Here is a 57421-nt window from a genome sequence, read left to right on the forward strand (position 1 = left end):
GCCGGCGGCGTGGTCGGCGTGATCACCGGCGTGATCTCGGCCTCGACGGGCGTGCAGGTGATCCCCTCGATGCCGTTCATGCAGGCGATCGGGATGGAGAAGGACGAATTGGTGCAGGCGCTCGGCGTGTTCTTCACGACGGCGACGCTGGCGCTCGCCTTCAGCCTCACCGCCGGTGGATTGCTGACGCCGGCCAATGCCGTGCCGGGCGCGGTCGGCATGGCCATGGCCTTCGCCGGCATGTTCATCGGTCAGTCGGTGCGGGCGCGGATGCCGGCAGAGGCGTTCCGCCGCTGGTTCCTGGTCGCGATGATCGTGCTCGGCGTGTATCTGGCCGGCAGCGCGCTTCTGAAGGAATTCGCGTAGCCGAAGTTACCGCGTTTCCAGCATGGCGACGCGGATGCCGAGATAGATGAAGAGGCCGCCGAGCGCGCGGTTGACCCAGGCGATCACGCCCTCGGACTGCCGCAGCCGGAGCGCGGCCTTGGCCGCGAACGCTGCCAGCACCAGGCACCACATTGTTCCCGTGCAGATGAAGATCAGGCCAAGCGTCAGGAAGGCGAGTGGCTTGTGCGGCGCGTCGGCTGCGACGAATTGAGGCAGGAAGGCCAGGAAGAACAGCGCGACCTTGGGATTGAGCGCGTTGGTGAAGACGCCCTGGAGGAAAACCCGCTGCAGCGAGTTCCGCTCCGCCTCGTCATTGAGGGCCATCAGCGCCGGCCGCGACCACAGCATCTGAAGCCCGGTCAGCACCAGATAGGCCGCGCCGACCAGCTTCAGGATCGAGAACGCGGTGGACGAGGCCATCAGAAGCGCCGAAAGGCCGATCGCCGCGCCCGCGACGTGGAAAAAGCAGCCGCAGCTGATGCCGAAGGCCGCCGCCGCTCCGCCGCGCCAGCCCATCTGCATGCTGCGGCCGATCACATAGACCGTATCGGGGCCCGGCGTGATGTTGAGCAGCACGCCCGACAGGACGAAAAGCCAGATTTCGTGAATGCCCAGCATGACAGGCTCCCGCCGCCCGGCCGGGCGGTTTCAAGGGGAATGGCCTTAGTCGGTTCGCGCCTGGCCGTCCACCGCCGGGAATGCCCGGGATTTGCATCAAATTTGCAATGCGGATCATACTTTCGTTCGGCCTCATGTGCTCTATAAAGGCAGAGTTTTGAAATGCGGGATTCGCGGCGACTGCCACAGGGTGGCCGTCCCCGTCCCCTGGAGCTCCGAGAATATGGAAAGACGTCTGGCCGCCATTGTCTGCGCCGATGTCGCCGGCTATTCGCGGATGATGGGCACTGACGAGGCCGGCACCCATGCCGTCTTCAAGGCCCATCGCAGCGCGATTCACCCCATCATCCTCAATCACGGCGGCCGCGTCGTCAAAAACACCGGCGACGGCTTCCTGCTCGAGTTTGCTTCCATCGTCGGCGCCACCGAGGCTGCGATCGCGATGCAGCTGCTGATGGTGGAGCGCAACCACCATCTGCCGGCCGACCGCGCCATGCAGTTCCGGCTCGGTATTCACATGGGTGACGTCATCGCCGACGAGGACGAGGTGTTCGGCGACGACGTCAACATCGCCGTCCGCCTCGAATCGGTGGCGAGCCCCGGGGGCTTCGCGATCTCGGCCAAGGCCTATCGCGAGGCGAGCAAGCATCTCACCGTGCCGTTGGTCGACGGCGGCAACCACCGCTTCAAGAACATCAGGGATCCGATCGGGGTCTGGACCTGGACGCCCGAGGGCGCGACCGCGCTCGCGCCCGAGCTGAAGGAAGCATCGGCGCTGTCGCAGCCGTACCGCACCGCCATCGTCGGCGTGCTGCCGTTCGCCAATCTCAGCGATGCCCAGGACGAATACTTCTCCGACGGCCTGACCGAGGATCTGATCCACGCGCTGTCGCTGCAATCGTTCTACCGCGTGCTGAGCCGCAACTCGACCTTCGCCTTCAAGGGCAAGACGGTCAGCACCCGCGTGATCGCGCGCGAGATCGACGCCACCTATCTGATCCAGGGCTCGGTGCGGCGCGCCGGCGCCAAGATCCGCGTCACCGCCGAGCTGATCGCGCCGGAGACCGGCGAGCAGCTCTGGACCGGGCGTTACGACCGCGACATCGGCGACCTCTTCGCGATGCAGGACGAGATCACGACCAATCTGTCCGCGGCAATCGCCACCGAGATCGTCCGGGCCGAAGCCTCCGCGCCCGCGCGCCCGACCAACGACGTGACGGCCTGGGACCGTTTCCTGAAGGGCCTGTCGCATTATTACCGGCAGACCAAGGAAGACCTGGGCACAGCCGTCGGCCTGTTCCGGGAGGCGATCGCACTCGATCCCAAGCTGTCGATCGCGCATGCCTATCTCGCCACGATCCAGATCCAGAGCATCCAGTTCGGCTGGGTCAAGGGCACGCGCGAGATGTGGGCTGAAGCAATGCAGCTGGCCGAAACCAGCGTCCGGCTCGACCCGCGCTCCTCGTTCGCGTTCTCGATCCTGTCCTGGGCGCATGCGATGGAAGGCCATGACGAGGCGGCGATGGATGCGGCCAAGCGCGCGGTCGCGCTCAACCCCTACGACATGGGCGCACGCGGCGTGCTCGGCATCTGCCATTTCGTCATCGGCGAGCACAAGCAGGCGATCGAGCTGTTCTCGATGGCCGCCCAGCGCGACAACAGCGACCCGCGCTATCAATGGGCCGCGCTGAACGCCTTCAGCCACTATCTCGTCCGTCAATACGACGCGACCCTGTCCTGGGCGCGAGAGCAGCTCTACGTCAACCCGAACCACATGCAGGCGCTGGCGATCCGCGCCGCGGCGCTGGCGCAATTGGGCCGGACCGACGAGGCGACCGAGGCAACGGGCGTGCTGATGAGCAATTACCCCACCCTGAATGTCGACCGCCATTTGCGGAATTTTCACTGGAAGCGGCCCGAGGACATTGCGCATTACCGTGACGGGCTCCTGAAAGCCGGCGTGCCGGCCAGCAAGCTCACGCTGGTCCAGAGCGACCTCAGACGCGCCGCCGAATCCTGACCGCATCGTCCCGGAGCAATATCCTGAGATCGCTTTGCGCGGGCGCTGCGGTCTCGCCGCGGCGTTATTGACAGCAGGATGAATTCAGCCACACTCCGCCACACCCTGAAGTAGTATAGCTACGCCGCCTCCGCTGTCTGTTTGTTAGGACTTTCCGCGCTGTATCAGCGCGGCCGCTTTTCGCGATTCGTTTGTTTCAGGACATTGCCGATGGATGACTCTCGCAAGACGCCGTTCGATCCCTCAATCGCAGTCTCGCCGAACAATCCCTGCCCCTTCCTGCGCGGCCTCGTCGGCGAAGGCTTCGTCGACGGCGGGACCGTTCGACTCCGGACGCTGTCGCAGACCATCGCGAATGCAAGCGGCGAGACCGGGCTGAAGAAGATTTCGGCCCGCATCCAGGTTCGTGGCGTCGCGCTAATCGCCAACGGCGCCTGCCATATCCTGCAAAGCATCTTCTGGGGCGCACAGCTCAACGGCTTGCGCGGCGGCCCGCTCGACAAGCTCGGGGCCGGCTCGCGCATCCTCGGCGTCGACGGCAAGGTCGACGAGGACGAGATCGCGCGGCTCGCTGGTTTCGGCGCCACCTATGCCGATCCGGATGGCGGCACCGAGGTCGGGCTCAACGCCTCGCAGATCCGGACCTTCATGAACGACAATCTCAAGCGCGCCGGCAATCAATCGCGCTGGTACTACCCGCTCCTGATGAAATTCGAATGGCCGGTGCTGCTCAAGATCATGGGCAAGGGTCAGGGTGATGATCGCTATCTCAGCGTGGCCGAGGTGAGGACATTGTTCAACGAGCGCAAATTCCCCGACCGGATCACCCAGCGGATGGTCAGCCAGCCGGTGACCCCGCCTTCGCTGATCCTGCGCGCGGCCGGCGGGCTTGTCGCGGCGCTGCTCGTCTTCGGTATCGTGGCGCTGCGCTTTCCCGATCAGTTCCAGCCGATGCTGCCCGGCATCCTCGGCGACCTCGTCGCGCCGCCACTACCCAAGCTGGTCGAACCCCGCGCTGCGTACTGGCTCGAGCAGAACTGGGCGCTGGAAGACCGGCACTGGTTTCATCACGCCAGCCAGGGCACCGCGACCTTCCCGGTACCCTATAGCTGGTTCATGGCGCTGGAGCAGCCGCGGCTGCATTTCTTCGCCAAGCCCGGGATGCTGCATGACAGTGACCATCTGCAGCGCTTCGGCTTCATCCCGAGCCCGCAGACGATCAACACGGACGAGGCCACGCTGCGCCGCTTTGGCTATGCCAACGTCTATGACAAGACGAAGCCGGTGCCGGCGCGGCTTTGGGATCCGCCGGTCAACTGGGGAGCGCAAGCTGAAAACGTCGGCGGCCTGCCCGTCGGTTTCGCGCGCATGACCGGCGTGCCCGATCCTGCGACCGGCAAGGTCGGCGAGGACCGGATCGGCCTCACCTGCGCCGCCTGTCACACCGGCCAGATCCACTACAAGGGCATCGACATCCGCTTCGACGGCGGCCCGGCGATGACGGACCTTCGAAAGCTCGAGGTCACGACGGGGCTGTCGATCGCCTATACGCTCTACGTGCCGGGTCGCTTCAAGCGCTTCGCCGACCGTGTGCTCGGGCCGTCCGCCGGCGATGCGGATCGCGATGCGCTGAAGCAGAAGCTGAGTGCGATCGGCACGTTCCTGAAAGACTGGGAAACGACCTACGACAAGACCATCGCGGGCAAGACACGATACAATGAGAAGACCAAGCGTGACGAGCAGCAGACGGACACCGAGGAGGGCTATGGCCGCCTCGACGCGCTCAACCGCATCGGCAACCAGGTCTTCTCACAGGACATGACGCTCAGCGGCCTCAGCGGCTTCGAGAAGAATCTGCATGCCAAGGACGCGCCAGTCAGCTTCCCGCCGATCTGGACCGTGCCCTGGCTCAAATACGCGCAATACGACGCCTCGATCGAGCAACCGCTGATCCGCAACGCCGGCGAGGCACTGGGCGTCACCGCCCTGCTCAACCTGTCGGACAGTACACCCAAGGATGCGCTGTTCCGCTCGTCGATGGACATCAAGAATCTGAACTGGATCGAGGATCTGCTGAAAGGATCGGCGCCCTATCCGAAAAAGCAGCTCTCGGGACTGACATCGCCGAAATGGCCGTCGGACATCATCGGCGATGCCGCGTGGAAGATCGATGGCGAGCGGGTCAAACGCGGCCGCAAGCTCTATTCGGAGATCTGCGTCGAATGCCATCTCGGTCCGGTCAACGATCCCGTGTTCGACGCCGAATTTCCTGACAAGAGCATCTGGTCCTCGGACCGCTGGCAGACCATCGGCGGCGACAAATTCCTGAACGAGGTCCAGAAAAGCGCCAGAGGCATGGGGACCGATCCCGCCCAGGCCAGTGTGCTGGCGACGCGCACGGTTCAGGTGCCGGGCTTTCTCAAGCTCGATCCTTCGCAGAAACTCAATGCCTGGTGGAACTGCAAACTGCCCGACGTGTCCTCGACCGACATGCCGTACTCGCTCGGCCTGATGGTGCTCGTCGACATCGTCAGCCGCAAGGCGATGGACGATGCCAAGATCAAGCCGGAGGAGCAGCAGGCCTGGTGGGGCAAGCGCCCGAACTGCCCGAATCCCGGACCGCAGCCGCCCGACGAGCCGGAGCGAGGCCCCTGGTATCGCGCGCGCCCGCTCAACGGCGTCTGGGCCACCGCGCCGTACCTGCACAACGGATCGGTGCCGTCGCTCTACTGGATGCTGAGTCCGGCGGCCGAACGCCCCAAATCGTTCTGCATGGGCGGTGACCGCGACTACGATCCGAAGCAGGTCGGCTTTGCGGTCTCCGACGGCGAGAGTTGCAAGACGGGGCAGTCGCGCTTCTCGACGCGAGCGTCTGACGGCACCGAACTCTACGGCAACAGCAATCTCGGCCATTCGTTCGAGGGCAAGGGGCCGCACAAGGACGGTGTCGTCGGCCGCGAACTCAAAGAACAAGAGCGCTACGATCTGATCGAATATTTGAAGACGTTGTAGCTCCTCGTCGTCATGGCCGGGCCAGACACCTGTCCCGGCCATCCACGTTCTTGTCGCACCGAGCCACAGTCCGTGGATGCCCGGAACACGCCCGGCATGGCGGAGTCGTGGAACGATCGGTGGCGCAGGATGCGTCCGAGCCTTCTCACCCGAACAACGGCGTGCCCGGCACGAACGCGTCGAAGGCGGCCCAGAACTGGGAGCGGTAGCGGTCCTGCTCCTGGAGGATCTCGTGCTTGGAGCCGGCGATCACCAGGTGAGAGCCCGCGCGCAGATGGTAGGCGAACTCCTCGATCGCGGCCGTCGACACCACGGTGTCGTTGGAGGCCGCCAGCATCAGGATCGGCTGGCGGATCTCGGAGGGGTAGTGCATGCCCTTGAAGGTCTGCATGGCGCGGAAGGCGGTATCGGCCCAGGCCACCGTTGGTGAGGCAAGGCCCAGCGTCGGGTCTTCCTCCAGGATCGCGACATTGCGCGCGTAGCGCACGGGATCGCTGGTCAGCGGATTGTTGATGAAGGGCGACAGCCCGGTGAGTTGATCGCTGCCGCCGGGAACGTAAGCACCGCCCCGCCCCAGCATCCGCATCGTCTTCAGCAGCGCCCGCACCGGAAACGAGGTGGAGCGACCGGGCAGGTCGATCATCGGCGCCGACAGCACCATACGGTCGAACCAGCGCTTGCCCGCATGAGCGAGCCGCAACAGCACCGCGCCGCCCATGGAGTGAGCCAGCGCGAAGTACGGCGGCGGACAATCCGGCAGCACCACCTGCTGCACGAAAGCTTCGACGTCGATCTCGTAGTCGGAAAAGCTGCGCACGTAGCCCTTGCGCGGATCGCGCAGGCGGCGCGCGGAATGGCCCTGCCCGCGCCAGTCGATCATCGCCACCGCAAAGCCGCGGTCGCGCAAATCGCGCACGGTCTCGAAATATTTCTCGATCTGCTCGCTGCGCCCGGTGAAGACGCAGACCGTGCCCTTGCGGTTCGCCGGCGGCGCCCAGCGCGCGAAGCGCAGCTCGACGCCATCAGGCGTCTTGATGGTGCCGCTGACGACGTCTTCGGGAACGGGGTTGGACGGAATCGAGACCAGCGTCATGATCGGGAGTGCTTGGGCGCCACGTGCTGTAATCAGTGCCGCAAATCAGGGGCGGGAGCGCCGAAAAGGCGCTGTTGCCGCCCTCTTGAACGCCGTCTGGACCCACCCATATCATCTCAGTGCAGGCCGCTACCAGTGTTTCGGAACCGGAACATCAGGCTGCACACAGACTAAAGCCCGGCCCGATTGGCGGGCGGGTTGCCAAAACAGTCGCTCAATGGAGGACTTGACCATGCGTTCCTACGATCTCACCCCGTTCTATCGCTCCACCGTCGGCTTCGACCGCCTCTTCAACCTGCTCGACCAGGCAGGCTCTGACGGCAGCCCCGGTTATCCCCCCTACAACATCGAGCGCACCGGCGAGAATGCCTACCGCATCACCGTTGCGGTGTCGGGCTTTGCCAAGGATGAGCTCTCAATCGTCGCGAAGGAAAACACGCTGACGATCAAGGGCGAGAAAGTCGCCAACGAGAACTCGAAAGCCGAAGTGCTCTATCGCGGCATCGCTGCCCGCGCCTTCGAGCGCGCCTTCCAGCTTGCCGACTTCGTGCAGGTGAAGGACGCTTCGCTCGAGAACGGCCTGCTCCACGTCGACCTCGTGCGCGAGATTCCCGAAGCCAAGAAGCCGCGCCAGATCGCGATCAACACCGGCGCTGCGAAGGCGCAGGTGATCGAGAGTTCGGTCGCCGCTTAAGCGCGTCCACAGCCATCAAGTTGCGAAAACGCCCCGGTGCCCCCGGGGCGTTTTTTTCGTTTTCGTTTTGCACCGCATCACAGAGCGGTGAGGCGCGTAACGCCTCAGCCTCACGCTCCGTCCTTTGGACATCGCACCAAAACAAGACGGAGAACGATCATGACTTTCTGGCGCAGCCTTTTCGTCGCCGCGAGCCTGCTGGTGGCCCCTGTCAGCCTTGCCCATGCGCAGGCCCCGCAGACATTGAAGGCCAAGAATGTCGTGCTGGTGCACGGTGCCTGGGCCGATGGCTCGAGTTGGTCGGAGGTGATCCCGATCCTCCAGGCTGCCGGCCTGAACGTCACTGCCGTGCAGAATCCGCTCGGCTCGCTCGCCGAGTCGGTCGAGGCGACCAAGCGCGTGCTGGCCGAGCAGGATGGTCTGACCGTGCTGGTCGCACATTCCTGGGGCGGCACCGTGATCAGCCAGGTCGGCACTGATCCGAAGGTCACCGGCCTCGTCTACATCGCAGCGCGCGCCCCCGATGCCAACGAGGATTTCGTCGCGCTGTCGAAGCAGTTTCCCACGGGACCGGCGCGCGCCGGCATCGTCGAGCGCGACGGCTTCACCAAGCTTTCCAAGGACGCCTTCCTGAAATATTTCGCCAACGGCGTCGCACCTGATCGCGCCAAGGAGCTCTACGCCGTGCAATGGCCGACCGCCGCCTCGATCTTCGCGGGCCGCACCACGGAGGCCGCCTGGCACACGAAGCCGAGCTGGTACGCGGTGTCGAAGAACGACGGCACCATCAATCCCGATCTCGAACGCTTCCTCGCCAAGCGCATGAGCGCGACCACGATCGAGCTCGACGCCGGCCACCTCTCCCTGGTGTCGCATCCGAAGGAGGTCGCGAATTTGATCCTGGAGGCCGCGGGATATCCGCGCAGCTGAGGCTAAGCGACAGTGAGGCAAATGCGCCCGAGGTCTTCGGGCGCTTTTTGTTTGCGCTGGCCTAATCCAACCCCTGCGCCGGCGGCATCTCCTGCGTCGGCAAAATGGTGGGAGCCGGCTTGGCCTGGCCGACGGTCGGAGCTGCGGCCTGCGGCGCGGCCTCGGCCGGCTTTGCCTGCACAGCGGCGGTCTGCTGCTCGGGCTGGGTCTGCGGTGTCGGTTGCTCGGCAGCCTTCGGATCCGCGAGCGGCCTCTCGGCCCGCCGCGGAGCGGCCTTGGGCAGGGGGACGGTGCGGCTGGCGACATGCGGGATCGACGCCGGCGGGCGCGGCGGGCCGCCGCGAACCATGGTCGGCGGCGGCAGCGCGCTTTGCGGCCGGTAAGGCGTAACCGACGGCTCCTCATAGGCGGGGGCCATGCCGTAGGCGTCCGCGGCCGGCATGAAGCGGATGATCCGGCCGTCTCGGGCGTCGATCACGAGGCGGCCGTCGTCGCCGCGGCGATCGATCACAGCGATGGTGTAGACGGCGCCGCGCAGGCGCGGGATGCCGAGCGGCGAGAAGCCGTTGTCGCGCAGCACGGCATAGACCTCGGTGGCCGGCAGCAGCGCCGGCGCCGGGCCGCGCTCCTCATATCCGTAGCCATAGCCGTAACGCGGCGGCGGTGGCGGCGCGGCCTCCGGGGGCATGTAAGGTCCGTCGAAATCCGACACCGCGAGATAGGCCCCGCCCGAGACGCCGCTCGCTGGAACCTGCGCCTCGGCAGCGCCTGCCACCAGCGCCAGCGCGGCGGCGGCCATACATCCTGTGAAAAACTTCATGGTCGACACGCTCCTGTCAGGCCCCGAATGACCAGCGCTCTTTCGCTTCTTGCGGCGTGACGCGCCTTTCGAAGGGGGCATCCGAAGCTTCATCCGGGATTTCGGCGTCGCTTGGGCCGGATCGGGGCGCGTTTGCTTCAAAACCGGGGCCGCGCAACTTTCGGAAAGCGTTTGATTGACTTGTCGGGAATCGGGACTTCCGCACGCTTGTGTGGTAGACAAAAATTTGGCAAGGTGATGGTTAGGACAGGAAGACTGTCTCAATTTTGCTTGCGGTTCCGGCATAGGGATTGCAACGAAAATCGGTGCTTCCGAGCACCATAAGGCAAGCAGGCAAAGCCGTTCTCGGGGACGAAGAACGCCTTGGCCTGAATTTAAGAAAATGCGGCTCGCAGCGGACGAGCGGTGACCCAGAGGCGGGTGCCGCGGAACGCCCAAGGTGCGCCGAAGATGGCGGTGAGGCAGCTTGCCGCATGGAGAGGATTGGAACAATGAACGGGTCGCAATTCGAGCGCGGAAACATCGTGGCAGAAGAGCTGTCGGCGACGGTCGCCTCGAAAACGGCCGATCCGATTCAGGAACACAATTCGCGCCCGCCGGCCGAAGGTCTCTACGATCCGAGCCTGGAGAAGGATTCCTGCGGCGTCGGCTTCATCGCCAACATCAAGGGCAAGAAGTCGCACGAGATCGTCTCGGACGCGCTGAGCATCCTCTGCAACCTCGAGCACCGCGGCGCGGTCGGCGCCGACCCGCGCGCCGGTGACGGCGCCGGCATTCTGGTGCAGATTCCGCATGCCTTCTTCAGCCGCAAGGCCAAGGAGAACAAGTTCGAGCTGCCGGCGCCCGGCGAATACGCCATCGGCGCGCTGTTCATGCCGCGCGACACCGCCTGGCGCAACGTCATCAAGAGCATCATCGCCGACCAGATCAAGGCGGAAGGCCTGACCCTGCTCGGCTGGCGCGACGTGCCGACCGACAATTCCTCGCTCGGCGTCACCGTGAAGCCGACCGAGCCCGCTTGCATGCAGGTGTTCATCGGCCGCAACGGCGTCGCCAAGACCGAGGACGAGTTCGAGCGCCGGCTCTACATCCTGCGCAAGTCGATCTCGCAGGCGATCTACCAGCGCCGCGACCGCGGCCTTGCGGGCTATTACCCCTGCTCGATGTCCTGCCGCACCGTGATCTACAAGGGCATGTTCCTCGCCGACCAGCTCGGCAAGTACTATCCCGATTTGCACGAGAAGGATTTCGAGAGCGCGCTCGCGCTCGTTCACCAGCGCTTCTCGACCAACACCTTCCCGGCGTGGTCGCTGGCGCATCCCTATCGCATGATCGCGCATAACGGCGAGATCAACACGCTGCGCGGCAACACCAACTGGATGGCGGCACGTCAGGCGTCGGTGAGCTCGGAGCTCTACGGCAAGGACATCAACCGGCTCTGGCCCATCTCGTATGAAGGCCAGTCGGACACAGCCTGCTTCGACAACGCGCTCGAGTTCCTGGTGCAGGGCGGCTACTCGCTGCCGCACGCCGTCATGATGATGATTCCCGAGGCGTGGGCCGGCAATCCGCTGATGGATGAGAAGCGCCGCGCCTTCTATGAATATCACGCCGCGCTGATGGAGCCGTGGGACGGCCCCGCCGCGATCGCCTTCACCGACGGCCGCCAGATCGGCGCGACGCTCGACCGCAACGGTTTGCGGCCGGCGCGCTATCTCGTGACCAAGGACGACCGCATCGTGATGGCGTCCGAAATGGGCGTGCTCACGATCCCCGAGGACCAGATCATCACCAAGTGGCGCTTGCAGCCCGGCAAGATGCTGCTGGTCGACCTCGAGCAGGGCCGCCTGATCCCCGACGACGAGATCAAGGCCGAACTCGCCAGGAGCCATCCCTACAAGGAGTGGCTGGAGCGGACTCAGATCGTGCTGGAAGACCTGCCGAAGGTGCCGACGACGGGCGTGCGCTCCAACCTGTCGCTGCTCGATCGCCAGCAGGCGTTCGGCTACAGCCAGGAAGACATCGCGATCCTGATGACGCCGATGGCGGCCACCGGCGAGGAAGCCGCGGGCTCGATGGGCAACGACACGCCGATCTCGGCGCTGTCGGACAAGGCCAAGCCCCTGTTCACCTACTTCAAGCAGAATTTCGCGCAGGTCACCAATCCGCCGATCGATCCGATCCGCGAGGAGCTGGTGATGAGCCTCGTCTCCATCATCGGACCGCGGCCGAACCTGTTCGACCTGCAGGGCCTCGCCACCACCAAGCGCCTGGAGGCGCGCCAGCCGATCCTGACCGACGCCGATCTCGAAAAGATCCGCTCGATCTCCGATGTCGCCGAATCGCACTTCAAGTCACGCACGCTGGACACCACCTTCCACGCCGGTCTCGGCGCGGCGGGCATGGACCAGGTGCTGGACGAGCTCTGCGCGCGCGCCGAGAGCGCGGTGCGCGAGGGCGTCAACATCATCATCCTGTCCGACCGCATGGTCGGCACCGACCGGGTTCCGATCCCGTCGCTGCTGGCCTGCGCCTCCGTGCATCATCATTTGATCCGCACCGGCCTGCGCACCTCGGTCGGCCTCGTCGTCGAGTCCGGCGAGCCGCGCGAAGTACATCACTTCGCGTGCCTTGCGGGCTACGGCGCAGAAGCGATCAATCCGTACCTGGCGTTCGAAACCATCGTCGCGATGAAGGACCGCCTGCCCGGCTCGCTCGACGACTACGAGATCGTCAAGCGCTACATCAAGTCGATCGGCAAGGGCCTGCTCAAGGTGATGTCCAAGATGGGCATCTCGACCTACCAGTCCTATTGCGGCGCGCAGATCTTCGACGCGGTCGGCCTCAAGGCTGACTTCGTCGCCAAGTTCTTCGCCGGCACGCATACCCGCGTCGAGGGCGTCGGTCTTGCCGAGATCGCGGAAGAGGCCGTGCGCCGTCACGCCGACGCGTTCGGCGAGGCGCTGGTCTACAAGACCGCACTCGACGTCGGCGGCGAATACGCCTACCGCAGCCGCGGCGAGGACCATGCCTGGACCGCCGAGTCGGTTGGCCTGCTCCAGCACGCCGCCCGTGGCAATTCGCTGGAACGCTATCGCGCCTTCGCGAAGATCCTCAACGAGCAGTCGGAGCGGCTGCTGACGCTGCGCGGCCTGTTCCGGATCAAGAACGCGGAGGAAGAGAAGCGCAAGCCGATTCCGCTCGAGCAGGTCGAGCCGGCCAAGGACATCGTCAAGCGTTTCGCCACCGGCGCGATGAGCTTCGGCTCGATCTCGCGCGAGGCGCACACGACATTGGCGATCGCCATGAACCGGATCGGCGGCAAGTCGAACACCGGTGAAGGCGGCGAGGAAGCCGACCGCTTCAAGCCGATGCCGAATGGGGATTCCATGCGTTCGGCGATCAAGCAGGTCGCCTCGGGCCGCTTCGGCGTCACCACGGAGTATCTCGTCAACTCCGACATGATGCAGATCAAGATGGCGCAGGGTGCCAAGCCCGGCGAAGGCGGCCAGCTGCCCGGCCACAAGGTCGACGCGACCATCGCCAAGGTGCGTCACTCGACGCCGGGCGTCGGCCTGATCTCACCGCCGCCGCACCACGACATCTACTCGATCGAGGACCTGGCGCAGCTCATCTACGACCTCAAGAACGTCAACCCGACCGGTGACGTTTCGGTCAAGCTCGTCTCTGAGATCGGCGTCGGCACGGTGGCCGCGGGCGTCGCCAAGGCGCGTGCCGACCATGTCACCATCGCGGGCTTCGAGGGCGGCACCGGCGCTTCGCCGCTGACCTCGATCAAGCACGCCGGCTCGCCGTGGGAGATCGGCCTCGCCGAAACCCACCAGACGCTGGTGCGCGAGCGGCTGCGCAGCCGCATCGTGGTCCAGGTCGACGGCGGCTTCCGCACCGGCCGTGACGTCGTGATCGGCGCGCTGCTCGGTGCCGACGAGTTCGGCTTTGCCACCGCCCCCTTGATTGCGGCCGGCTGCATCATGATGCGCAAGTGCCATCTCAACACCTGCCCGGTCGGCGTCGCGACGCAGGACCCCGTCCTGCGCAAGCGCTTCACCGGCCAGCCCGAGCACGTGATCAACTACTTCTTCTTCGTCGCCGAGGAAGTCCGCGAGATCATGGCCTCGCTCGGCTTCCGCACCTTCAACGAGATGGTGGGCCAGGTTCAGCTGCTCGACCAGAGCAGGCTGGTGGCGCACTGGAAGGCCAAGGGCCTCGACTTCTCGAAGCTGTTCGTCAAGCAGAAGGAAGAGAAGGGCCAGAAGATCTATCACTCCGAGCGCCAGAACCATCATCTGGAGGCGGTGCTCGACCGCTCGCTGATCGAGAAGGCCACGCCTGCGCTCGACCGCGGTGCGCCGGTGAAGATCGAGGCTGCGATCAACAGCACCAACCGCTCCGCGGGTGCGATGCTGTCGGGCGCGGTCGCCAAGATCTACGGCCACGCCGGCCTGCCGCATGACACCATCCATGTCAGCCTCAAGGGTACGGCCGGCCAGGCGTTCGGCGCGTGGCTCGCCCACGGCGTCACCTTCGAGCTCGAAGGTGAAGGCAACGACTATGTCGGCAAGGGCCTCTCGGGCGGCAAGATCATCGTCAAGCCGCCGGCCAACAGCGCCATCGTGCCGGAAGAGAGCATCATCATCGGCAACACCGTGATGTACGGTGCGATCGAGGGCGAGTGCTACTTCCGCGGCGTCGCCGGCGAGCGTTTTGCCGTGCGCAACTCGGGCGCGGTCGCCGTCGTCGAAGGCGCCGGCGATCATTGCTGCGAATACATGACCGGCGGCATCGTGGTCGTGCTCGGCAAGACCGGGCGCAACTTCGCGGCCGGCATGTCAGGCGGCATCGCCTATGTGCTCGACGAGACCGGCGACTTCGACAAGCTGTGCAACATGGCAATGGTCGAGCTCGAGCCGGTGCTGTCGGAAGAGCTGATCAACGCCGGCACCTATCACCACTCCGGTGACCTCGAGGCGCACGGCCGGGTCGACGTGTTCAAGAACCTGCTCGACTCCGACGTCGAGCGGCTGCACGTGCTGATCTCGCGCCACGCCAAGGCGACCGGCTCCAAGCGCGCCGCCGACATCCTTGCGAATTGGAAGGACTGGCTGCCCAAATTCCGCAAGGTGATGCCGGTCGAGTACCGGCGCGCGCTGCGCGAAATGGTCGCCAACGCGGACGCCGAGCCGAAAATCGCGATCGGAGCGTAATTCTCACAACGCGTCATTCCGGGGCGCGCGAAGCGCGAACCCGGAATCTCGCAAAGATAACCTCCAGGTTCCGGGTCTGCGCGCGGTGCGCGCATCCCGGAACGACGGAAAAGAAACCTAAGCGGCAGGGACTTCGGATTTAATGGGCAAGATCACGGGTTTTCTCGAAATCGAACGGCACGACCGCAAGTACACCCCGGTTGCCGAGCGCGTGAAGCATTATAACGAGTTCGTCGTTCCCTTGACCGAGAAGGAAACGCGCGACCAGGCCGCGCGCTGCATGAACTGCGGCATTCCCTATTGCCACGGCACCGGCTCGGTCGCGCCCGGCACGCCCGGCTGCCCGGTCAACAACCAGATTCCTGATTTCAACGACCTCGTCTATCAGGGCAATTGGGAAGAAGCCTCGCGCAACCTGCACTCGACCAACAACTTCCCTGAGTTCACCGGCCGCATCTGCCCGGCGCCGTGCGAGGCGTCCTGCACGCTCAACATCGACGACAACCCCGTCACCATCAAGACGATCGAATGCGCGATCGTCGATCGCGCCTGGGACAATGGCTGGCTGAAGCCCGAGATCGCCGCCGTGAAGACCGGCAAGAAGGTGGCCGTGATCGGCTCAGGTCCGGCCGGCATGGCCTGCGCGCAGCAGCTCGCGCGCGCCGGCCACGACGTGCACCTGTTCGAGAAGTACGCCAAGGCCGGCGGGCTCCTTCGCTACGGCATCCCCGACTTCAAGATGGAGAAGGGCGTCATCGACCGCCGCGTCAAGCAGATGGAAGGCGAAGGCGTCACCTTCCACTACAACAGCCATGTCGGCACCGAGGGCAACGTCGATCCGCGCGAGATGCTCAATCAGTACGACGCGATCGCACTGACCGGCGGCGCGGAAGCCCCGCGCGACCTGCCGATCCCCGGCCGCGAGTTCGACGGCATCCATTATGCAATGGACTTCCTGCCGCAGCAGAACCGCCGCGTCTCCAGCGAGCCGCTCGGCGGCGTCACCGATATCCTCGCCGGCGGCAAGCATGTCGTCGTCATCGGCGGCGGCGACACCGGCTCCGACTGCATCGGCACCTCGCTGCGCCAAGGTGCGCTCAGCGTGACCCAACTCGAGATCATGCCCGCTCCGCCCGAGCGCGAGAACAAGGGCCTGACCTGGCCGAACTGGCCGCTGAAGATGCGCACTTCCTCCAGCCAGGCCGAAGGCGCGGTCCGCGAATTCGCCGTGCTGACCCAGAAGTTTTCGGGCGAGAACGGCAAGATCAAGAAGCTGCACTGCGTGCACGTCGACGACAAGTTCAAGCCGATCGAAGGCACCGAGTTCGAGCTCGACGCCGAGCTTGTCCTGCTCGCGATGGGCTTCGTCCATCCGGTGCACGAGGGCCTCTTGAAGCAGCTCGCGGTCGACCTCGACCCGCGCGGCAACGTCAAGGCCAACACGCTGGACTACCAGACCTCGCGCCCGAACGTGTTCTCAGCCGGCGACATGCGCCGCGGCCAGTCGCTGGTGGTCTGGGCCATCCGCGAAGGCCGGCTCTGTGCAAGGTCGATCGACACGTTCCTGATGGGAAAGACGGATCTGCCGCGGTAGGTCCGCGGCTAGCCGGTCATTCCGGGGCGCGCCACCTGGCGCGAACCCGGAATCCATCGGGCCTCAGGGTTCGTGGATGAATGGATTCCGGGCTCGCGCTTCGCGCGCCCCGGAATGACGAGCAGAGAGAGCCGCGCCCTCGCGCCTCATCTCGCTCCAGGCGCTTGCCGAGAGGCGTCAATTCTGCAACCTCACCCCCAGCATCACCACCGTGCCCTGCGAGCTCGAGCCCGGCTGGTTCGAATCCAGGATGTCGTGGCGCAGCGTGCCTTTGAGCCAGACATTGCGGTTGAGCTTGTAGATCAGGTTGCCTTCGAGCGAGTAGGTCTTGTCGTTGCGATTCTGGCCCTGGTAGTCGTAGGTGCCGTAGGTGAACTTACCGATCGCGGTGAGCCAGCGGCGGAAGTCGTGGTCGACTTCGGCGGCATAGGTGTGCACGAGCACGCCGGAGGAGCCGGGGATCGTGGTCTCGGCGATCTGCGTGTCGGTGTTGAATTTCACCGTGGTGAGGCCGCTGGCGTTCCAGATCAGCGAGCCCGAGGTGAGGAAGCCCGAGAGCTGGCTGAGGCGCGGATCGACATAGTTGCGCGCGGAATAGCCGACCGAGACTTCACCGGTGAGGATGCGGGTGAACTCGAAGGACGAGCCGACCTTGGCGTAGCCGCCCGATGAATCGCGCAAATAACCGTTGCGGTCGGCGGCCTGGTCGTGGACGCGGTTGTCCCCCTGGATCTCGACGAACGGCTTCAGGCCCGGCTTCAGCTCGTAGGAGAAGCGCCCGACGCCGCCATATTGGTTGAAGTCGCGATCGTCGTTGCTGAAGGTCGAGCCGTCGGTGAGCTTTGAATCCGTGTAGGCGGTGCGATCGACAGTGGCGCCGGCGGCGACCTGGAAACGATTGAAGGTCTGGTCGAAGCCGAAGGTGCCGCCATAGGTGGCGTAGACGGGATATTTCTGCAGGCCGGCCTGCACGTTCGGGCTGCCGGGGTTGTCGGTGGCGAGCCGCAGGCGCAACTGCGAGGTCAGCTTGAGGTCGCGATCGACGTCGAAACGACCATCGACATGGCCAGTGAAGTCGGGGCGGTTGATCTCGACCGGCGATGGCGAGGCGAGCCCGTCGATCGTCGCCGGCATGTTGTTGGTGTAGCCGGAGAACGAGCCCCGCAAGTCGGCGACCAGCGCGTGGCGCTCCCAGTCGGACATCACGACCAGGTCCGGCGCGACGATATAGGCCGGCGAGCCGACCGGCTTTTGCAGGCGCGCCGGATTGGTATCGTAGCCGGTGGAGAGCTCGAGCCCCCCCTTGATCAGGAAGCTGCCGGCGTAATCGCCGACCGCGCCGAACGCATCGTCGTCGGCCTTGAGGCGGCGGCGCTGCGGCTGGCCGGGCACGGTGCCCGCCATCGCCGGCGACAGCGGCGACTTGTGCGCGGTCTCCGACGGCGGCGGCGCAATGCGCGGCGCGCCGAGAGCGGACAGCGTTGGTGTCGCCGAAGGCACCGGCGAGCCGGGGCCGGCGGGCTTCTTCGGCTTCGGCTGGCCCGGATAGAGCTTCGGCTGCTGGCGCTTGCGATTGAGCGAGTCGTAGCCCGAGCTGCTCGCGCCGTTGGCTGCGGGCAAGCCATAGGTCGGGATCTGGCCGACGCGCGTCGTCGCGGGCGCGTCGCTCTTCTTGCGCGGATCGTCGTTGGGATCCGGCGGCTGCGCGATCGCATCCGAGGGTGCCTGCGGCACACCGGCCGTGCGGCGCATCGGCAGCGTGTCGGGCGAGACGAAGCCGCCGCGGCTGGGATTGAACAGGTCGGGCGTGAGGCTCTGGGCGGCCACTGGTGCACTTTCCAGCGCGGTCAGCAGCAGGCATGGCAAAGCGGCGCGGACGAGATGCGCGCAACTGCTCCGGCCCCTACCTGGAGGCGACCCCACGATGGAATAACTCCAACGAAATCAAATACTTCACCGATCGTCTTCCGCAACCTCGCGGAAACCATCGTTAATGGAGTTAAAACAATTATGGTTAATGACCCGTTGAGGGCCTTGGGGCCCGCGTCGCCTCTCGCCGCGGAGCGTGCTAAGCAGGCCGGCAACGGGCCAACGCCCCCTCCTCCCTGGACCAGAACATGCCGAGTTCGAAACCGCTGATGACCCAATCATCCGGCTCCACCCCCGCCAGCGTCGAATCCGCGCTCCGCACGCTGGAGACGGAAAGCGGCGGCATCAACGCGCTCGCCGCGGCTCTGCGCGGTCCGCTGGGCGAGGCGTTTGCCAAAGCAGTGGATTTGATCCGCAACGCCAAGGGCCGCGTCATTGTCACCGGCCTCGGCAAGTCCGGCCACATGGCGCGCAAGATCGCGGCGACTCTGGCCTCGACAGGCACGCCGGCCTTCTTCGTTCACACCGCTGAAGCCGCCCATGGCGACCTCGGCATGATCACGGCTGACGACGTCATCATGGCGCTGTCCTGGTCCGGCGAGCAGCCGGAGATGAAGACGCTGGTGAACTATTCGGCGCGCTTCGCGATCCCGATGATCGCGGTGACGTCGAACGCGGCGTCCTCGCTCGGCCAGGCCGCCGACATCGTAATCGAACTGCCCAAGGCGCGCGAGGCGTGCCCGCACAATCTGGCGCCGACCACCTCAACCATGATGCAGGTCGCCATCGGCGACGCCATCGCGATCGCGCTGCTCGAAGGCCGCGGCTTCACCGCTCTGGAATTCGCGCACTTCCATCCGGGCGGCAAGCTCGGCGCGATGCTGAAATTCGTCCGCGACTACATGCGTACCGGCGCGGAGATTCCGGTGAAGCCTGAAGGCACCAAGATGTCGGACGCCGTGGTCGAAATGTCGGCGAAGGGTTTGGGGTGCGTCTGCATCGTCAATGAGGCGAACGAGGCCGTCGGCATCATCACCGACGGCGATCTGCGCCGCCACATGCGGCCTGACCTGCTGACGGCGTCGGTCGACGAGATCATGACCAGGCAGCCGAAGACGGTGCCGCCCTCGATGCTCGCGACCGAGATGATCGAGGTGCTGAACACCCGCAAGATCACGACGCTGGTCGTGACCGAGGCGGACAAGGTGGTGGGCATCGTGCATCTGCACGATCTGCTGCGCGCGGGCGTGGCGTAAGTCTCTCCCCGTCGTTGGCAATGATGGCGGTTAGGCCTGTGCCGGAAACCGCATCGCCTTCTCCTCCAGCGGAAGGTTCAACCCGTTCGCCAGATACGACACCGTGCGGTAGAAGCCGCACAGCAGCATGATCTCCAGAATCTGCGCCTCGTCGTAATGCGCCGACAGCGCGGCAAACTCGGCGTCCGTGAACGTCGCGCGGGCGTGAAGCGCGTCCACCGCCGCGATCAGTATCTGTTCGGCCGGCGACCAGCAGGGAGACGTCGCATCACCATCGACAGTCGCGCGCACTTCATCATCGGTGAGCTTTGCCGGGCCGGCGAAAACCGCGACATGGACACCCCATTCATATTCGCAACCGTTCAGCGCGCAGGTCCGGTCGATCACGATCTCGCGCTGGCGCAACGACAGTGGTCCCGCATCAAGCAGACCGCCGGCGCGAAACTTGTCCCACGCGCGGCTGTGACCGGCCATCACCCGGAACAGCACCAGCGGCGGCGCGCCGCGCATGATGCGGTCGAACTGCGCCTGGATTTCCTGGGGATAAGGCGGCGCGAGCGGGGCGATGCGCGGCGTCGGGGATGACATGGGCGTCCTCACTGCTACAATTAATGTAGCATCAAGCTACATTAATTGTAGCAATGCGCAAGAGGGGTGCGATGGCGAAACAGGCAGCATCAGAGAAGGTCCGCGGCTCGCGCACCGGTCGGCCGATCATGGCGCTGCTCGACTTGCTCGGCCGGCGCTGGAGCCTGCGCATCCTGTGGGAATTGCGCGAGGAGCCGCTCACCTCCCGCGCGCTGCGCACAGCCTGCGACGAGGCTTCGCCGACGGTGCTGCAGGCGCGACTGACGGAGCTGCGTGAGGCGGGGTTTGTGGAGCTCGGCGAAGGTGGCGGTTATGGGCTGACGCCGCTTGGACGGGAGCTGTGCGAGACATTCATGCCGCTGCACCGGTTTGCCGAGAGGTGGAAGAAGTAGAGATCATCCGTCGCCGCGTGGCGTTCGAGGACAGATACCCCTTGTTTCTACAAAGGGGGAGGGGAACACAGAAGTTAAGCCGCGGCCACCGTCAGATTGGCGCCATCCACCTGCACCACCCTCACTCGCGTCCCCGCCGGCGTATCCGGGCCCGCGACGCGCCAGACCGTATCGCCGATGCGGACGGTGCCGTTGCCGTCGATGATCGGCTTCTCCAGCGTGAACTCGCGGCCAAGCAGCGCCTCGGTGCGCTTGTTGAGGAAGGGGCTGGCGCTGGTATCCGGCTTCGGCCGGGCCAGCCGGCGCCACACCGGTACGGCGGCGGCGGCGAACACCGCGAACATCACGAGCTGGATCTGCCAGGAGATGACGGCGGCGAACGAGATCAGGCCAACCAGCAGTGCTGCAAGCCCGAGCCAGAACAGGAACACGCCCGGCGCGATCACCTCCATCGCCATCAGGATGAAGCCGAAGATCAGCCAGTTCCAGTTGCCGAGCGATACGAACATGTCGGTCATGACACGACCTCCAGATATTGAGCGCGTGACCTCATCGGAAAGCCATGCGCCGTTCCTTACCCCTGCCGCGGCGGGACCGCCGGCGGTGTGCTGCCGGTCGGCGGCACCGAGCCGGTGCGGCGCGCGGCGGCGGCCGCGGAGGCCGCACTTTCGCCGAACGTCGCCTTCGCGATCTCGCCGATGCCGGCGAGCGAGCCGAGCATGCTGGTCGCTTCCATCGGCAGCATGATGATCTTCTGGTTCGGCGCCTCCGCGAACTGGCCGAACGCCTTGATGTATTTGTCGGCGATAAAGTAGTTCAGCGCGGCGACGTCGCCCTTGCCGATCGCTTCCGACACCGCAAGTGTCGCCTTGGCTTCGGCTTCGGCCAGACGCTCGCGCGCCTCGGCGTCGCGGAAGGCGGCTTCGCGGCGGCCTTCGGCCTGGAGGATCTGGCCCTGCTTGGCGCCTTCGGCGCGCAGGATTTCGGACTGGCGCTGGCCTTCGGCAGCCAGAATGTCGGCCCGCTTGACGCGCTCGGCCTTCATCTGCCGGCCCATCGCCTCGACGAGGTCGGCCGGCGGCACGATGTCCTTGATCTCGATGCGGTTGACCTTGACACCCCAGGGCGAGACCGCGGCGTCGACGACGCGCAGCAGGCGCTCATTGATCTCGTCGCGATGCGAGAGCACCTGGTCGAGATCCATCGAGCCCATCACCGAACGGATGTTGGTCATGGTCAGCACGGTGATCGCCTGCGTCAGATTGGCGACCTCGTAGCTCGCCTTCGCGGCATCGAACACCTGGAAGAAGGCGACGCCGTCCACCGTCACGGTGGCGTTGTCCTTGGTGATGACCTCCTGCTCGGGAATGTCGATCACCTGCTCCATCATGTTGATCTTGCGTCCGACGCGATCGAAATAGGGCACGATCAGATTGAGCCCGGGGCTCAGGGTCTGTGTGTATTTGCCGAACCGTTCGATGGTCCAGTCGTAGCCCTGCGGCACCGTCTTCACGCCGGCAATCAGCGTGATGATGACGAGCAACACCAGAACAATCGCGAAAATATCGAAGCCGCTCATATGTCCTCCAAGGCGAGAAAAGACCCTTCCCGCGCTGTCATTGGTCGGGACCAGGACCCTACCGGTTCAGCGGTCGCTTTTCACGTCGGCATCCACGCCATTCTGCACAAGACGGACGGAGAGGGAACGGTCACGATTAAGTATTTGCGAAAGGCCCTTGAAAGCGCGAAGGCGCAGACCTACCGGCAAAAGTCAAGAAACGCCGTCCTATTCGATGACCTCGTTCGCGATTGCGAGCAGTCCGGGGGGAAGCGTGACACCGATCGCCTTGGCCGTCGTCAGGTTGATCGCGAGCTCGAGCTTGATCGGGTTCTGGACCGGGAGGTCCGCCGGCAGCGCGCCCTTGAGGATGCGATCGACGTAGCTGGCGGCACGGCGGAGCTGCTCGGCGCTGTCGGTGCTGTAGGACATCAGCCCGCCTTCATCGACGAAGGCACGGCTCCAGAACACCGACGGCAGGTGCGATTCGACGATCGCCGCCAGCAGATGCGCGCGATTGGCCATGGTGAAGAAGTCGGGCAGGACCAGGAAACCGCCATCTCTGTGCGAAGCCAACGCGGCGAGGGAGGCGACATCATGCACCGGGGCGGGCTCGACCGTCACATGCAGCGTCCGCGCCGCGTCCTCGAGCGTGCGCAGCATCAGCGGCGCAAACGGCGCGGTGGCGGGATTATAGACGACGAAAACGCGGGACACTCTTGGCGTGACCTGCGTCAGCATCTCCAGCCATTTTCCGGCGAGCGGGCCGTCGTAGTCGGTGAAGCCGGTGATATTGCCGCCGGGATGAGCCAGGTTCTGGACAAAACCCTGGCTGACGGGATCGGTGACCACGGCAAACACGATCGGGATCGTCGTGGTGCGCTGGCGCAGCTCCTCCACCGAGGGGGTGCCGAGCGCGAGCAGGACGTCGGGCTTGAGGGCGATCAAATCGTCGGCAAGCTGCCCGAGGCGTACCCGATCGCCGGCGCCACTCCGCCAATCGACCCTGAGATTGTCCTGCTCCTTCCAGCCGAGAGCTGTGAGCGCCTCGGCGAGGCGGGTCTGGCCGATCACGTCATCGGCTGATGTGACCGAGAGCACCCCGAGCCGGCGCTGAGTAGCCGGCTGCTGTGCCGGACTTGAGGCCGGCCATGCCGTGATCATCCCAAGAAGCGCCAGGCAGTCGCGGCGATTCATGGTGCGCTCCTCAGATCCAGCCTTGCAGCTCGCGCAGCACCAGCGTCCGGATCACGTCCATGCCGGGATCGCTGTCGTTGAGGCAGGGGATCGCGGAGAAATGCTCGCCACCATTGTGCTTGAAGATCTCGGCATTCTCCTGCGCGATCTCCTCCAGCGTCTCCAGGCAGTCGGCGGAGAAGCCCGGCGTGATCACGGCGATGCGGCGCACACCTTCCTTGGCGAGGCGTTCCATGGTCTTGTCGGTGTAGGGCTGCAGCCACTCGTCATTGCCGAAGCGCGACTGGAAGGTCAGCAGCAGCTTCGTGTCATCCATGCCAAGCCGGCGGCGCAGCGCTTCCGTCGTGGCGACGCAGTGGCTCTGATAGGGATCGCCCTTGTCGACATAGGACTTCGGCATGCCGTGAAAGGAGGCCACGATCAACTCGGGCTTGAACGGCAGCGCGGCCAGATGCGTCTCGATCGAGACGGCTAGCGCCTCGATATAGGCTTCGTCCTCGTAATAAGGCGGCGTCACCCGCAGCGTCGGCTGGTTGCGCAGGCTGGCGAGCACGCGGAACACCTCGTCGCAGACGGTCGCCGAGGTCGAGGCGGAATATTGCGGGTAGAGCGGCACGACGAGGATGCGCTCGCAGCCCTTCGCGATCAGTGCGTCGATCCCTGATTTGATCGAGGGATTGCCGTAGCGCATCGCCCAGTCCACAGCGACATGCGCGCTGTCAGACAGCGCGGCGGCAAGCTTGTCGCTCTGCGAGCGCGTGATGGTCTTCAGCGGCGACTCGTTCTTCTCGACGTTCCAGATCTTCTGGTAGTCGAGCGCCTTGGTGCGGGGACGGCTGCGCAGGATGATGCCGTTCAGAACCAGCTGCCAGATCAGGCCCTGGTCCTCGATCACGCGGGCGTCCGACAGGAACTCCTTCAGATAGACCCGTACCCCCGGGGCGTCGGCTGTATCGGGCGTGCCGAGATTGACCAGCAGCACACCGACGCGCGGCTGGCTGGGCTGAAGGAGCGGCTTCGCTGAAACGATGGGGGCCAGGGTCGTCATGATCAATTGCGTCGCGCGTTGCTCCGAACTTGTCAAGATGAGCCCGGTTTCGCTAGGGTCGCCCCCAAGCGGGGGGAGGGAAGATGACACTCGCGGAATGGTGCGTTCTCGGAGCACTGCTGCTCTATCTCGTAACGATCGCTTCGATCAAATGGATCAGATTTCGCGGCTTCGACAATTCCCGGCCGCGCGATCCGGCCTTCTATGAGGACGCCATTTCGCAGCGCGCGCTCGGCGCGCACCAGAACGGCATCGAGACCTTTCCGTTCTTCGCCTTTGCCGTGCTGCTCGCCGAATTCAGGGACTCGCCGCAGCGCCTGATCGACGAGCTCGCGGTGTTGTTCCTGATCGTGCGGGTCGCTTATGTGCTGACCTATCTCGGCAACCGCCCGACCCTGCGCTCCATCCTCTGGAGCATCGGCTTTGCGCTCAATCTGACGATCTTCTTCATGCCGATGCTGAAGCGGCTGTTGCCGGTGTGAGCGTGAGGCCGTAGCCCGCCAATCAGAAGCACGTCGTCCGCTCGGCCGCGATGTAGCCGAACAACAAGCCCACGCCGAACAACAGCACGAGGGCGGCGGCACCGAACTCGATGCCGCGCATGAACAGCGCGCCGCCGCCGTCGCGGGCGCCGCCGAGACGGCCGGCGATGTCCTTGGCGGAGACAGCGACCACCGCGATGGTCGCAACCGTGATCGCGGTGCCCAGCCCCATCAGGAAGGTCGCGGCAATGCCGGCCCAGAACAGGCCCTGGGCCAGCGCGAACACCAGTACCAGGATTGCGCCCGAGCAGGGGCGGATGCCGACGGTCAGAATCGCGGCAAACCCGCGCCGCCAGCCGCCGGGGCCGGCGAGCTCGCTCGGCGTCGGGCCATGGGAATGGCCGCAATGCTCGTCATGGACGTGGTCGTGGGCGTGGTGGTGATGGGCGTGGCCGTGATCGTGATCGTGATGATCATGCGCGTCATGATGATGGTGGCCATGGTCATGAGGCACGCCCGCCATGGCCGGCACCGGCTGCGTCGCCTGGAGCGCGCGGATGAAGGTGCGCCCCTTGACCCAGACGAGGCGCAGGCCGAACAGCGCGATCAGGGCGTAGCTCGCGATCTCGATCGCGCCTTCCGCCTTGCACATGGTCCTGGCGGTGGCGTTCAGGATCCAGGCCGAGATGCCTACGATCAGGATCGCCACCAGCGACTGCATCAGCGCCGAGGCAAACGACAATGCGATGCCGCGCCGCGCGGTCTCGCGGTTGGCGACGAGATAGGATGCGATCACCGCCTTGCCGTGGCCGGGACCGGCTGCGTGGAAGATGCCATAGGCAAATGAGATGAAGAGCAGCGTCCACACCGCCGAGCCGTCGGACTTGGCGGCACGGATGGTCGACGACATCTGCCGATAGAACTCAGACTGCTTTGCCAGCAGCCAGCCGATCAGACCGCTGACCTCCGGCTCGGCCGCCGGCGCCTGTTTCGGCGCGCCGAACGGATTTTGCGCAAGGACATCATGCAGCGCGGCATCGGCCAGGCTCACGACGAGGAGAACAGCGGCGCAGGCAAGGAGCAGGCGCCCAAGCGGGGAAAGTTGCGGCTTCAAGGGCAATCCACCGTGATCTTGTTGGCGAACATCATGCCGAAATTCGAGTTCTCGCCGTTCAGGAAGGTCTGCTCGTTGAGCTTCTGCGCGGTCGCGGACCCGTCGCTGGGCCGATCGAGCTTCATCTGGCAGCCGGCGGGGGCGCCGACCAGCTTGACCGGATTGTCCTTGGCCATCTGGAAGTCGATGAAGTAGGAGCGGTCGAACACTTCGAGCACCAATTGCCTGGGCTTGACCGGATTCTTCAGCGGCAGCGTGAAGTGCAGGGTCAGCACCGAATCCTTGTAGTCGAGGAAGTAGTCGACCGGCTCCTGGAATCGCTCCTTCTTCCCGTCGGCTCGCGCAAAGGTGAAAAAGGCGTATTCCCTGAGCGACTCGACATTGGTCTGCGCCAGCGGCGCCAGTTCCTCGCGGGTGTAAGCGCCCTTCTTCTTGGCCTCGAGCCCCTGCACCGCATAGGCCGAAAACATGTCGTCGAAGGTCCAGGCATGGCGCACACCGGTGATGCTGCCATCCCCGGCGTAGAGCAGCTCGCTGGTCGCTGTGATCCAGACGTGCGGATGCGCGCTCGCCGAGCCTGATGCGAGCATCATGGCGGCGGCGAACAGCCATCCCAGCAGCGCGCGCATGCCGGTCAGGCCGCCTTGGCGCCGTCGAGCAGGCCGCGGCGGCGGAGCAGCGCGTCGGGCTCGGGCGGGCGGCCGCGGAAGGCCTCGTAGGCCGCTTCCGGATCGACCGATCCGCCGCTCGAATAGATGTCGTCGTGCAGGCGTTTTGCCACGGCCGGATCGAAGATGTTGCCGGCCTCCTCGAAGGCGCCGAAGGCGTCCGCATCCATCACCTCCGACCACATGTAGCTGTAATAGCCGGCCGCATAGTGGTCGCCGGAGAAGATGTGGCCGAACTGGGTCGGCCGGTGCCGCATCGAGATTTCCTCGGGCATGCCGATCTTCTCGAGCTCCTTCTTTTCGAAGGCGCGGACATCCTGCGCGGCTGCCGCCGGCTGGGAGTGGAATTCGAGATCGACCAGGGCCGAGGAGACGAACTCGACGGTGGCAAAACCCTGGTTGAACTTGCGCGCCGCGAGGAAGCGCTTGAGCAGATCGTCCGGCAGCGGCTCGCCGGTCTGGTAGTGGCGGGCGAACTGCTGCAGCACCTCGGGCCGCTCCTGCCAGTGCTCGTAGAGCTGCGAGGGCAGCTCGACGAAATCGGTGAACACGGAGGTGCCCGACAGCGACGGATAGGTCACGTTGGACAGCATGCCGTGCAGGCCGTGGCCGAACTCGTGGAACAGGGTGCGGGCATCGTCGGGCGACAGCAGCGAGGGTTCGCTTCCGGTGCCCTTGGCGAAATTGCAGACATTGATGATGAGCGGGGCGATCTCGCCGTCGAGCTTCTGCTGGTCGCGCAGCGAGGTCATCCAGGCGCCTGAGCGCTTTGACGGCCGGGCATAGTAGTCCCCGTAGAACAGCGCCTTGTGCTTGCCGTCGGGACCCCTGACCTCCCAGACCCGGACGTCAGGATGCCAGATCGGCACATCCTTGCGCTCGGCGAAGGTGATGCCGAACAGGCGGGTGGCGCAATCGAAGGCGGCGGCGATCATGTGATCGAGCGTCAGATAGGGCTTGATCGCCGCGTCGTCGAAATTGGCGCGCTGGAGGCGGAGCTTCTCGGCATAGAAGCGCCAGTCCCAGGGCGCGAGCTTGAAATTGCCGCCCTCCTCCGTGATCAGCGCCTGCATCTCGTCGCGGTCGGCAAGCGCACGCGCCCGGGCCGGCTTCCAGACGCGCTCCAGGAGGCCGCGCACCGCGTCCGGCGTCTTGGCCATGGAATCCTCGAGCCGGTAGGCCGCGAAGGTCGGGTAGCCCAGGAGCTTGGCGCTCTCCTCGCGCAGCTTCAGGATCTCGCCGATGGCGGTGTTGTTGTCGTTGGCATTGCCGTTGTCGCCGCGCGCGGTGAAGGCCTTGTAGACCTTCTCGCGCAGATCGCGCCGCGACGAGCTCTTCAGGAACGGCTCGGCCGAGGAGCGCGACAGCGTCACGATGGCCTTGCCTGCCATGCCGCGATCTTCAGCCGCAGCCTTGGCGGCCGCGATGAAGCTCTCCGGCAGGCCCTGGCGGTCGGCCTCTCCCAGCTCCATGAACCAGTCCTGCTCGTCGCCGAGCAGATGGTGGCTGAAGCCGGTCGCGAGCTGGGCCAGCTTCTCGTTGATCTCGGCCATCCGCGTCTTGGCGTCGTCGGAGAGGCCCGCGCCGGCGCGGTGGAAGCGGGTGTAGGTGCGCTCCAAGAGGCGGAGCTGCTCCGGGTTGAGGCCAAGATTGGCGCGGGTCTCGTGCAGCTGGGCGATGCGGCCAAACAGCACAGCGTTCATCATGATCGGATTCCAGTGCCGCGCCATCCGCAAGGAGACCTCCTTGTCGATGTCGAGGATGGCCGGGTTGGAATGCGCCGAGACAAGATCGTAGAAGACCGCCGCAACCTTGTTCAGCAGCTTGCCGCAGCGCTCCAGCGCCGTGATGGTATTGGCGAAGTCGGGCGCAGCCGGATCATTGGTGATCGCGGCAATCTCGGCGGAATGGTCGGCGAAGGCCTGCTCGAAGGCGGGCAGGAAGTGCTCCGGCACGATCTCGTCGAAGGGCGGGGTCGCAAACGGCGTCACCCAGGCCTTCAGCAGCGGATTGGTCTCGGAGTCCGTAGTTTGGCGGGCGTCTGACATCGCAAGTCTCGTTTTTTGAGGCAATTTATTGGGGCCAGCTATAGCACGCGATGGGGCTTTTTTGGGCCATTTGGCCTTGCTCCCGCCCGCCTTTTCGGGGAGATTGCGGCCCTCGAAACACCGGACCCAAACACCCATGAACGCGCCCTCCTCGTCTTCCCGTCAGATCGTCTGGCCGAGCGTCATCACCGTCGTCAGCGCCGCCATCCTGATCGGCGCCGAGGTGTTCGGCGCGGCGTTTGCCGGCGGCTGGGCGCTCGCGATTCTGTTCGGGCTCGGCGACCAGGGCGCGCACATCCTCCAGGCCGTGCTGTTCGCGCTCGGCGTGCTGGTCATGACCGCCTTCATCCGCGCAGCCCAGCGCGTCGAGCCGTTCTTCAAGCGCGGCTGACGCATCGCGCGCGGCAGAGTCGCGCACACGACACCGAAAACTTAACGCCTATTCATCTTCCGCGTCGCTCGCGCAACACTGCGCAAGCAGATGTTAGGCAATTCTCTTCTCAGCCTAAAAAAATTCTTGCGAAGGCGAGTCAAAACCCTTATGTGCGTTTTTGCCCAATTTCGCACGTGCCTGTGGTCGTGTGTCAGTCGGTAGGTATCCGGACAAGAGGCCGGACAGCCGCCAAGGGGTGAAGAAGCCGAGGGGCTCTTCGGAAGTGCGGAAGTCGCGAGACCACGGTCTGAAGACTTAAGCAAACCCGGAGCGTCCAGCATCTCTCTCAAAGAGATGCCCTGTCGAAGGTGACTTCGCTCTTTGCAACCGTGACTGGCAGCCGGAGGCGAACCGGCGCACCCCGCTCTCAACGGGGGACGCGACTTAAAGCAACGACGGATCGGGCTTTTTTGGTCTCTACCGGCATTCCACCGCCGGCGCGGGCTACTGAAAAGGCTTGTCCTTCATTGCCAGGTGTGCGGGCGGGAAGCTCTCCCAACCAATCCACGGCAGCACAGTCTGGTTTGAGTCTTTTGGCTTCAGCGCGCCTCCATCGCGCGATGTGGCCGGAGCACTCTTATCCGACGTCACGTTGATGCGGTCCCGTCGCTGGGGCCGTTGGAGAGTGCCATGACCGAACGTATCCAGGAATTCCTGCGCAACCGCCGCAAGGAAGGTCTCGACACCGAGCCGTGCCTCGTCGTCGACCTCGAGGTCGTGCGCGACAATTACCAGACCTTCGCCAAGGCGCTGCCCGACAGCCGCGTGTTCTATGCCGTCAAGGCGAACCCGGCGCCGGAAGTGCTCTCCCTGCTGGCCTCCATGGGCTCCTGCTTCGACACCGCGACCGTCGCCGAGATCGAGATGGCGCTGGCCGCCGGCGCGACGCCTGACCGCATCTCCTTCGGCAACACGATCAAGAAGGAGCGCGACATCGCGCGCGCCTTCGCGCTCGGCATCCGGCTTTTCGCCGTGGACTGCGTCGCCGAAGTCGAGAAGGTCGCCCGTGCCGCGCCGGCTGCGAAGGTGTTCTGCCGCATCCTCTATGACTGCGCCGGCGCCGAATGGCCGCTGTCGCGCAAGTTCGGCTGCGACCCGGAAATGGCCGTCGAGGTGCTCGACGTCGCCAAGCGCCAGGGCCTGGAGCCGTGCGGCATCTCCTTCCATGTCGGCTCGCAGCAGCGCAAGGTGAAGGCGTGGGACCGTGCGCTGGCGATGGCCTCGCAGGTGTTCCGCGACTGCGCCGAGCGCGGCATCAACCTGACCATGGTCAACATGGGCGGCGGCTTCCCGACCAAGTACCTGAAGGACGTGCCGCCGGTCGTGACCTACGGCCGGTCGATCTTCCGCGCGCTGCGCAAGCACTTCGGCAACCAGATTCCGGAGACCATCATCGAGCCCGGCCGCGGCATGGTGGGCAACGCCGGCATCATCGAATCCGAGGTCGTGCTGATCTCGAAGAAGAGCGACGAGGACGAGGTGCGCTGGGTGTACCTGGACATCGGCAAGTTCGGCGGTCTCGCCGAGACGATGGACGAGTCGATCCGCTACGCCATCCGCACCCCGCATGACGGCGCGGAAATGACCCCGTGCGTGCTCGCAGGCCCGACCTGCGACAGCGCCGACGTGCTGTACGAGAAGACCCCGTATCCGCTTCCCGTTACCCTCGAGATCGGCGACAAGCTGCTGATCGAAGGCACCGGGGCCTATACGTCGACCTACTCGGCGGTGGCATTCAACGGCATCCCGCCGCTGAAGACCTATCACATCTAAGCAGCCTCTCGTTCTGAGGCCTGACGAACCCGGGAGCCGGCTTGCCGGCTCTCCTCCTGACATTGCCATTCTGACGACGTCTTGAACCGGCGTGCCGCGCGCACGTCTGCTCGAGCGGGGACTGACGCACCATGACTGCTTTTCGGAAGCCACAAGTCGCCCTCACTTCGAAAGCCGCTCCGTTCGCGATCCGCAGCGAGCGTGCTGTCGACATCGCGATGCGTGAAGCGTTGCTGGATGCCTGCTTTGGCGAGAACCGCCATGACCGCACCTGCCAGCGCCTGCGCGATGGACGCGTGCCTGCCGCAGGCCTTGCCCTGTCGGCGATGCGCGAGGGCAAGCTCGTGGGAACCGTGCGGCTGTGGCATGTCAGCGCCGGAGGCAGGCCCGCTCTGGTCCTCGGACCATTGGCGGTGGACCCAGCCTTCCGCGAACTCGGGATCGGCGCCGCGCTGATGAATCAGGCGCTGGCCGCCGCCCGGGCGCGCGGGCATGACGCCGTGATCCTGCTCGGCGATGCGCCCTATTACGCCCGCTTCGGCTTCTCGGCCGAGAAGACCGGCGCATTGCTGCTGCCTGGCCCGTTCGAGCGCGAGCGCCTGCTGGCGATCGAATTCCAGACCGGCGCACTCGACGGCGCCGAAGGAATGATCGTCCCGACCGGCACGGCCCTGCCTAAACGGAGGGTAGTTCGCGCCCTCCAGGCGCACGCAGCCTAAGGGATTGCCATGATGGCGACGACCCAAGCCGCACCACGCGGCAACGCCCAGCCGCACCTGTTCCGAGCTCGTCCCTTTGGGGTTGCGTGAGCCGCGGAAACGCCGTTTAACCCCACGAAATCCCCCCATTCAGCCAAGGCCGAACCCATGTCCCGTCGCCTGATTTCCACCGGCTCCCCCTTCGAGAAGACCGCCGGCTACAGCCGCGCCGTGGTCGACGGCGAGTTCTGCTTCGTGGCTGGAACCACCGGCTACAACTACACGACGATGACGATGCCTGACGATGTCACGAGCCAGTCACGCAACTGCTTCAAGACCATCGAAGCGGCCCTGAAGGAGGGCGGCTTCGAGATGGCCGACATCGTCCGCGCGACCTATTACCTCACCGACGCCAAGGATGCAGACGAGCATTTCGCGGTCTGCGGCGAGGTCCTCGGCGAGATTCGCCCGGCTGCCACGCTTCTGGTCGTCTCGGCGCTCCTGAAGCCCGAGATGAAGGTCGAGATCGAAGTCACCGCCAAGCGCCGCAGCGCCTGATCAACCCACCAATTGTCCGCCAGCACGTTCCGGAGAAACCATCCCATGAGCCCTCCCTCGCAGATCTACGCGAAGATCACCGGTCCCATCGTCATGGTCGGCTTCGGCTCCATCGGCAAAGGCACCTTGCCGATGATCGAGCGGCATCTCGATTACGACAAGTCGCGCGTCACCGTGATCGACCCCAAGGACGAGGGCCGCAAGGCGCATTGCGAGAAGCAGAATGTGCGCTTCATCCAGAAGGCCGTGACCAGGGACAATTATCGCGAGTTGCTGACCCCGCTGCTCACCGAAGGCGGCGGCCAGGGCTTCTGCGTCAATCTCTCGGTCGATACCGGCTCGACCGACATCATGGAGCTCTGCAACGAACTCGGCGCGCTCTATATCGACACCGTCAACGAGCCCTGGCTCGGCTTCTATTTTGACTCGTCGAAGGGCCCGGAAGCGCGCTCCAACTACGCGCTGCGCGAAGTGACGCTGGCCGCCAAGCGGGCGCGCCCCGAGGGCTCGACCACGGCCGTCTCCTGCTGCGGCGCCAATCCCGGCATGGTCTCTTTCTTCGTCAAGCAGGCATTGCTCAACGTCGCCGCCGATCTGAAGCTCAACGCCCCCAAGCCGAAGACCAAGGCCGAATGGGCCGACCTGATGCGGCAGGCCGGCATCAAGGGCATTCACATCGCCGAGCGCGACACCCAGCGCGCAAAGAAGCCGAAGGAGCCTGACGTCTTCGTCAACACCTGGTCGGTGGAAGGTTTCCTGTCGGAGGGCATGCAGCCGTCGGAACTCGGCTGGGGCACCCATGAGAAATGGATGCCGGAGAATGCGCATACCCACGAGGCCGGCTGCGGCGCGGCCATCTATCTGATGCAGCCCGGCGCCAACACGCGCGTGCGCACGTGGTGCCCGACCCGCGGCGCGCAATATGGATTCCTCGTCACCCACACCGAGTCGATCTCGATCGCCGATTACTTCACGGTGCGTGACGCCTCCGGCAAGGCAATCTATCGACCGACCTGCCACTACGCCTATCATCCGGCCGACGACGCCGTGCTGTCGCTGCACGAACTGTTCGGCCGCGCCGGGAGGATGCAGGAGAAGCACCACATCCTCGAAGAGGACGAAATCGTCGACGGCATCGACGAGCTCGGCGTGCTGCTGTTCGGCCACGACAACAATGCCTACTGGTTCGGCTCGCAGCTCTCGATCGAAGAGACCCGCGCGCTCGCGCCCTACCAGAACGCCACCGCCCTGCAGGTCACCTCCGCCGTGCTCGGCGGCATGGTGTGGGCGCTGGAGAACCCGAACGAAGGCATCGTCGAAGCCGACGAGATGGATTTCGATCGCCTACTGGAAATCCAGCTGCCGTATCTCGGCCCGGTGAAGGGTTTCTACACCGACTGGACCCCGCTGACGGACCGTCCGGGACTGTTCCCGGAGGACATCGACACCAGCGATCCCTGGCAGTTCAAAAACATCCTGGTCCGCTGACAGGCGCACCTGTCCGAGTAGTAATGAACGGGAGGCTAATAGCCTTCCGCCAGCCCGGATGCTAACCAACCTCCCGGTCGCACGGCAACCGGGAGGTCCGCATGAAACTTATCGCCTGCATCGCGGGAGGAGTCAGTCTCCTGATCGCGTCCCACGCATTGGCCGCGGACACCGGTCAGTTACCCTGCAAGACCACGCAGGAATGCAACGAAAACGCCGCCAAGATCGGCGCCAACGCGCCCAGCGGCACGCAGCTCTCGACCAGCAAATCGGACGCGGCAGAGGACCAGTTCTACTGGCTCAACAAGATCAACAAGGCCTCCACCGTGATGCTGGTGGAGGAAGGCATCTTCCCGAAGCGCACCGGCCAGCTGATCGCCGGGGGCGTGGATTACGCGATCCGCCAGGCGCGTGAGCCCGATGGCAAGCGTCCGAGCGACGTCCTCCAGATCGAGAAGATCATGACCGACAAGGTCGGCGAGGAGGCCTCCGTCATCCATGCCGGGCGCAGCCGTCAGGACATGTACGCGACCTTTCGCGCCGCCAAACTACGGAACCAGACGCTGGATTTTGCCGATGCGTTGCTCGGCCTGCGTGCCAAGCTGCTCGCCAAGGCGGCCGACAATCTCGATGCCCTGATGCCCGGCTACACCAACGGCGTGCAGGCTGTGCCGATCACCTATGGTCATTACCTGCTGGCCTATGAGGAATCGTTCGAGCGCGACCAGCAGCGCATCAGCGAGGCCTATCGCCGGCTCAACCTCAGCCCGATGGGCGTGGGCGTCATGTCCGACTCGATCTGGCCGCTGAACCGCACGCGCCTCGCCCAGCTGCTCGGCTTTGACGGCATCGTCGAGAATTCGATGGACGCCAACCAGGTGATCCCATTCGACAACCAGCTCGAGGCCACCGCGATCGCCAATTCGGCCGCCATCCGCATCGGCGTGATGATGCAGGACCTGCATACGCAATACGCCGAAGTGCGACCGTGGCTATTGCTGCAGGAGGGCTCGACCTATACCAGCAGCTCGATGCCACAGAAGCGCAATCCGGGTCTGATCATGCAGGCCAGGATCGCCGCTTCCGATGTGGTGGGGCTGTCGGGGGCGGTCTCGATCCGCGCCCACAACGTCATGTCGGGAATGGTCGATTCCAAGGCCCAGTCCGAGGACATCGGCCTGTTCCCGCGGGCCATCAAGATGGTCACCGCGACCGACCGGGTGTTCGATGCGATCGTGGTCAACAAGGCCCGCGCCAAGGAAGAGCTGGAGAGCGACTGGACCTCGACAATGAACCTCGCCGAGCTGCTGTTGCAGGCGCACCAGATCCCGTTCCGCGTCGGGCATGGCTTTGCATCGCAGATGGTCAGCTATGCGCGGCCGCTGGATCTCACCCCCAAGACCATACCCTTCGGCGAAGTGACTGACCTCTTCGCCAAGACGCTCGCCAAATTCAACATGCCGGCGAGGGCCTTCCCGATGAGCGAGGCCGAATTCAGGGAGGTGATGTCACCGGAATGGATCGTGGCGCACACCAAGGGTGTCGGCGGTCCGCAGCCAGAGGAGACGGCACGCATGCTCAAGGTGGCCCAGCAGCGCCTCGATGCCGACAAGCTCTGGCTTGCCTCCCAGCGCGACAAGCTGGCGAAGGCCGATACCGCGCTCGATCAGGCGTTTGCGGCGCTCTTGCCGAACGGCGCGGCGCATTAGTCTAGCGGAGGACCGGGGCGCGTCATGCCGCGCCCCGCCCACTCACGTCACTTTGCCATGTAATCGAACGCCACGCTGCCGAGCCCGAGCGTCAGGTCCGCTTTGAAGTGCAGCGCCGAGACCACCTCGCGCACCGGCAGCCGGGCAACATCGCAGAGCGCGTGAGGAAACAGGCCGAGCGCGGCCGGGCCTGTCCAGGCTTCCTTCAGCGTGATGTCCTCCAGATGGAAGCGCACCAGCTCGCAAATTCGCGGTGAGCCGTCGACATGCGGGATGATCTTGAGGATGAAGTTCGGCGCCGTCATCGACTGCAGCACCACGTCATGGTCGATCTTGCGGTGCTTGTAGCCCATGGTCGCGGAGGCACAGAGCACCGAACCATAATGCAGCGAGCCGACCAGCACGTCGCTCTCGACCTCGATCTTCGGCCGCGCCAGCTTCTTCGGAAAGCCCCACAGCTCGCGGCCGCCGGCGATCGGACCTTCGTCGTCGAGATACATCGCGTGGGTGTAGGCGCCCTGTTCGCCCTTGAAGCGGACCGGGATCACCTGTCCGGTCTCTGTGTAGTCGCCGAAGCCGGTCGAGTCGGGCATGCGGATGAATTCGTATTTCACCACCGGCTCGGCCACCTCGAGCGGCTCGGGCACGATGGCGGCAAGGGCTTCGGGATCGGTCCTGTAGGTGATGATGAAATATTCGCGGTCGAAGAAGTGGTATGGCCCCGGTGGGAATGATGGGTTGGTGAGCGGCATCGAATATGCGGTACGGCGAACGTCTTCGATCTTCATGGGAGCCCCATCTGTCGTTGGTTCGACGGATTATGGAGCGAGCCGTGCGCCGAGGCGAGATCGTTAAATCGGCATCAGTTGTCACATACGTGTCAGAATACGCCTGCCGTCACGGCTACTTGACCTTGATCGGCGGCGCGATCTTCTCGGCCGGGGCCGGCGGCAGCGCCGGCTTGGTAGCCCCCGCCGCGCCTTGCGTCTGCGGATCGGGGCGCGCGGGCTCGGGAGCCGGCGTGGTCGGACGCTCACCGCCGGGTTTTGCCTCGGCGGGCGTCTTGTCCTGATCGTTGGATGGCGTGCCCTGCAGCGGCTGCGTTGCCTGTGCCAACTCCGTCCTGCTCTCGGCACGGATCTGGGCCAGCGACATCGCGGACACCAGGACGCCGGCTGCAAACAGCGAGCAGGCGATGGTGAGGTCGAGCTTCAGGTTTCGCTTGTCGTTTGGGCCGGGCATGTCGATCACCGCCTTTATCCAGGGAGATCAACGAATTTCCACGACTGCGGTTCCGTCCCTCGAAAGGCGGGAACCGCGCGCTCACGCGCCAAGGGCCACGACTATTCCGTCGTGCTGACTTCCCAGGTGGCGTGGCGTACGCCGGGCAAATGCTGGAGATCAGTCGCGACCGCATTCAGCTCGTTCGGATCGACCGCGGTCGCCACCAGCTTGGCGACGATTTCCAGGAGGTCGTCGTCTCCGATCTCGACCACGTCGACATCGGCCACGGGGTATTTGGCGGCTTCGAGCTTGTCGACGAGACGGTCGCGCATGTCGGGCAAGGCGTCGGTCGTGACCGCCAGTTTGAAGTAGTAGGTCGCCTCGAGCGCCTTCTCGTTCAGCGGAATGCGGTTGATGGCATTGACAAGCGGGCGCAGCATGGTGTTGCCGGCGATGACGAACACGGTCAGCGCCGCCGCCTGCGCGACCATGTCGGCGCCGGCGCAGGAGCCGACCGCGGCCGAGGCCCACAGCGTCGCCGCGGTGTTGAGGCCCCGTACGTCCATGCCCTGCTTCATGATGACGCCGGCGCCGAGGAAGCCGATGCCCGAGACGACATAGGCGATCACCCGCACGGCACCGTCCGCACCGGCCAGATGCATGGCGAGATCGACGAAGGCCGCCGCGCCAACCGCGACCAGCACGTTGGTGCGCAGGCCCGCGGTGCGTTGGCGATATTGCCGCTCGGCTCCGATCAGCGTGCCCAGCACAAAGGCCGCGAACAGGCTCACCAGCGTGTCGGCGAAATCAGCAAGCTGGAAGGTCGTCAGGAACCGCATGATTCCCTATACGGCCGGAACGATGACAGATCAAAGCTCCAGCAGACCGCCGTCCCCATTTTCGTCGGCGAAGGCGAGCAGCGTGCCCTTGGCATTCCAGGCGATCGCGGCGACCGGCGGGGTGCCGTTGCGGCGGACCAGGATCTCGGCGCCGTCCTCCAGACGCACCATCAGCACGGTGCCATCGCTGTAGCCGCAGGCCAGAATGTCGTTCTTCGGATGGCAGGCCACCACGGCCACACGGGCCTGAAGCGGCGCGAGCATCGCGGGCTCCTTGCCCATCGGGCCGTCCTTGCTGGCAAACGGCCAGATGATGACAGTGTCGGCGCCCGAGGTCGCCAGTCCCTTGCCGCCCGCGCTCCAGGACATCGAGCGGACGCGGCCGGGATAGCCGGTCATGCGCATGTGCCTGTTGTCCGCGAGCCTCCAACCGTGCAGCGCGGGCTCGTGCATCGCGGTGACCAGAAATTTGTTGTCCGGGCTGAAGGTGACGGCGTGATGCGAGCCGGCCCAGGGCAGGAATTCCGCCGATCCCTCCATGTTGGGAAACCACAGCGTGGCGCCGTTGTAGTGCGCGATCGCGAGTCGCAGGCCTTTCGGCGCGAACGCGAGACCGCCGACGGTCGAGGGCACGTCGAGGGACTTTTCCTCGGCCTTGCCGCTCTTGACGGTCGCCGTCTTGCCGGCGGACCACGCGAAGGCGCCATCCGGATGCAACGCGACGGCATCGATCCAGCGCCGCTTCGGATCGGTCGCGAGCAGCGTCGCCTCGCCCTTGGCATCGAGCGAGACGACCTTGCCGTCGTCGCCGCCCATGACGAGGCGCTTGCCGTCGGAAGCCGTCGACAGAATGCCGCCGCCGTGAACGGCAACGGTGCTGACCTCACCCTTCGCGTCGACGAACGCGACATTCTCCTCGCCGCCGACGAAGGCGGCGCGGGGCCCGAGGAAATGCACCGACGTGACGGCCATGCCGAGCGTCACGGGCTTGACGCGATCGGTGACGGAGACGATCGAGGCGGAATCGGGGGCCGGCGAAAACTCTTTCATCACGAGACGATGCAGCTCTCGAAGCCTTCGCGAATGGCCTTCTCCGGCAATTCGCGGCCGATGAAGACGAGGCGGCTCTCGCGCGGCTCGCCCTCCTTCCACTTCCGCTGGTGGTTGCCCTCCAGCATCATGTGGACGCCCTGGAAGACGTAGCGGTCGTCGTCGTCGTGGAAGGCGAGGATGCCCTTGGAGCGCAGGATCTTGCCGCCCTCGACCTGCACCAGGTTCTGGAGCCAGGGCATGAACACATTCGGATCGAGCGGCTTGTCGGTCTTGAGCGACAGGGACTGCATGTCCTCGTCGTGATAGTGCTTCAGGCCGTGGCCATGATCATGGTGGTGATGGTCGTGGTCGTGATGGTGGTGATGATCATGATCGTGGTCATCGGCCACGAGAAAGTCAGGCTCGATGTCGAGGATACGGTCGAGATCGAACGCACCGCGATCGAGCACGTCGGCCAGCGCCACCGAACAGCGCTCGGTGCGATGGAGTTTCGCATAGGGGTTGATGCCGCGGATGCGGGCCTCGACCTCGGCGAGTTCCGGCTTGGTGACGAGATCAGTCTTGTTCAGCACGATGACGTCGGCAAACGCGATCTGGTTCTTGGCCTCGGGCGCATCCTTGAGACGATCGGACAGCCATTTGGCGTCGGCGACCGTGACGACCGCATCAAGCCGCGCGTTCTTCTGCACGTCCTCGTCGACGAAGAAGGTCTGGGCGACCGGCGCGGGATCGGCAAGACCCGTGGTCTCGACGATGACGGCGTCGAACTTGCCCTTGCGCTTCATCAACCCGTCCATGATGCGGACGAGGTCGCCGCGCACGGTGCAGCAGATGCAGCCGTTGTTCATCTCGAACACTTCCTCATCGGCGCCGATGATGAGGTCGTTGTCGATGCCGATCTCGCCGAATTCGTTGACGATGACGGCGTATTTCTTGCCGTGGTTCTCCGACAGGATGCGGTTCAAGAGCGTGGTCTTGCCGGCACCGAGATAGCCGGTCAGGACGGTCACGGGAATTTTGGAGGCGGTCGCTTCAGGCATAACAACTCCGGATCGGGCTTTTCCGCGCGACGCGAGGCGGCGGGGTGGCCCCCTGCCCTAATGGTCAAGCGCGCTGGTCAGGGCCTTTATATTGTGCCTGACCATGTCAATGTAAGTGGGTGCAGGCCCCTTTTCGCCGGTCAAACCGTCCGAAATGAGGGTCCCGCCGACCTTTGCGCCGCTCTCGGCCGCGATCTGCCGGATCAGCCGGTCATCGCTGATATTTTCAAGAAATACCGCCGGGATTCTTTGGGCCTTGATCTGGCCGATGATGGCGGCGATGTCCCGCGCGCTCGGCTCGGTTTCGGTGGAGACACCCAGGGGGGCGATGAACTGAATGCCATATTCCGCAGCAAAATAGCCGAAGGCATCGTGGGTCGAGATCACCTTGCGCCGCTCGGGCGGGATCTTGGCGACGGCATCCCGGACCTCGCGGTCGAGGGCTTCGAGCCTTTCCTGATAGGTCTTGGCCTGGGTGCGAAAGAAGTCCGCATCATCCGGGTCGGTAGCGGCCAGCGCGTTGGCGACGTCGGTCACGTAGATCTTGGCGTTGGGGATGGATTGCCAGGCATGCGGATCGGCGGCCGAGCCGAGTTTCAGCGGCGCGATGCCGGCACTCGCGGTGACGACCTGCGCCTTGCTGCCGGAGGATTGCACGAGACGCGGCAGCCAGCCTTCGAGGCCGAGCCCGTTGACGACGACGAGTTTCGCCTCCGCGATGCGTTTCGCATCTGATGGCGCCGGAGTGTAGACATGGACGTCGCTGTCCGGGCCGACCAGGATCGTGACGTTGACCCGGTCGCCGCCAACATTCCGCACGAAATCGCCGAGGATCGAGAAGCTCGCGACCACATTGAGCCGCTCGGCGGCGTGCAGCGGCGAGGCGATCACCAAGAGCAAACAGAGGAGAATGCGCCGCATCGTCACGCTTCCAGATGGCGGCCCGGAAACATCTGCCGGACGATACCGCCTACGCGGCCGAACAGGACCGAGACGATGTAGAATACCGTCGCCACCAGAATGATCGCAGGGCCCGAAGGCACGCGGGTCTGGAACGACAGCACGAGGCCGGCATAGCCGGAGAGAGCAGCAGCGACGACCGCGATGCAGATCATCATTGTGAGATCGCGCGACCAGAACCGCGCAATGCCGGCCGGCAGGATCATCAGGCCCACGGCCAGCAAGGTACCAAGCGCCTGAAACCCGTTGACGAGGTTGATGACGACCAGTGCGAGGAAGGCGAGATGCGCGGGGCCGCCGGCACGGCTGACGGTGCGCAGGAACAGGGGATCGACGCTCTCGATCACCAGCGGCCGATAGATTACCGCAAGCACCAGCAGCGTCACCGTGGCGTTGAAGGCGACCACCAGCAGCGTCTGGTCGTCCATGGCGAGGATGTTGCCGAACAACACGTGCAGCAGGTCGATATTGGTGCCCTTGATCGAGACGATGGTGACGCCGAGCGCCAGCGAGGCCAGATAGAATGTCGCGAGCGAGGCGTCCTCCTTCAGCCCGGTCGAGCGCGCGACCACGCCGGCGAGGATCGCCACCGCAAAGCCCGCAATCAATCCTCCGGCCGTCATCGCGAACAGATTGAGGCCGGAGAGCAGGAAGCCAACGGCCGCGCCGGGCAGGATCGCATGCGCCATGGCATCGCCGACGAGGCTCATCCGGCGCAGCATCAGGAACACGCCGATCGGCGCACCCGCCAGCGAGAGCGCGATCACGGCGGCAAGCGCCCGCCGCATGAATTCGAACTCGGTGAACGGGCCGATCAGCGCGTCATGGATCATCTGGGATCACGCCGCTCGCGAGCTGACATCGTCGGCCGCGCAGGCCGCTGCGGTGTCGTCGAAGGCTTCGCACATCCGCATCGCGACCATCAGGTTTTCAGGCGTCAGCACCTCGGCCGTCGGTCCCCAGGCCACGGGGCCGCGCGCCAGTACCAAGGTCTCGCTGAAATGGGCACGTACCATCTCCATGTCGTGGAGCGCGGCGAGCACGGTGCGACCCTCGGCATGCCAGTGCTTCACCAGCGTAAGCAGATCGGCAATGGTCTTGCTGTCGATGGCGTTGAAGGGCTCGTCGAGCACGATCAGGCGCGCATCCTGGAGCAGCACGCGCGCGAACAGCACGCGTTGCATCTGCCCGCCGGAGAGCGTGCCGATCGGGCGGTTCTCGAACCCGTTGAGGCCGACGGAGGCGATCGCGCGAAGAATCTTCTCGCGGGCGACTTTGCCAATGCCGCCGAACAGGCCGGTCCCGCGCCACAGGCCGGTGCCGACGAAATCGAACACGGAGATCGGGAAGCTGCGGTCGATGTCCGCGCTCTGCGGCAGATAGGCGATGTCGCGGGCATCCAGCCCGCCGAGATGGATGCTGCCGTCGAGCGGCTTGAGAATGCCGACGATGCCGCGCAGCAGCGTCGACTTGCCGGCGCCGTTCGGGCCGATCACCGCGACCAGCGCGCCGGATGCGACCTCGCCATCGAGATGGTGCACGGCCGGGTGACGGTCGTAGCCGAGCGTGACGTTGTGAAAGTGTAGCGCAGCCATGGTCACCTCATCGCCAGCCAAACGATGCCCCAGAGCACGGCGCAGACGGCAACGGCGGCCGAGAGGCGGCCGGCCATCGTCATGCGCAGGATCGACCAGGGCGCGTCCTGGGCCGGGTGCGGCGAAGCCACATCGTGGACATGGGCGTGGGTGTGGTCGTGCCCGTGCGAATGCCCGGGCTCGTGGGAATGGCCGTGAGAGTGGCCAGACGAATGACCATGAGCGTGGTCGTGAGGATGGGCGGGGGACGCGGCGGGAACCATGCCAAGAACGTTATATTATAACATTACGCCTGTCCACGGGATGCTCAGGGCTTGCCGGTCGCCAGCGCGACGGCGGCCGCCGCGAACGGGAACGGGACGGCGCGAAGACGCCCCCCAGGTCAATTCCGCACAGCAAAAAGGCGGCCGCGCGAGCGACCGCCTTTGTTTCCCTCATTCCGGGGCAGCAAAGCCGAACTTTCGAGATCCCGGGTTCGATGCTTCGCATCGCCCCGGGATGACGGAGTGAACCTCACGCCTTCTCGAACAGGGACTCGACGTATTCCCAGTTCACGAGGTTCTCGACGAACGCCTTGAGATAATCCGGACGGCGGTTGCGATAATCGATGTAGTAGGAATGCTCCCAGACGTCGCAGCCGAGAATCGGGGTGGCGCCGTGCACCAGCGGATTCTCGCCGTTCGGGGTCTTGGAGATCTCGAGCTTGCCGTTCTTGACCTGGAGCCAGCACCAGCCGGAGCCGAACTGGCCGACGCCCGCCGCCTGGAAGTCGGTCTTGAACTTCTCGAAGCCGCCGAGGTCCTCGTTGATCTTCTTCTCGAGCTTGCCCGGCAGCTTGGTGCCACCGCCATTCGGCTTCATCCAGCTCCAGAAATGGATGTGGTTGTAGTGTTGGCCGGCGTTGTTGAACACCGCAGGATTCTTGCCGAACGAGCCCTTGACGATCTCCTCAAGGGACTTGCCTTCCCATTCGGTGCCCTTGAGCGCGTTGTTGCCGTTGGTGACGTAGGCCTGATGATGCTTGTCGTGGTGGAATTCCAGCGTCTCCTTCGACATGAACTGGCCGAGGGCGTCATAGGCGTAAGGGAGTGGGGGCAGCGTAAAGGTCATGGGTTCTTGTCCGCAACTGGTGGGGAACGTTCTAACGGTCACCCCTTATAGAAGGTTCCTGCGTCGTTAAATACCGCCAATTTGCGAAAAGCCATGACGCGATCGCGCGGGCTGATTGCACAACTTCGCCGCAGGCAAGCGCATGTTCACCGGATGTGCTGCAAAATATCATTGCCTTTGAAGCGCTTATGACAGAACGAATGCACCACCAGCCGGGACCCAAGGCAGAGCCATGAGCATCGAGATCGACATTTTGAACGGCGACGCCTCATGGCCGATCGCCAAGCCGCTGCATCAGGCGGTCTGGGGACCTGACATCGTCGCGAAGCTACCGTGGGGGCATGTGAAATGGGCCAATGCCGATCTGCGCGTACTGATCGAGACGCCGGCGGACGGCCTTGTCTGCCACGTCGGCATCTATTTCCGCACCGTCACCTGGAATGGGCAGAAGGTACATGTCGGCGGTATCGGCGGCGTCTGCACGCGCGAGGATCGCAGAAACCGCGGCTATGCGACCATGGCGATCGACGCCGCCGTGCACACCATGCGCGCCAACGAGGCGGTTCGTTTTGCGATCCTGTTCTGCGAGCCGCACAATGCCGCGTTCTACCAGGCCCGCAGCTGGCTGCCCTTCAAGGGCGAGGTCTATTGCGAGCAGCCCGAGGGGCGCATCCGCTTCGACGTCATGGCGCCCTACGTCTTCAACATCGTCCGAGCGCCGACGCTCGGCACGATCGACCTGTGCGGCCTGCCGTGGTGAAAGCTTCCTGAGGCAAATGCACGCAGGAATGTGATTCCATCAGGCGTTGCAGGATTCTGATTTGCTGCTATGGAGACGCCCTCCATTTCGAGGCCCGACCATGTCCCGCAGATTCATCTTCCTCTCCGTTCTCCTGGCGGCGTTCTCCGGCACCACGGTCGGGCATGCACAAGATGCCGACGCGAGCGGGACCTGGCTCACTCAGGCCGGCGATGCGCGCGTGAAAATCAGCAAATGCGGCGGCGGCATCTGCGGCCATATCGTCTGGCTGCGCGAGCCGATGGACACCGCGACCGGCCAGCCCGCGACCGACAGCAAGAATCCCAATCCCGCGCTCGCCAAGCGTCCGATGATCGGCTTGCCGCTGTTCTCCGGCATGCAGCCCACAAGCCCGAACAAATGGTCGGGCCAGATCTACAATGCAGACGACGGCAGCACCTATGCGAGCAGCGTCACCGTGACCGGCGCAGAGAGCTTGCGGGTCGAAGGCTGCGTCGGCGCACTCTGCGGCGGCGAGACCTGGACGCGGGCGGGACGCTAGCGCGCGGCTGCCATAGCCTTCAACGCCGTTGCCGCCGAAGCGTAGCCGCCGCGCGCACCGTCGATGAAGTGCACGTGATCGCTGCGCAGCGCCGAGGGGGTGAAGCAGGTCATCATTGCCGCATCCTGCTGATGAAGGCCGTAGCGCACGACGCCGTTGCGCGCAGCCGCCGCGAGGCGATCGCTCAGCGCGCGCTCGAGTTCCGGCGTGCAGTCGAGGATCATGCGCAGGCCGTCGTCATATTTGCGGAAGTCGGAATTCTCGACCACCTGGCGCTTGTAGACCTTTGGCAGGAAGCCGCCGACCTTGATGTCGAAGCGCATCAGGACATAGGCGAAGAACGTGAAGGCGAGCAGGCTGGCACGACGCTTGAACAACGAGCCGCCACGGATCGCCCGCGCCTCGTAGTCCAGCCCTTGCGGCGGCCATTTCAGCGGCGGTCCCTGCGGCGGCACCGGACGGCCCGCATCCGGACTGCGCTCGACGAGATGGATGATGTCCTCGATCACATTGCGGAACGCCTGCGGGTCGACGCCGGCAGCCGGCATCACCAGCACCGACAGGATCATCCCGCGCGAGGCCGGCATCACCTCGAAACGGCAGGACAGGCCGGATAGATCGGGCTGCGTTCCGGAGGGCGCTTCGGCAACGGCGAACTCGCCGCGCTTCATCGCCGCGTCGGCGAAGGCGAGCCCGCCGCCGGAGAACATCGCATACGACAAATTGGCCGACGGACCGAAGCGCGCGACGCGCACGTCGAGACCTTTCGCCCGGATGGCGCTGACCGGCACCAGCGCGACTCGCATTTTCAGGTCGAGGTCTTCCCGCACCCAGGTCGCGGTCGCGGCCAGCGCGTCGCGCGCCGCATCGAGATCGCCGGGTGCGACCGCAAAACTCGCACCGTCGCCGCCGAACACGAAGGGAAATTCGCGTCCCCCCAGCACATTCGTCACCGCCGCGATCACGGCGGCGCCGGCCATGTTGACCGCCTTGTAGCGCTGCGCCGCGATCGCCTTGGTGGAATCGACGATATCGGCGACGCCGATGCTCCAGTCCTCCGGCAGCGGCGAATAGAGTTTTGGCTCCATCAGGCTGGTGAAGCCGCGGAAGACAGGGATGCTGCCGTAGAAGGATTCGCCTGAGATCATCGCGTGGTGCCGGATGGTTGGAAAGCTCACGTACGAACGAGATACGTGGCAGGATCGATCGGGGTTCGCCTGGGCGGTCCTTTCGAGGCCCCGATCATTGGCCGAAATGGCGCCCGACAACAAGGTCGCGCCGCGCCGCTATGCCGCACATTGTCATTGATCGGAGTCAAACAGCGGCTCTGGGATCAGGCCTACGCTCTCAAACTCTCAGAGGCGTTGCACGGGATCATCGAGGTGCCTGACATCATCAGTGCCGTAAAACTGCCGGAACGGCTGACCGCGGCCATCGACGCCTGGGCCCGGGCTCGTCACCTCTCGCGCTCGGACGCGATCTACCAGCTCCTCGAACTGGGTCTGAAGCTCGCCCCCGCGATGCCGGCATCGCCCGAGATCACGATCACATCGGATGCCGCCAGGATCGAAGAAATCGCGGTGCATGAAATCGAGGGGCTGCTCGATCCGGCTCTCCCCGCGGACGAGCGCGAGCGCCGCATTCGCCGCCTCACCGAGGGACCTCCCGAATTCTCCCACGAGCGGATTGATCTGCCGAAACAGCAGACGTGAGCGCCGATACGCGCTAATGCAGCTTCTCGTGCTGGCGCTTGCGCAAGCCTGGCGACGGCGCGTCATGACAGCCGATCAGCCGCACGAATTGCTGCGGATACATTTCATAGCCATGACCACCGGAGTTTTGATGCGACATCGGCGGGCAACGCGCCTCGTCCAGCTTCGCAGACGACGGCTCCGCAGGTGTCCCGCCCTGATTTGCAACGGTGACGTTTGACGTGACCATATTTTGAGAAGCCATGGACTGCTCCCTGTCGGTTAGGGCAGTTCGATTGACGTAACCCAATCGATGACGAAACATCTTACGACCAAATCCGGCCCGATGTCATTGTGCCGAATCAACCCGATTGCGATGGCAGAGTTCCGCCTTATGCCGTATTGCCGGCGTCGATCGTGAACACCGTGCCGGTGACGTTGCGACCGCCCTCGCCGAGCAGATATTCCACCATGCGCGCGACGTCATCAGTCTCCGGCAGGCGGCGCAGCGCACTGCGGCCAGCGATGCGCTTGCGGCCATCCTCGGAGAGATTGTGCGTCAGCTCGGTATCGATGAAGCCGGGCGCGATCGCATTCACGGTTATGCCGAGCTTGCCGACCTCGCGCGCGAGCGAACGCGTGAAGCCGGTCGCCGCAGCCTTGGTCGCACCATAGACCGAGAGGCCGTTATAGCCCGTCGTCGCGATGATCGAGGAGATGTTGATGATGCGGCCTGCGCCATCGGCCATCATCTGCCGCGCGACATATTTCGTGAGGATGATCGGCGACAGCACGTTGAGCTGCACCAGCGCCTCGATCTCCGAATTGTGCATGGTCGCGAGCAGGCCCTCGGTGCCGAGGCCGGCATTGTTGACGAGGCCATAGGTCGGACCGAACTCGTCGCGCACCAGCTTTGCGAACGCCGGAATCGCATCGATCACGGCGAGATCGCAGGCACGGAAATGCAGGCGCCCATCCGACTCCGCGATCGCGGCTTTGAGCTCGTCGGTCTCGCGCCGCGCCGCCGCAATGACGTTGTAGCCGGCGCCGACCAGGCGCTTTCCGATCGCAAGGCCAATGCCGCGGCTGCCGCCGGTGACGAGAACATTATGCATCGGTGCGTGCCAGTTTACCGGCCGGGGTGACGTCGAGGGCCTCGACGAAGCGGATCACCGCCGGCACCTTGTGCGAGGCCAGCTGCGAGCGACACTGATCAAGGATCTGGTCGCGGATCTCCTTCGCCCGGGCCTGATCGGTGCCTTCGGCGAGAATCACGTCGGCGACGACGATGCCCCCGGTGATCGGGCTGCGCCGCGACTTCGCGCGCGACATCCGCACGTCCGGGTGACGGTTGATCGCCGCTTCGATCTCTTCTGGATGAACCTTCAGCCCGCCGATATTGATGATGCCGCCGCGGCGGCCGACGAAATAATAGCGGTCGCCCCGCAACTCGACGATGTCGCCGCTGTCGACGAACCCGTCGCCATCGGTGAGCGCGGCGGCGTTACGGCCGATATAGGCGTGCGCCGTGCGCGTCGAGCGAATGCGCAGCGAGCCGTCGACGACCTTCATCTCGACGCCGTTGCGGTTGCCGAGATAGTCGGCCGGAAAACCTTCAAGCCCGTCATTGACCGCGAAGCCGACGCCCGCCTCGGTCGAGGCATAGGCGTGCCCGACGGAGGAATTGGGGAAAGCCGCCTTCAGCCCGTCGAGCACCGCCTGGTCGGCGATCTCGCCGGAGAGACGAACATAGCGAGGAGCGAATTGCGCGGCCGAGCCGCTCATCAGGAGCTTGCGCCAGTGCGAGGGCGTACCGGAGATGTGGGAGACGGCGCGCGCATTCAGCCGCGCGACGTGATCGGCCAGCGCCTCGTGCGGGTCAGACAGCACCATCGAGCCGCCGGAGACGATGGCGCGGAGGAAGATCTGCAAGCCGCCATAGCGGCGAATGTCGTAGAACGTCGCCCAGACCGGCGCGGGTCCCTTTGCGGGACCTTCAGCGACGATGGCGCCGGTGAGCGCTTCCAGCGTGTGACCGACGATTTTCGGCACGCCTGATGTGCCGGAGGTTAGCATCAGCCATTCCGTGGCGCGCTCTGTCCTGGCAGGCGCCGTCGCCTGGAGCGGTAATTGTGCGGTGACGACCAGCGACACGCCGGTCCCCGCCCAGCAATCGGGCTCGTCGGTGACGACGGCGTCGATCCCGGCATCGGCGATCAGCGCCTCCAGATGCGCGGGGTTGAGATCCGGCGGGCACAGCAGCATGCGACGGGCGATGCCGTCGAGCTCGATCATGGCAACGCCCGACCGGAGCTGGTCCGACAGCTTGAGCAGGACGGCGCGGCCGGACAGCTCGCGCAGGCGGCCACCGAGAACCGTCTGCGACAGGATGTCGGTCAGCGACACCACATGGTGCGCGTCCGACAGCGTCCGGTCTTTCAGTTCCGCGCCGAGATGGTCACGGAGCGCAAAAATCTCACGCGGGGACATTTTCGTAGGCCCGCACGAAATCGCCAACCGTGGCGGGGAACGCTGCGTCCTCGGAAATGGTGAAGGGGTCGACGCCGGTCTCGTCCTCGAGACGCGCGACCAGGATGGCGAAGGCGAGCGAGTCAAAACCCGTCTCGTGCAGGGACAAATCGTCCGAGAGGGCGGGAAGCGTGACGTGCTGCTCTTTGGCGATCTGCTGGATCGCCTCGATGACTTTAGACCTGACCGACATGGCTTTCTCGCCTCTTGCTTAGTTAACCAACCGTGTTTCTTGCGGCGGCTCTCGAAGACCGCCTCCCATGGCCGCTTGTTTACCGGACAGAAGTAAATGCCCTCTTGGACAATTCAGATAAAATTGGACCTATCTGCCGATTTTGGCGCGGCTACAGCCTGATCGCACCGTCCTCGATCTGCGCAAATACTTCGGGATCGAGGGCGACATAGGCGCCGAATTTCGGCTCGAGCATGAACATCGGGTCCGTCACCGCCCCGGGATCGAAGCCCTCGCGGGCAAGTTCACCCTTCTTCTGCTTGAACGTCTCGGTCGCATCGAGCTCGCGCGAGATGCGAATGAAAACGGGACGGGCGTAGGCCGGCAGGCGCTGTGCGAGATGCGCAGGCAAGGCCGCGATATCAAATCCCTCGTTCACGACGATCGCGCTCATGCCGGCGCGGCCATCCGTGCCGGGAATGCTGACGCCGTAGGTGGTGGCATCGACCACGCCGGTGAAATCGCGCACGGCGTCGTTGACTTCCGAGGTCGCGACGTTCTCGCCCTTCCAGCGAAAAGTGTCGCCGATGCGATCGACGAAATGGAAGAAGCCTTTGTCGTCGAGCCGCATCAGATCGCCGGTGCGGAACCAGGCATCACCCTTGGCAAAGACATCGCGCAGGATCTTCTTCTCGGTCTCGCCGGCATCGGTGTAGCCCTCGAAGCGGCCACCGCCCTCGTCTGCCCTGCCGATGCGGCCGATGGCCTCGCCAGCCTCACCGCGGGCGCAGGCGATGCAAAAGCCCTCGACATCGCGCAGGGGCGCCCCGGTATCCGGATCGAGCCTGACGAGGCCGGCAGGAAAGCGATGCGCCAGCATCGGCGGGATGCGGCCGATCGCACCCGGCAGGCCCTCGACGTTGAACAGCGAGAAATTGCCTTCGGTCGCGGCATAGAATTCGAGAATGCGGGGAATGGCGAAGCGGCCCTGGAAATCCTCCCAGATGTCGCCGCGCAGGCCATTGCCGCAAACCATCCGCAGACGATGGCGGTTCTCGTATTCCGACGGCGGCGCCTTGAGCAGGTAGCGGCAGAGTTCGCCGATATATTGAAACAGCGTGCAGTCGTGCCGGACGATGTCGGACCAGAAATTCGACGTCGAAAACTTCTCCGCGATCACCACCGAGCCGCCGGCGGCCAGCATGCTGCACGGCGCGACAATGCCGCCGACCGAGTGAAACAGCGGCAGGCAATCATAGAGCCGGTCCTGCGGCGTCGCGCCGGTGAGGCCGGCAAACCAGAAACCCCAGTTGAGAATTCGGCGGTGGCTGATGCTGGCCGCTTTCGGCAGTCCCGTCGTGCCTGAGGTGTAGATCAGCAGCGCGCGATCATCGATGGCGACGCCACCGTGCTCCTCCGGCGACAGCGCCCCGTCATCGAGCGCGGCGAGCGCCACGTCGATCGCACGCTCGCTGCGGGCATCGCCGTGGGTCCAGATTTCTGCACTTGTCTTGAGATGCGACGTTGCGCTCGCCAGCGTCGCGGCGAGATCATGCGCGACGATGATGTGAGAGGGCTTTGCGACATCGATGCAATGCGCGAGAGATTTCCCGACGAGCTTGGTGTTGAGCAGCGCCACCACGCCGCCGACACGGCTGATCCCGAGCCAGGCTGCGACATAATCGACGCCGTTCGGCATGATCAGGCCGACGATGTCGCCCTTGACGACGCCAACCGAACGCGCCCAGCGCGCGTAACGATTGATGCGCTTCGACAGGCCGTCATAGTCGAGTGCCGCGTCATCCGTGACCAGCGCGACACGGTCGGGCTGACGCCGCGCCCAGTCGTCGATGACGTCCGCGAACAGGCGGCCCGGCAGCGTCTCGATCCGTGCGGTCAGTTCGATCGCCTTCAGCCAGATCTTCGAAGCCGAGGGCGCGCGCGCGGCTCTGGGTTGCTCGATGACGCCGGTTGTCATGCCGTTCATTCTTTCGGACGGTATCTGCTTGTTGCCGGCAGCTTAGCCCGCGCGTCCTGCCCAGGTGTTAAGAGACAAGGTAAAACTCGGTTAGCTCTCGATTAACTGCAATCATCCTTTACCAAGCGGATGGGAACGGCGCGCGACCTCGCGCAATTCTTGCGATAGCAAATCCAGTCATTCGGGCACGCTGCGCGTGCCCCCTCGCCTCGCGCGAGATGAACTGGAGGCGACAATGATTCCTTCAGACCGCGACCTGCGCCGCGGCTGTGCTCGTAGCGCCGCGCGCCTTTGCGATCGGCAACCCGTCCTATCCTTCGCGCAGCGTGAAATGGGTGGTTCCTTACGCACCGGGCGGCGCCACGGACGTGCTGTCGCGGCTGATCTGCCAGCGCCTGTCCAACCGGCTTGGGCAAACCAATGTGGTCGAGAACAAGCCAGGCGCCGGCAGCAATATCGGAACCCAGGCCGTGATCGCGCCCGCACCGGACGGATACACGTTGTTGCTGACCTCGACCGCGAACGCGATCAATGCCTCGTTCGATCCGGCCCTGCCCTATGATTTCGCCAAAGGCATCGCACCGGTCGCCGGCGTCGCACGCATTCCGCTGGTGCTGGTCGTCGACAACGATTTGCCGGTGAAGAACGTCGCGGACTTCATCGCCTATGCCAAGGCCAATCCCGGCAAGATGTCGATCGCCTCCTCCGGCATCGGCACGTCGTTGCATCTCTCCGGCGAGCTGTTCAAGTCGATGGCCGGTGTGCCACCGATCGCGGACACGCTGTCCAGCTACGAGACTTCATCCTTCTACGGCGCCGGCGCGCCCTACGACACGCCGCGCGAGATCGTCGACCTGCTAAATCGCGAGGTCGACGCGGCTTTATCCGATCCCGAGATCAAAGCCCGCATCGCCGAACTCGGGCGCGATCCCGCTTCACGGCAAGGCCGGCGAATTCGGTGGCATGCTCACCGCCGAAACCGAGCGCTGGCGCAAAGTGGTCGAGCTGTCGGGGATCAAGAAGGAATAGCTTGCTGCTTTTGCGCGCTAAGCAAGCTGGTGGTTACCCCGTACGACGCATCCCGGTCCGTCAATATACCTTCTTGTGACGCCTGCGCGGCGGGGGCGGCGGCTCGTCGAAAGCGTAGTAGGGATTGAGGTCGCAGCTGGCCGCGAGGCCCGATGCCGTGGCGCGGCACTGCGGCAGCGACGTGAAGGAGCAGTCGAACCAGTTGGCGCCGCCCCCACTGGGGCCGCCGCCCGCATAGACGTGCATGCACACCGGATAACGCGGATCGTAGGTCTGGGCGCTGGCATCTGCCGCGACGAACAGCGTGGCAATGGCTGTGATGGTCAGGAGAGGCAGGCGCATCGGACATTTCCTCGAATCGGTAGCGACGGCAGGCGTTATGCTATTTCGATATGGCACAGCAGCGCGGAAGAAGCGATCGTTCCTATTCATACCTCTCCCGCTTGTGACACGCACCAAAAAACGATGCGACACGGCGCCTTAACTGACTGAAACCGCAAAGGCGCTCCTTGGGCGATCTGCACTCAATGCATATCTCGCGACAACAATCCTTCGACAAAGGTCGCACGCCACCGGCGCAGGAAACCATTCGCAGGCCTGGGCGAACCGACTAGTCTCTCGATGACAACGCCGGCCCCGGAGCGATGACGTTCCGGGGCATCGAAAAACATACGGGCTGAAGGAAACGCAGATTCGCTCTCGATCTCTCGAGTGCGGCTCCGCCGTACGCGGCGAGAAGATGCGCTCGCCGGTCTGTGGGCTCAGGGCATGCAAGAGAGTATCTCGTCTCCATTTATCCGCTATCCAATCGGCACCTCGCTGCTGATGGCGGGCATCTTGTTCGTAGGCCTCGTGGCCTACCCTCTGCTGCCGGTTGCGCCGCTGCCGCAGGTCGACTTTCCGACCATCCAGGTTTCCGCCTCGCTCCCGGGCGGCAGCCCGGAAACCATGGCGTCCTCCGTGGCGCAGCCGCTGGAGCGCCAGCTCGCGCAAATCCCCGGCATCACGCAGATGACCTCGACGAGCTCGCTCGGCTCGGCATCGATCACCATCCAGTTCGATCTCAATCGCCTGATCGATGCCGCCGCCAACGACGTGCAGGCCGCGATCAACGCCGCGGGCGGCCAGTTGCCGAAGAACCTGCCCTCACCCCCGACCTACAGAAAGGTCAACCCGGCGGATTCGCCGATCATGATCCTGTCGGCGACCTCCGACACGCTGCCGCTGACCACCGTCAGCGACCGTACCGACGCCCAGCTCGCGCAGCAGATCAGCCAGATTCCCGGTGTCGCCCAGGTGTTCGTCGGCGGACAGCAGAAGCCCTCGGTCCGCATCCAGATCGACCCGGCCAAGCTGGTCGCCAAGGGACTTTCGCTGGAGGACGTGCGCAGCCAGATCGCGATCGCGACCACGGACAGCCCCAAGGGCAGCATCGACGGCGCCCGGCGCGCCTATACGGTCTATGCCAACGACCAGCTGCTCGAGGCCGCGCAGTGGCAGGATGTGATTATCGCCTATCGCAACGGCGCGCCTTTGCGGATTCGCGACATCGGCGAGGCGGTGTCGGGTCCGGAGGACATGAAGACCGCGGCCTGGGCCGACGGCAAGCGGGGCGTGTTCCTGGTCATCTTCAAGCAGCCCGGCGCCAACGTCATCGAGACGGTCGACCGCATCAAGCAGAAGCTGCCGCGGCTCATCGCGGCGATCCCGCCGGCGATCGGCATCAAGATCATCAGCGACCGCACCATCACCATCCGCGCCGCGGTCGATGACGTGCAGATCACGCTCCTGATCACCATCGTTCTGGTGGTGATGGTGATCTTCATCTTCCTGCGCAGCTTCTGGGCCACCATCATCCCGAGCATCACGGTACCGCTGGCGCTGCTCGGCGCCTGCTCGCTGATGTGGGTGTTCGGCTACTCCCTGGACAATCTCTCGCTGATGGCGCTGACCATCGCGGTCGGCTTCGTGGTCGACGACGCCATCGTGATGCTGGAGAACATCACGCGCTATGTCGAGCAGGGCGAAAACCCTGTTACCGCCGCCTACAAGGGTGCAGCCGAGATCGGCTTCACCATCGTTTCCATCAGCATTTCGCTGGTCGCCGTGCTGATCCCGCTGCTGCTGATGGGCGGCATCATCGGCCGGCTGTTCCGCGAATTCGCGGTGACGCTGTCGATGGCGATCTTCGTCTCGCTCGTGGTTTCGCTGAGCCTGACGCCGATGATGGCCTCACGCTTCCTGCGTTCCGACCACGAAGCCCGCCACGGTCGCTTCTACCAATGGAGCGAGCGGCTGTTCGAGCGCCTGCTCGGCGCCTATGAGCGCGGGCTCGACCTCGCGCTGCGGCACAGCCTGATCACGCTCTGCGTTTTCTTCGCCACCGTCGCGCTGTCGGGGCTGCTATTCGTCCTGATCCCCAAGGGCTTCTTCCCGCAGCAGGACAACGGCTTCCTCACCGCCGTGTCGGAGATGCCCCAGGATATCTCCTTCGCCGAGATGAAGCGGCGGCAGGAGGAGCTCAATGCCATCGTGCAGGCCGACCCTGCAGTCGATTCCATCGCGATGTTCATCGGCGGCGGCGGCACGGCGCTGAATTCCGGGCGCATGTATGTCACACTCAAGCCGATCGGGGAGCGCGACGCCAATGCACAACAGATCATTGCGCGGCTGCGACCGCAGCTCGCCAAGGTCGAAGGCGCACGGCTCTACATGCAAGCCTCGCAGGATGTACGGCTCGGCGGACGCGCCACCCGCACCCAGTTCGAGTTCACGCTCCAGGACGCCAATCTTGCCGAGCTGAACGCCTGGGCGCCGAAGATCCTGACGGACATGAAAGGCCTGCCGGAGCTTCGCGACGTCGCCACCGACCAGCAGACCGAGGGCACGACCGTACAGCTCACGATCAATCGCGACACCGCCGCGCGTTATGGCATCCAGCCACAGTTGATCGACGACACGCTCTACGACGCCTTCGGCCAGCGCCAGGTGGCGCAATATTTCACGCAGACCAACAGCTATCACGTCGTGCTCGAGATAACCCCGGCGCTGCAAGGCAAGCTCGACACGCTCGACAAGCTCTACATCAAGTCACCGCTGACCGGCGACGAGGTCCCGCTCTCGGTCGTCTGCAGCTGGAACAACGAGCCGGTGCGACCGCTCGCGATCGCGCATCAGAGCCAGTTTCCGGCCGTGACGATCAGCTTCAACCTTGCCGAGGGTATCGCGCTCGGACAGGCGACCGCGGCCGTGATGCGCGCGGTGAACGAGATGGGGGCGCCGCCGACGCTGTCGATGAGCTTCCAGGGAACGGCACAGGCATTCCAGCAGTCGCTCGGCACCGTGCCGATGCTGATCCTCGCCGCGCTCGTCGTGGTCTATCTGGTGCTGGGAGTGCTCTACGAGAGCTACATCCACCCGCTGACCATCCTGTCCACACTGCCCTCCGCCGGCGTCGGAGCAATCGCGATCCTGATGGTCTTCGGCTTCGATTTCAGCCTGATCGCCCTGATCGGGGTCATCCTTCTGATCGGCATCGTCAAGAAGAACGGCATCATGATGGTCGACTTCGCCATCGTCGCCGAGCGCGAGCAGCACCTGACGCCGGAGCAATCGATTCGCCAGGCCGCGCTGCTGCGCTTCCGACCGATCATGATGACCACGATGGCAGCATTGCTCGGCGGCGTGCCCCTGATGCTCGGCACCGGCACCGGCGCCGAGATCCGCCAACCGCTCGGCTATGCCATGGTCGGCGGCCTCATCGTCAGCCAGGCGCTGACCCTGTTCACGACCCCCGTCGTCTACCTCTACCTCGACCGCCTCTCCAACACGCTGTCACGCTGGATGGAGAGGAAGCCGGTGGTGGAGAAAGAGGGCGAGGAGCAGAAGGACGCGGCGGAGTGAGCAGGGCCCGCGTCAGCCCAGCCCCTGCAACACCAGCCGGTTCAACCTCGCGGCAAACGCCGCCGGATCTTCAGGCAGCTCGCCATCCAGGATCTGCGCCTGTTCGAGCAGGAGCAGGCTGAGGTCGTCGACGGTCTTGGAGCCGGCCTGGGCCCTGGTGATCGCCGTGACCATGGGGTGGCGCAGGTTGATCTCCAGGATGGGCCGGGTGCGCAGGCCGCGATTTTGCTGCGCCAGGATGCGCTCGAGCTCGCGGCTCGGGCCCTGGCTGTCGGCGACGAGGCAGGACGCCGAGCTTGTCAGGCGGGTCGAGGCCTTGACGTCGCTGACGCGTTCGCCCAGCGCCGCCTTGATCACCGCGATCGTGGCGGCCTCGTCCGCCTGGGGCTCGTCCTTTTTCTCCTCGTCCTTTTCGTCGACGCGTGGAATCAGGTCGAGATTGAGATCGCCCTGGCTCAGCGACTTCAGCGGCTTGCCTTCGAACTCCGTCGACATCGATGTCCAGAACGCGTCGACCGGATCGGACAGCAGCAGCACCTCGATGCCGCGCGCGGCCGCCGCTTCCAGCCGCGGACTGGACTTCAGCCGCTCGATGCTGTCACCGACCAGATAATAGATCTCGGTCTGGTTCGGCTTGAAATCGGCGACGACGTCCTTGAGCGCGCGTTTCTCGCCGGCCGTGGTGGTGAAGCGCGACAGCGCCAACAGCTTTTCGCGGCGCTCGAAATCCTCGTAGATGCCCTCCTTCAGCACCGCACCGAAGGCGTCCCAGATCTTTGCGAAATTCTCGGCGTCCTTGTCGGCGAGGCCTTCGAGCTCGTTGACGACGCGGGTCGCCACGGCCTTGCGAATTTGCGCCAGTTGCGGGTTGTTCTGGAGCATCTCGCGCGAGATGTTGAGCGGGAGATCCTCGCTGTCGACGACACCGCGGATGAAGCGCAGATAGCCGGGCAGCAGATCGGCGTCGTCGGTGATGAAGACGCGGCGGACATAGAGCTTGACGCGGCCCTTGCGGTTCGGCTCGAACAGGTCGAACGGCTTGGCCGACGGCGCAAACAGCAGCACCGCGTAGGAGTAGCGGCCTTCGGCGCGGTAGTGCAGCGTCATCGCGGGATCGTCGAAGGCGGACGCGATCTGCTGATAGGCCTTCTTGTAGTCTTCCGCCGTCAGCTCCGATTTCGAGCGCTGCCACAGCGCGCTCGCCGAATTGATCTGGTGCGGCTCGCCCTCTTCCGGCACCAGCTCGATCGGGAACAGGATGTTGTCGGAATAGGCGCTGACGATGCGCTCGATCTCGTAGGTCTCGAGATATTTCCTGGCGTCGTCCTTCAGGTGCAGGACGATCTCGGTGCCCCGCGCCACACGGGCCGCCTCTTCGTCACTGGCGCGCGCGATCTCGAAGCCGGAGCCGCCTGATGACGTCCAGGTCCAGACATCGCTCTCGCCGGCGCGGCGGCTGATGACGACGATCTTGTCGGCGACCATGAAGGCGGAATAGAAGCCGACGCCGAACTGGCCGATCAGGCTGAGGCCGTCCTTGGCTTCCTTCAGCTTCGACACGAAGGCCTTGGTCCCGGAGCGGGCGATGGTGCCGAGATGGTCGATCAGCTCCTGCCGCTCCATGCCGATGCCGTTGTCGGCGACAACAAGCGTTCCCGCTGTCTTGTTCGGGATGACCCGGATCTTGAGCTCGTCGCCCTCGCCCAGCAGGCCCGGATTGGCGAT

Annotated in this window: 50 protein-coding genes and 1 pseudogene (2 of these 51 only partly in view); 21 read left to right on the forward strand and 30 right to left on the reverse strand. The window is 64.8% G+C overall.

The features are described from left to right. Positions 1-366, forward strand: the final stretch of a protein-coding gene (locus XH90_RS30595) for a sulfite exporter TauE/SafE family protein (RefSeq protein WP_194477969.1). 387 nt of this gene lie to the left of the window's left edge; 366 of the gene's 753 nt are visible here — the last part of the coding sequence; the start codon falls outside the window, past its left edge; the stop codon is at positions 364-366. Positions 367-372: 6 nt separating this feature from the next. Here the strand turns inward: XH90_RS30595 and XH90_RS30600 are convergent, their stop codons facing one another. Continuing rightward, the gene (locus tag XH90_RS30600) at positions 373-1005 is read right to left on the reverse strand and encodes a LysE family translocator (protein WP_194477970.1); all 633 of its coding nucleotides are present in this window, start codon (positions 1003-1005) and stop codon (positions 373-375) included. Positions 1006-1228: 223 nt separating this feature from the next. Here XH90_RS30600 and XH90_RS30605 point away from each other — a divergent pair, with 223 nt between their 5' ends. Beyond that, the gene (locus XH90_RS30605; protein WP_194477971.1) at positions 1229-3025 is read left to right on the forward strand and encodes an adenylate/guanylate cyclase domain-containing protein; all 1797 of its coding nucleotides are present in this window, start codon (positions 1229-1231) and stop codon (positions 3023-3025) included. A 210-nt stretch (positions 3026-3235) separates the two neighbouring features. Continuing rightward, the gene (locus tag XH90_RS30610; RefSeq protein ID WP_194477972.1) at positions 3236-6037 is read left to right on the forward strand and encodes a di-heme-cytochrome C peroxidase; all 2802 of its coding nucleotides are present in this window, start codon (positions 3236-3238) and stop codon (positions 6035-6037) included. Between the two features lie 145 nt (positions 6038-6182). Here XH90_RS30610 and XH90_RS30615 read toward each other — a convergent pair whose 3' ends face one another. Further along, entirely contained in the window at positions 6183-7130 is a 948-nt protein-coding gene (locus tag XH90_RS30615) for an alpha/beta fold hydrolase (protein WP_194477973.1), read from the reverse strand. A gap of 232 nt (positions 7131-7362) precedes the next feature. On the opposite strand from XH90_RS30615, the gene XH90_RS30620 reads away from it, so the two are divergent. After that, positions 7363-7824 (forward strand): Hsp20 family protein, encoded by a 462-nt coding sequence (locus XH90_RS30620; protein WP_194477974.1) that lies wholly within the window; start codon positions 7363-7365, stop codon positions 7822-7824. A gap of 159 nt (positions 7825-7983) precedes the next feature. Then, entirely contained in the window at positions 7984-8754 is a 771-nt protein-coding gene (locus tag XH90_RS30625) for an alpha/beta fold hydrolase (RefSeq protein ID WP_194477975.1), read from the forward strand. A 61-nt stretch (positions 8755-8815) separates the two neighbouring features. On the opposite strand, the gene XH90_RS30630 is transcribed toward XH90_RS30625, so the two are convergent. Next, positions 8816-9574 carry a hypothetical protein gene (locus tag XH90_RS30630; protein WP_194477976.1) on the reverse strand — a complete coding sequence of 253 codons (759 nt, stop codon included), beginning with the start codon at positions 9572-9574 and terminating at the stop codon, positions 8816-8818. Positions 9575-10065: 491 nt separating this feature from the next. Between XH90_RS30630 and gltB the strand changes: the two genes are divergently transcribed. Together gltB and XH90_RS30640 are read left to right on the forward strand one after the other, a co-directional pair. Further along, positions 10066-14799 carry a glutamate synthase large subunit gene (gene gltB / locus XH90_RS30635; protein ID WP_194477977.1) on the forward strand — a complete coding sequence of 1578 codons (4734 nt, stop codon included), beginning with the start codon at positions 10066-10068 and terminating at the stop codon, positions 14797-14799. A 142-nt stretch (positions 14800-14941) separates the two neighbouring features. Next, on the forward strand, positions 14942-16393 hold the full coding sequence (locus XH90_RS30640) for a glutamate synthase subunit beta (protein ID WP_194477978.1): 1452 nt from the start codon (positions 14942-14944) through the stop codon (positions 16391-16393). Between the two features lie 177 nt (positions 16394-16570). Here XH90_RS30640 and XH90_RS30645 read toward each other — a convergent pair whose 3' ends face one another. Continuing rightward, on the reverse strand, positions 16571-18316 hold the full coding sequence (locus XH90_RS30645; RefSeq protein WP_194477979.1) for an outer membrane beta-barrel protein: 1746 nt from the start codon (positions 18314-18316) through the stop codon (positions 16571-16573). A gap of 194 nt (positions 18317-18510) precedes the next feature. Here XH90_RS30645 and XH90_RS30650 point away from each other — a divergent pair, with 194 nt between their 5' ends. Next, the gene (locus XH90_RS30650) at positions 18511-19518 is read left to right on the forward strand and encodes an SIS domain-containing protein (protein WP_194477980.1); all 1008 of its coding nucleotides are present in this window, start codon (positions 18511-18513) and stop codon (positions 19516-19518) included. Between the two features lie 30 nt (positions 19519-19548). On the opposite strand, the gene XH90_RS30655 is transcribed toward XH90_RS30650, so the two are convergent. After that, positions 19549-20106 (reverse strand): carboxymuconolactone decarboxylase family protein, encoded by a 558-nt coding sequence (locus XH90_RS30655; protein ID WP_194477981.1) that lies wholly within the window; start codon positions 20104-20106, stop codon positions 19549-19551. Between the two features lie 71 nt (positions 20107-20177). Between XH90_RS30655 and XH90_RS30660 the strand changes: the two genes are divergently transcribed. Further along, positions 20178-20498 carry a helix-turn-helix domain-containing protein gene (locus XH90_RS30660; protein WP_194477982.1) on the forward strand — a complete coding sequence of 107 codons (321 nt, stop codon included), beginning with the start codon at positions 20178-20180 and terminating at the stop codon, positions 20496-20498. Positions 20499-20572: 74 nt separating this feature from the next. Here the strand turns inward: XH90_RS30660 and XH90_RS30665 are convergent, their stop codons facing one another. The 4 genes from XH90_RS30665 to hemH all read right to left on the reverse strand — a co-directional run bounded on the left by XH90_RS30665 (position 20573) and on the right by hemH (position 24301). Further along, positions 20573-21016, reverse strand: a complete 444-nt coding sequence (locus XH90_RS30665) for an NfeD family protein (RefSeq protein ID WP_194477983.1) — start codon at positions 21014-21016, stop codon at positions 20573-20575. Between the two features lie 56 nt (positions 21017-21072). Next, positions 21073-22077 carry an SPFH domain-containing protein gene (locus tag XH90_RS30670; protein WP_194477984.1) on the reverse strand — a complete coding sequence of 335 codons (1005 nt, stop codon included), beginning with the start codon at positions 22075-22077 and terminating at the stop codon, positions 21073-21075. Positions 22078-22284: 207 nt separating this feature from the next. Continuing rightward, the gene (locus XH90_RS30675) at positions 22285-23253 is read right to left on the reverse strand and encodes an ABC transporter substrate-binding protein (RefSeq protein ID WP_194477985.1); all 969 of its coding nucleotides are present in this window, start codon (positions 23251-23253) and stop codon (positions 22285-22287) included. Positions 23254-23263: 10 nt separating this feature from the next. Further along, positions 23264-24301: a ferrochelatase gene (gene hemH, locus XH90_RS30680; RefSeq protein WP_194477986.1), complete on the reverse strand. Its 1038-nt coding sequence runs from the start codon at positions 24299-24301 to the stop codon at positions 23264-23266. Between the two features lie 83 nt (positions 24302-24384). Between hemH and XH90_RS30685 the strand changes: the two genes are divergently transcribed. Continuing rightward, complete coding sequence (locus tag XH90_RS30685; RefSeq protein WP_194477987.1) at positions 24385-24783, forward strand: MAPEG family protein; 399 nt, start codon at positions 24385-24387, stop codon at positions 24781-24783. 22 nt (positions 24784-24805) lie between these two features. Here XH90_RS30685 and XH90_RS30690 read toward each other — a convergent pair whose 3' ends face one another. From XH90_RS30690 to XH90_RS30700, 3 genes are read right to left on the reverse strand one after another with little or no spacing between them, the layout of a single operon-like run. Continuing rightward, a complete protein-coding gene (locus XH90_RS30690) occupies positions 24806-25897 on the reverse strand; it encodes a nickel/cobalt transporter (RefSeq protein WP_194477988.1) in 1092 nt (363 codons plus the stop codon). Further along, positions 25894-26526, reverse strand: a complete 633-nt coding sequence (locus XH90_RS30695) for a DUF1007 family protein (RefSeq protein ID WP_194477989.1) — start codon at positions 26524-26526, stop codon at positions 25894-25896. Before XH90_RS30695 ends, XH90_RS30690 begins: the two co-directional genes overlap by 4 nt. Before the next feature lie 5 nt (positions 26527-26531). Continuing rightward, on the reverse strand, positions 26532-28613 hold the full coding sequence (locus XH90_RS30700) for a M3 family metallopeptidase (protein WP_194477990.1): 2082 nt from the start codon (positions 28611-28613) through the stop codon (positions 26532-26534). A gap of 136 nt (positions 28614-28749) precedes the next feature. Here XH90_RS30700 and XH90_RS30705 point away from each other — a divergent pair, with 136 nt between their 5' ends. From XH90_RS30705 to XH90_RS30730, 6 genes are all read left to right on the forward strand, one after another. Continuing rightward, on the forward strand, positions 28750-29004 hold the full coding sequence (locus XH90_RS30705) for a hypothetical protein (protein WP_194477991.1): 255 nt from the start codon (positions 28750-28752) through the stop codon (positions 29002-29004). Between the two features lie 672 nt (positions 29005-29676). Continuing rightward, the gene (locus XH90_RS30710; RefSeq protein WP_194477992.1) at positions 29677-30819 is read left to right on the forward strand and encodes a type III PLP-dependent enzyme; all 1143 of its coding nucleotides are present in this window, start codon (positions 29677-29679) and stop codon (positions 30817-30819) included. Positions 30820-30950: 131 nt separating this feature from the next. Then, positions 30951-31538, forward strand: coding sequence for a GNAT family N-acetyltransferase (locus XH90_RS30715; protein WP_194477993.1), 588 nt, complete (start codon positions 30951-30953; stop codon positions 31536-31538). 147 nt (positions 31539-31685) lie between these two features. Beyond that, positions 31686-32075 (forward strand): RidA family protein, encoded by a 390-nt coding sequence (locus tag XH90_RS30720; protein WP_194477994.1) that lies wholly within the window; start codon positions 31686-31688, stop codon positions 32073-32075. A 45-nt stretch (positions 32076-32120) separates the two neighbouring features. Further along, positions 32121-33563 carry a homospermidine synthase gene (locus XH90_RS30725; protein ID WP_194477995.1) on the forward strand — a complete coding sequence of 481 codons (1443 nt, stop codon included), beginning with the start codon at positions 32121-32123 and terminating at the stop codon, positions 33561-33563. A gap of 101 nt (positions 33564-33664) precedes the next feature. Further along, positions 33665-35272, forward strand: coding sequence for a lyase family protein (locus XH90_RS30730; protein ID WP_194477996.1), 1608 nt, complete (start codon positions 33665-33667; stop codon positions 35270-35272). Between the two features lie 47 nt (positions 35273-35319). Here XH90_RS30730 and XH90_RS30735 read toward each other — a convergent pair whose 3' ends face one another. The 10 genes from XH90_RS30735 to XH90_RS30780 form a co-directional block, all read right to left on the reverse strand. Next, entirely contained in the window at positions 35320-36060 is a 741-nt protein-coding gene (locus tag XH90_RS30735) for an acetoacetate decarboxylase (protein WP_194477997.1), read from the reverse strand. Between the two features lie 115 nt (positions 36061-36175). Further along, complete coding sequence (locus XH90_RS30740) at positions 36176-36514, reverse strand: hypothetical protein (RefSeq protein WP_194477998.1); 339 nt, start codon at positions 36512-36514, stop codon at positions 36176-36178. A 101-nt stretch (positions 36515-36615) separates the two neighbouring features. Further along, positions 36616-37335, reverse strand: coding sequence for an MgtC/SapB family protein (locus XH90_RS30745; RefSeq protein WP_194477999.1), 720 nt, complete (start codon positions 37333-37335; stop codon positions 36616-36618). A 30-nt stretch (positions 37336-37365) separates the two neighbouring features. Then, positions 37366-38385 (reverse strand): WD40 repeat domain-containing protein, encoded by a 1020-nt coding sequence (locus XH90_RS30750; protein ID WP_194478000.1) that lies wholly within the window; start codon positions 38383-38385, stop codon positions 37366-37368. Then, positions 38385-39428 (reverse strand): GTP-binding protein, encoded by a 1044-nt coding sequence (locus XH90_RS30755; protein WP_194478001.1) that lies wholly within the window; start codon positions 39426-39428, stop codon positions 38385-38387. Before XH90_RS30755 ends, XH90_RS30750 begins: the two co-directional genes overlap by 1 nt. 57 nt (positions 39429-39485) lie before the next feature. Next, positions 39486-40349 (reverse strand): metal ABC transporter substrate-binding protein, encoded by an 864-nt coding sequence (locus XH90_RS30760; RefSeq protein WP_194478002.1) that lies wholly within the window; start codon positions 40347-40349, stop codon positions 39486-39488. 2 nt (positions 40350-40351) lie between these two features. Then, positions 40352-41221, reverse strand: a complete 870-nt coding sequence (locus XH90_RS30765) for a metal ABC transporter permease (RefSeq protein ID WP_194478003.1) — start codon at positions 41219-41221, stop codon at positions 40352-40354. A 6-nt stretch (positions 41222-41227) separates the two neighbouring features. Beyond that, positions 41228-41983: a metal ABC transporter ATP-binding protein gene (locus XH90_RS30770; protein ID WP_194478004.1), complete on the reverse strand. Its 756-nt coding sequence runs from the start codon at positions 41981-41983 to the stop codon at positions 41228-41230. A gap of 2 nt (positions 41984-41985) precedes the next feature. Continuing rightward, complete coding sequence (locus tag XH90_RS30775; protein ID WP_194478005.1) at positions 41986-42246, reverse strand: hypothetical protein; 261 nt, start codon at positions 42244-42246, stop codon at positions 41986-41988. 250 nt (positions 42247-42496) lie between these two features. Beyond that, positions 42497-43093 carry a superoxide dismutase gene (locus XH90_RS30780; protein ID WP_084808431.1) on the reverse strand — a complete coding sequence of 199 codons (597 nt, stop codon included), beginning with the start codon at positions 43091-43093 and terminating at the stop codon, positions 42497-42499. Between the two features lie 232 nt (positions 43094-43325). On the opposite strand from XH90_RS30780, the gene XH90_RS30785 reads away from it, so the two are divergent. Together XH90_RS30785 and XH90_RS30790 are read left to right on the forward strand one after the other, a co-directional pair. Next, positions 43326-43853, forward strand: coding sequence for a GNAT family N-acetyltransferase (locus XH90_RS30785; RefSeq protein WP_194478006.1), 528 nt, complete (start codon positions 43326-43328; stop codon positions 43851-43853). A 100-nt stretch (positions 43854-43953) separates the two neighbouring features. Further along, the gene (locus XH90_RS30790) at positions 43954-44394 is read left to right on the forward strand and encodes a DUF2147 domain-containing protein (protein WP_194478007.1); all 441 of its coding nucleotides are present in this window, start codon (positions 43954-43956) and stop codon (positions 44392-44394) included. On the opposite strand, the gene XH90_RS30795 is transcribed toward XH90_RS30790, so the two are convergent. Further along, on the reverse strand, positions 44391-45542 hold the full coding sequence (locus XH90_RS30795; protein WP_194482864.1) for a DUF3095 domain-containing protein: 1152 nt from the start codon (positions 45540-45542) through the stop codon (positions 44391-44393). The genes XH90_RS30790 and XH90_RS30795 overlap by 4 nt on opposite strands. 216 nt (positions 45543-45758) lie before the next feature. On the opposite strand from XH90_RS30795, the gene XH90_RS30800 reads away from it, so the two are divergent. Continuing rightward, on the forward strand, positions 45759-46106 hold the full coding sequence (locus tag XH90_RS30800) for a ribbon-helix-helix protein, CopG family (RefSeq protein WP_194482865.1): 348 nt from the start codon (positions 45759-45761) through the stop codon (positions 46104-46106). A gap of 13 nt (positions 46107-46119) precedes the next feature. Here XH90_RS30800 and XH90_RS30805 read toward each other — a convergent pair whose 3' ends face one another. From XH90_RS30805 to XH90_RS30825, 5 genes are all read right to left on the reverse strand, one after another. Then, a complete protein-coding gene (locus XH90_RS30805) occupies positions 46120-46350 on the reverse strand; it encodes a hypothetical protein (protein ID WP_371748275.1) in 231 nt (76 codons plus the stop codon). 127 nt (positions 46351-46477) lie between these two features. Next, entirely contained in the window at positions 46478-47200 is a 723-nt protein-coding gene (locus XH90_RS30810; protein WP_194478008.1) for an SDR family NAD(P)-dependent oxidoreductase, read from the reverse strand. Then, on the reverse strand, positions 47193-48575 hold the full coding sequence (locus XH90_RS30815) for a class I adenylate-forming enzyme family protein (RefSeq protein WP_194478009.1): 1383 nt from the start codon (positions 48573-48575) through the stop codon (positions 47193-47195). Before XH90_RS30815 ends, XH90_RS30810 begins: the two co-directional genes overlap by 8 nt. Further along, entirely contained in the window at positions 48562-48807 is a 246-nt protein-coding gene (locus XH90_RS30820; RefSeq protein WP_015688794.1) for an acyl carrier protein, read from the reverse strand. The genes XH90_RS30815 and XH90_RS30820 overlap by 14 nt, the downstream gene beginning before the upstream one ends. Positions 48808-48958: 151 nt before the next feature. Continuing rightward, positions 48959-50773, reverse strand: a complete 1815-nt coding sequence (locus XH90_RS30825; protein WP_194478010.1) for a long-chain-acyl-CoA synthetase — start codon at positions 50771-50773, stop codon at positions 48959-48961. Positions 50774-51033: 260 nt separating this feature from the next. Between XH90_RS30825 and XH90_RS30830 the strand changes: the two are divergent. After that, positions 51034-51793, forward strand: a pseudogene (locus tag XH90_RS30830) (tripartite tricarboxylate transporter substrate-binding protein). A gap of 60 nt (positions 51794-51853) precedes the next feature. Here XH90_RS30830 and XH90_RS30835 read toward each other — a convergent pair. Next, positions 51854-52135, reverse strand: a complete 282-nt coding sequence (locus XH90_RS30835) for a DUF3551 domain-containing protein (RefSeq protein WP_194478011.1) — start codon at positions 52133-52135, stop codon at positions 51854-51856. Between the two features lie 426 nt (positions 52136-52561). Here XH90_RS30835 and XH90_RS30840 point away from each other — a divergent pair, with 426 nt between their 5' ends. Then, the gene (locus XH90_RS30840) at positions 52562-55696 is read left to right on the forward strand and encodes an efflux RND transporter permease subunit (RefSeq protein ID WP_194478012.1); all 3135 of its coding nucleotides are present in this window, start codon (positions 52562-52564) and stop codon (positions 55694-55696) included. A gap of 12 nt (positions 55697-55708) precedes the next feature. Here the strand turns inward: XH90_RS30840 and htpG are convergent, their stop codons facing one another. After that, on the reverse strand, positions 55709-57421 hold the 3' portion of the coding sequence (gene htpG / locus XH90_RS30845) for a molecular chaperone HtpG (RefSeq protein WP_194478013.1). Its footprint extends 162 nt past the window's final position; only the last 1713 of its 1875 coding nucleotides appear in the window; its start codon lies beyond the right edge, outside the window; its stop codon occupies positions 55709-55711.

This window comes from Bradyrhizobium sp. CCBAU 53338, from assembly GCF_015291665.1.
Classification (GTDB): Bacteria; Pseudomonadota; Alphaproteobacteria; order Rhizobiales; family Xanthobacteraceae; genus Bradyrhizobium.

Excerpts from the sequence above, each read along its gene's own strand:
- XH90_RS30710 (WP_194477992.1), top strand. The coding sequence starts at position 29,677 with ATGACCGAACGTATCCAGGAATTCCTGCGCAACCGCCGCAAGGAAGGT.
- XH90_RS30765 (WP_194478003.1), bottom strand. The coding sequence starts at position 41,221 with ATGATCCATGACGCGCTGATCGGCCCGTTCACCGAGTTCGAATTCATG.
- XH90_RS30715 (WP_194477993.1), top strand. The coding sequence starts at position 30,951 with ATGACTGCTTTTCGGAAGCCACAAGTCGCCCTCACTTCGAAAGCCGCT.
- XH90_RS30685 (WP_194477987.1), top strand. The coding sequence starts at position 24,385 with ATGACACTCGCGGAATGGTGCGTTCTCGGAGCACTGCTGCTCTATCTC.
- XH90_RS30700 (WP_194477990.1), bottom strand. The coding sequence starts at position 28,613 with ATGTCAGACGCCCGCCAAACTACGGACTCCGAGACCAATCCGCTGCTG.
- XH90_RS30615 (WP_194477973.1), bottom strand. The coding sequence starts at position 7,130 with ATGACGCTGGTCTCGATTCCGTCCAACCCCGTTCCCGAAGACGTCGTC.
- XH90_RS30790 (WP_194478007.1), top strand. The coding sequence starts at position 43,954 with ATGTCCCGCAGATTCATCTTCCTCTCCGTTCTCCTGGCGGCGTTCTCC.
- XH90_RS30760 (WP_194478002.1), bottom strand. The coding sequence starts at position 40,349 with ATGCGGCGCATTCTCCTCTGTTTGCTCTTGGTGATCGCCTCGCCGCTG.
- XH90_RS30795 (WP_194482864.1), bottom strand. The coding sequence starts at position 45,542 with ATGATCTCAGGCGAATCCTTCTACGGCAGCATCCCTGTCTTCCGCGGC.
- XH90_RS30745 (WP_194477999.1), bottom strand. The coding sequence starts at position 37,335 with ATGCGGTTCCTGACGACCTTCCAGCTTGCTGATTTCGCCGACACGCTG.
- XH90_RS30740 (WP_194477998.1), bottom strand. The coding sequence starts at position 36,514 with ATGCCCGGCCCAAACGACAAGCGAAACCTGAAGCTCGACCTCACCATC.
- XH90_RS30610 (WP_194477972.1), top strand. The coding sequence starts at position 3,236 with ATGGATGACTCTCGCAAGACGCCGTTCGATCCCTCAATCGCAGTCTCG.
- XH90_RS30600 (WP_194477970.1), bottom strand. The coding sequence starts at position 1,005 with ATGCTGGGCATTCACGAAATCTGGCTTTTCGTCCTGTCGGGCGTGCTG.
- XH90_RS30625 (WP_194477975.1), top strand. The coding sequence starts at position 7,984 with ATGACTTTCTGGCGCAGCCTTTTCGTCGCCGCGAGCCTGCTGGTGGCC.
- hemH (WP_194477986.1), bottom strand. The coding sequence starts at position 24,301 with ATGACGACCCTGGCCCCCATCGTTTCAGCGAAGCCGCTCCTTCAGCCC.
- XH90_RS30720 (WP_194477994.1), top strand. The coding sequence starts at position 31,686 with ATGTCCCGTCGCCTGATTTCCACCGGCTCCCCCTTCGAGAAGACCGCC.
- XH90_RS30650 (WP_194477980.1), top strand. The coding sequence starts at position 18,511 with ATGCCGAGTTCGAAACCGCTGATGACCCAATCATCCGGCTCCACCCCC.
- XH90_RS30630 (WP_194477976.1), bottom strand. The coding sequence starts at position 9,574 with ATGAAGTTTTTCACAGGATGTATGGCCGCCGCCGCGCTGGCGCTGGTG.
- XH90_RS30810 (WP_194478008.1), bottom strand. The coding sequence starts at position 47,200 with ATGCATAATGTTCTCGTCACCGGCGGCAGCCGCGGCATTGGCCTTGCG.
- XH90_RS30840 (WP_194478012.1), top strand. The coding sequence starts at position 52,562 with ATGCAAGAGAGTATCTCGTCTCCATTTATCCGCTATCCAATCGGCACC.
- XH90_RS30725 (WP_194477995.1), top strand. The coding sequence starts at position 32,121 with ATGAGCCCTCCCTCGCAGATCTACGCGAAGATCACCGGTCCCATCGTC.
- XH90_RS30730 (WP_194477996.1), top strand. The coding sequence starts at position 33,665 with ATGAAACTTATCGCCTGCATCGCGGGAGGAGTCAGTCTCCTGATCGCG.
- XH90_RS30670 (WP_194477984.1), bottom strand. The coding sequence starts at position 22,077 with ATGAGCGGCTTCGATATTTTCGCGATTGTTCTGGTGTTGCTCGTCATC.
- XH90_RS30825 (WP_194478010.1), bottom strand. The coding sequence starts at position 50,773 with ATGAACGGCATGACAACCGGCGTCATCGAGCAACCCAGAGCCGCGCGC.
- XH90_RS30775 (WP_194478005.1), bottom strand. The coding sequence starts at position 42,246 with ATGGTTCCCGCCGCGTCCCCCGCCCATCCTCACGACCACGCTCATGGT.
- XH90_RS30705 (WP_194477991.1), top strand. The coding sequence starts at position 28,750 with ATGAACGCGCCCTCCTCGTCTTCCCGTCAGATCGTCTGGCCGAGCGTC.
- XH90_RS30815 (WP_194478009.1), bottom strand. The coding sequence starts at position 48,575 with ATGTCCCCGCGTGAGATTTTTGCGCTCCGTGACCATCTCGGCGCGGAA.
- XH90_RS30820 (WP_015688794.1), bottom strand. The coding sequence starts at position 48,807 with ATGTCGGTCAGGTCTAAAGTCATCGAGGCGATCCAGCAGATCGCCAAA.
- XH90_RS30785 (WP_194478006.1), top strand. The coding sequence starts at position 43,326 with ATGAGCATCGAGATCGACATTTTGAACGGCGACGCCTCATGGCCGATC.
- XH90_RS30675 (WP_194477985.1), bottom strand. The coding sequence starts at position 23,253 with ATGAATCGCCGCGACTGCCTGGCGCTTCTTGGGATGATCACGGCATGG.
- XH90_RS30605 (WP_194477971.1), top strand. The coding sequence starts at position 1,229 with ATGGAAAGACGTCTGGCCGCCATTGTCTGCGCCGATGTCGCCGGCTAT.
- XH90_RS30655 (WP_194477981.1), bottom strand. The coding sequence starts at position 20,106 with ATGTCATCCCCGACGCCGCGCATCGCCCCGCTCGCGCCGCCTTATCCC.
- XH90_RS30620 (WP_194477974.1), top strand. The coding sequence starts at position 7,363 with ATGCGTTCCTACGATCTCACCCCGTTCTATCGCTCCACCGTCGGCTTC.
- XH90_RS30665 (WP_194477983.1), bottom strand. The coding sequence starts at position 21,016 with ATGACCGACATGTTCGTATCGCTCGGCAACTGGAACTGGCTGATCTTC.
- gltB (WP_194477977.1), top strand. The coding sequence starts at position 10,066 with ATGAACGGGTCGCAATTCGAGCGCGGAAACATCGTGGCAGAAGAGCTG.
- XH90_RS30750 (WP_194478000.1), bottom strand. The coding sequence starts at position 38,385 with ATGAAAGAGTTTTCGCCGGCCCCCGATTCCGCCTCGATCGTCTCCGTC.
- XH90_RS30835 (WP_194478011.1), bottom strand. The coding sequence starts at position 52,135 with ATGCGCCTGCCTCTCCTGACCATCACAGCCATTGCCACGCTGTTCGTC.
- XH90_RS30780 (WP_084808431.1), bottom strand. The coding sequence starts at position 43,093 with ATGACCTTTACGCTGCCCCCACTCCCTTACGCCTATGACGCCCTCGGC.
- XH90_RS30695 (WP_194477989.1), bottom strand. The coding sequence starts at position 26,526 with ATGCGCGCGCTGCTGGGATGGCTGTTCGCCGCCGCCATGATGCTCGCA.
- XH90_RS30770 (WP_194478004.1), bottom strand. The coding sequence starts at position 41,983 with ATGGCTGCGCTACACTTTCACAACGTCACGCTCGGCTACGACCGTCAC.
- XH90_RS30805 (WP_371748275.1), bottom strand. The coding sequence starts at position 46,350 with ATGGCTTCTCAAAATATGGTCACGTCAAACGTCACCGTTGCAAATCAG.
- XH90_RS30660 (WP_194477982.1), top strand. The coding sequence starts at position 20,178 with ATGGCGAAACAGGCAGCATCAGAGAAGGTCCGCGGCTCGCGCACCGGT.
- XH90_RS30640 (WP_194477978.1), top strand. The coding sequence starts at position 14,942 with ATGGGCAAGATCACGGGTTTTCTCGAAATCGAACGGCACGACCGCAAG.
- XH90_RS30755 (WP_194478001.1), bottom strand. The coding sequence starts at position 39,428 with ATGCCTGAAGCGACCGCCTCCAAAATTCCCGTGACCGTCCTGACCGGC.
- XH90_RS30735 (WP_194477997.1), bottom strand. The coding sequence starts at position 36,060 with ATGAAGATCGAAGACGTTCGCCGTACCGCATATTCGATGCCGCTCACC.